The 56665-nt window shown below is 71.0% G+C and carries 51 protein-coding genes and 1 pseudogene (1 of these 52 running past the window's edge); 35 read left to right on the top strand and 17 right to left on the bottom strand.

Annotated elements, in window-relative coordinates; genetic code table 11:
* The 3 genes from ACZ4EG_RS27915 to ACZ4EG_RS27905 all read left to right on the top strand — a co-directional run.
* Window positions 1-565, top strand: partial view of a pyruvate carboxylase gene (locus tag ACZ4EG_RS27915; RefSeq protein ID WP_467792611.1) — the end only. The gene continues 2810 nt to the left of window position 1, outside the view; only the last 565 of its 3375 coding nucleotides appear in the window; its start codon lies beyond the left edge, outside the window; the stop codon is at window positions 563-565.
* Window positions 566-687: 122 nt separating this feature from the next.
* Window positions 688-1482 carry an SGNH/GDSL hydrolase family protein gene (locus ACZ4EG_RS27910; protein ID WP_467792535.1) on the top strand — a complete coding sequence of 265 codons (795 nt, stop codon included), beginning with the start codon at window positions 688-690 and terminating at the stop codon, window positions 1480-1482.
* Between the two features lie 56 nt (window positions 1483-1538).
* On the top strand, window positions 1539-2105 hold the full coding sequence (locus tag ACZ4EG_RS27905) for a PadR family transcriptional regulator (protein WP_390709587.1): 567 nt from the start codon (window positions 1539-1541) through the stop codon (window positions 2103-2105).
* Window positions 2106-2122: 17 nt separating this feature from the next.
* On the opposite strand, the gene ACZ4EG_RS27900 is transcribed toward ACZ4EG_RS27905, so the two are convergent.
* Both ACZ4EG_RS27900 and ACZ4EG_RS27895 read right to left on the bottom strand, forming a co-directional pair.
* On the bottom strand, window positions 2123-2728 hold the full coding sequence (locus tag ACZ4EG_RS27900) for a GOLPH3/VPS74 family protein (protein ID WP_453555796.1): 606 nt from the start codon (window positions 2726-2728) through the stop codon (window positions 2123-2125).
* A gap of 171 nt (window positions 2729-2899) precedes the next feature.
* A complete protein-coding gene (locus ACZ4EG_RS27895) occupies window positions 2900-3394 on the bottom strand; it encodes an FBP domain-containing protein (RefSeq protein ID WP_453555794.1) in 495 nt (164 codons plus the stop codon).
* 71 nt (window positions 3395-3465) lie between these two features.
* On the opposite strand from ACZ4EG_RS27895, the gene ACZ4EG_RS27890 reads away from it, so the two are divergent.
* From ACZ4EG_RS27890 to ACZ4EG_RS27880, 3 genes and pseudogenes are all read left to right on the top strand, one after another.
* Window positions 3466-4035: a TetR/AcrR family transcriptional regulator gene (locus ACZ4EG_RS27890; protein WP_453555792.1), complete on the top strand. Its 570-nt coding sequence runs from the start codon at window positions 3466-3468 to the stop codon at window positions 4033-4035.
* 63 nt (window positions 4036-4098) lie between these two features.
* Window positions 4099-4271, top strand: a pseudogene (locus ACZ4EG_RS27885) (lipase); the annotation flags it as partial.
* A 19-nt stretch (window positions 4272-4290) separates the two neighbouring features.
* The gene (locus tag ACZ4EG_RS27880; protein WP_467792534.1) at window positions 4291-4536 is read left to right on the top strand and encodes a hypothetical protein; all 246 of its coding nucleotides are present in this window, start codon (window positions 4291-4293) and stop codon (window positions 4534-4536) included.
* A gap of 11 nt (window positions 4537-4547) precedes the next feature.
* Here ACZ4EG_RS27880 and ACZ4EG_RS27875 read toward each other — a convergent pair whose 3' ends face one another.
* Both ACZ4EG_RS27875 and ACZ4EG_RS27870 read right to left on the bottom strand, forming a co-directional pair.
* Complete coding sequence (locus ACZ4EG_RS27875; RefSeq protein WP_467792533.1) at window positions 4548-5252, bottom strand: DUF4232 domain-containing protein; 705 nt, start codon at window positions 5250-5252, stop codon at window positions 4548-4550.
* Window positions 5253-5390: 138 nt separating this feature from the next.
* Entirely contained in the window at window positions 5391-6089 is a 699-nt protein-coding gene (locus ACZ4EG_RS27870; protein ID WP_453555786.1) for a type 1 glutamine amidotransferase domain-containing protein, read from the bottom strand.
* Window positions 6090-6294: 205 nt separating this feature from the next.
* Here ACZ4EG_RS27870 and ACZ4EG_RS27865 point away from each other — a divergent pair, with 205 nt between their 5' ends.
* The 4 genes from ACZ4EG_RS27865 to ACZ4EG_RS27850 all read left to right on the top strand — a co-directional run bounded on the left by ACZ4EG_RS27865 (window position 6295) and on the right by ACZ4EG_RS27850 (window position 10505).
* Window positions 6295-7095, top strand: a complete 801-nt coding sequence (locus ACZ4EG_RS27865; RefSeq protein WP_467792532.1) for a DUF427 domain-containing protein — start codon at window positions 6295-6297, stop codon at window positions 7093-7095.
* 217 nt (window positions 7096-7312) lie between these two features.
* Complete coding sequence (locus tag ACZ4EG_RS27860) at window positions 7313-8413, top strand: GNAT family N-acetyltransferase (RefSeq protein ID WP_453555782.1); 1101 nt, start codon at window positions 7313-7315, stop codon at window positions 8411-8413.
* 161 nt (window positions 8414-8574) lie between these two features.
* Complete coding sequence (locus tag ACZ4EG_RS27855) at window positions 8575-9405, top strand: PP2C family protein-serine/threonine phosphatase (RefSeq protein WP_467792531.1); 831 nt, start codon at window positions 8575-8577, stop codon at window positions 9403-9405.
* 50 nt (window positions 9406-9455) lie between these two features.
* Window positions 9456-10505, top strand: a complete 1050-nt coding sequence (locus ACZ4EG_RS27850) for an MASE1 domain-containing protein (protein WP_467792530.1) — start codon at window positions 9456-9458, stop codon at window positions 10503-10505.
* Window positions 10506-10550: 45 nt separating this feature from the next.
* On the opposite strand, the gene ACZ4EG_RS27845 is transcribed toward ACZ4EG_RS27850, so the two are convergent.
* Window positions 10551-12038 (bottom strand): long-chain-fatty-acid--CoA ligase, encoded by a 1488-nt coding sequence (locus ACZ4EG_RS27845; RefSeq protein WP_467792529.1) that lies wholly within the window; start codon window positions 12036-12038, stop codon window positions 10551-10553.
* Window positions 12039-12188: 150 nt separating this feature from the next.
* On the opposite strand from ACZ4EG_RS27845, the gene ACZ4EG_RS27840 reads away from it, so the two are divergent.
* The 8 genes from ACZ4EG_RS27840 to ACZ4EG_RS27805 all read left to right on the top strand — a co-directional run bounded on the left by ACZ4EG_RS27840 (window position 12189) and on the right by ACZ4EG_RS27805 (window position 22574).
* Entirely contained in the window at window positions 12189-13466 is a 1278-nt protein-coding gene (locus ACZ4EG_RS27840) for a PucR family transcriptional regulator (protein WP_467792528.1), read from the top strand.
* Window positions 13467-13594: 128 nt separating this feature from the next.
* Window positions 13595-15235 carry a phosphoglucomutase (alpha-D-glucose-1,6-bisphosphate-dependent) gene (gene pgm, locus ACZ4EG_RS27835; RefSeq protein WP_467792527.1) on the top strand — a complete coding sequence of 547 codons (1641 nt, stop codon included), beginning with the start codon at window positions 13595-13597 and terminating at the stop codon, window positions 15233-15235.
* A 195-nt stretch (window positions 15236-15430) separates the two neighbouring features.
* Window positions 15431-16063, top strand: a complete 633-nt coding sequence (locus ACZ4EG_RS27830; RefSeq protein ID WP_467792610.1) for a ferritin-like domain-containing protein — start codon at window positions 15431-15433, stop codon at window positions 16061-16063.
* 88 nt (window positions 16064-16151) lie between these two features.
* A complete protein-coding gene (locus ACZ4EG_RS27825; RefSeq protein ID WP_467792526.1) occupies window positions 16152-17717 on the top strand; it encodes a hypothetical protein in 1566 nt (521 codons plus the stop codon).
* Between the two features lie 237 nt (window positions 17718-17954).
* Complete coding sequence (locus ACZ4EG_RS27820; RefSeq protein ID WP_467792609.1) at window positions 17955-19370, top strand: APC family permease; 1416 nt, start codon at window positions 17955-17957, stop codon at window positions 19368-19370.
* Window positions 19371-19399: 29 nt separating this feature from the next.
* Window positions 19400-20614 (top strand): arginine deiminase, encoded by a 1215-nt coding sequence (locus ACZ4EG_RS27815; protein ID WP_467792525.1) that lies wholly within the window; start codon window positions 19400-19402, stop codon window positions 20612-20614.
* Window positions 20615-20644: 30 nt separating this feature from the next.
* Window positions 20645-21646 carry an ornithine carbamoyltransferase gene (gene argF, locus ACZ4EG_RS27810; protein ID WP_467792524.1) on the top strand — a complete coding sequence of 334 codons (1002 nt, stop codon included), beginning with the start codon at window positions 20645-20647 and terminating at the stop codon, window positions 21644-21646.
* A gap of 4 nt (window positions 21647-21650) precedes the next feature.
* Window positions 21651-22574, top strand: coding sequence for a carbamate kinase (locus ACZ4EG_RS27805; protein WP_453555762.1), 924 nt, complete (start codon window positions 21651-21653; stop codon window positions 22572-22574).
* Between the two features lie 36 nt (window positions 22575-22610).
* Here ACZ4EG_RS27805 and ACZ4EG_RS27800 read toward each other — a convergent pair whose 3' ends face one another.
* From ACZ4EG_RS27800 to ACZ4EG_RS27790, 3 genes are all read right to left on the bottom strand, one after another.
* A complete protein-coding gene (locus ACZ4EG_RS27800) occupies window positions 22611-23270 on the bottom strand; it encodes a universal stress protein (protein ID WP_467792523.1) in 660 nt (219 codons plus the stop codon).
* A gap of 140 nt (window positions 23271-23410) precedes the next feature.
* Window positions 23411-24712: a phosphoribosyltransferase family protein gene (locus tag ACZ4EG_RS27795; RefSeq protein WP_467792522.1), complete on the bottom strand. Its 1302-nt coding sequence runs from the start codon at window positions 24710-24712 to the stop codon at window positions 23411-23413.
* 84 nt (window positions 24713-24796) lie between these two features.
* Entirely contained in the window at window positions 24797-25384 is a 588-nt protein-coding gene (locus ACZ4EG_RS27790) for an Rv1733c family protein (protein WP_467792521.1), read from the bottom strand.
* A 230-nt stretch (window positions 25385-25614) separates the two neighbouring features.
* On the opposite strand from ACZ4EG_RS27790, the gene ACZ4EG_RS27785 reads away from it, so the two are divergent.
* From ACZ4EG_RS27785 to ACZ4EG_RS27770, 4 genes are all read left to right on the top strand, one after another.
* Complete coding sequence (locus ACZ4EG_RS27785; RefSeq protein WP_453555754.1) at window positions 25615-26682, top strand: zinc-dependent alcohol dehydrogenase family protein; 1068 nt, start codon at window positions 25615-25617, stop codon at window positions 26680-26682.
* A 30-nt stretch (window positions 26683-26712) separates the two neighbouring features.
* The gene (locus ACZ4EG_RS27780) at window positions 26713-27387 is read left to right on the top strand and encodes a helix-turn-helix domain-containing protein (RefSeq protein WP_453555752.1); all 675 of its coding nucleotides are present in this window, start codon (window positions 26713-26715) and stop codon (window positions 27385-27387) included.
* Window positions 27388-27595: 208 nt separating this feature from the next.
* Entirely contained in the window at window positions 27596-30007 is a 2412-nt protein-coding gene (locus tag ACZ4EG_RS27775; protein WP_467792520.1) for a glycoside hydrolase family 65 protein, read from the top strand.
* 84 nt (window positions 30008-30091) lie between these two features.
* Complete coding sequence (locus tag ACZ4EG_RS27770; protein ID WP_467792608.1) at window positions 30092-30994, top strand: universal stress protein; 903 nt, start codon at window positions 30092-30094, stop codon at window positions 30992-30994.
* A 92-nt stretch (window positions 30995-31086) separates the two neighbouring features.
* On the opposite strand, the gene ACZ4EG_RS27765 is transcribed toward ACZ4EG_RS27770, so the two are convergent.
* Together ACZ4EG_RS27765 and ACZ4EG_RS27760 are read right to left on the bottom strand one after the other, a co-directional pair.
* A complete protein-coding gene (locus ACZ4EG_RS27765) occupies window positions 31087-31353 on the bottom strand; it encodes a DUF1876 domain-containing protein (protein WP_316764463.1) in 267 nt (88 codons plus the stop codon).
* 30 nt (window positions 31354-31383) lie between these two features.
* A complete protein-coding gene (locus tag ACZ4EG_RS27760) occupies window positions 31384-32538 on the bottom strand; it encodes a CapA family protein (protein WP_467792519.1) in 1155 nt (384 codons plus the stop codon).
* Between the two features lie 37 nt (window positions 32539-32575).
* On the opposite strand from ACZ4EG_RS27760, the gene polX reads away from it, so the two are divergent.
* Window positions 32576-34375, top strand: coding sequence for a DNA polymerase/3'-5' exonuclease PolX (gene polX / locus ACZ4EG_RS27755; protein WP_467792518.1), 1800 nt, complete (start codon window positions 32576-32578; stop codon window positions 34373-34375).
* Here the strand turns inward: polX and ACZ4EG_RS27750 are convergent.
* The 3 genes from ACZ4EG_RS27750 to ACZ4EG_RS27740 all read right to left on the bottom strand — a co-directional run bounded on the left by ACZ4EG_RS27750 (window position 34319) and on the right by ACZ4EG_RS27740 (window position 38937).
* On the bottom strand, window positions 34319-35119 hold the full coding sequence (locus ACZ4EG_RS27750) for an SCO2400 family protein (RefSeq protein ID WP_467792517.1): 801 nt from the start codon (window positions 35117-35119) through the stop codon (window positions 34319-34321). The genes polX and ACZ4EG_RS27750 overlap by 57 nt on opposite strands.
* Window positions 35120-35322: 203 nt before the next feature.
* Window positions 35323-37521, bottom strand: a complete 2199-nt coding sequence (locus ACZ4EG_RS27745; RefSeq protein ID WP_467792516.1) for an RICIN domain-containing protein — start codon at window positions 37519-37521, stop codon at window positions 35323-35325.
* A 45-nt stretch (window positions 37522-37566) separates the two neighbouring features.
* Window positions 37567-38937 carry a lectin gene (locus ACZ4EG_RS27740; protein ID WP_467792515.1) on the bottom strand — a complete coding sequence of 457 codons (1371 nt, stop codon included), beginning with the start codon at window positions 38935-38937 and terminating at the stop codon, window positions 37567-37569.
* 222 nt (window positions 38938-39159) lie between these two features.
* On the opposite strand from ACZ4EG_RS27740, the gene ACZ4EG_RS27735 reads away from it, so the two are divergent.
* A complete protein-coding gene (locus tag ACZ4EG_RS27735; RefSeq protein WP_467792607.1) occupies window positions 39160-39690 on the top strand; it encodes an MOSC domain-containing protein in 531 nt (176 codons plus the stop codon).
* 46 nt (window positions 39691-39736) lie between these two features.
* Here the strand turns inward: ACZ4EG_RS27735 and ACZ4EG_RS27730 are convergent, their stop codons facing one another.
* Both ACZ4EG_RS27730 and ACZ4EG_RS27725 read right to left on the bottom strand, forming a co-directional pair.
* Complete coding sequence (locus tag ACZ4EG_RS27730; RefSeq protein WP_467792514.1) at window positions 39737-40084, bottom strand: DUF1330 domain-containing protein; 348 nt, start codon at window positions 40082-40084, stop codon at window positions 39737-39739.
* A 132-nt stretch (window positions 40085-40216) separates the two neighbouring features.
* Window positions 40217-40969 (bottom strand): class I SAM-dependent methyltransferase, encoded by a 753-nt coding sequence (locus tag ACZ4EG_RS27725; protein ID WP_467792606.1) that lies wholly within the window; start codon window positions 40967-40969, stop codon window positions 40217-40219.
* Window positions 40970-41169: 200 nt separating this feature from the next.
* Between ACZ4EG_RS27725 and ACZ4EG_RS27720 the strand changes: the two genes are divergently transcribed.
* From ACZ4EG_RS27720 to ACZ4EG_RS27700, 5 genes are all read left to right on the top strand, one after another.
* Window positions 41170-42255: an S-(hydroxymethyl)mycothiol dehydrogenase gene (locus tag ACZ4EG_RS27720; RefSeq protein ID WP_453555736.1), complete on the top strand. Its 1086-nt coding sequence runs from the start codon at window positions 41170-41172 to the stop codon at window positions 42253-42255.
* Window positions 42255-42887, top strand: coding sequence for an MBL fold metallo-hydrolase (locus ACZ4EG_RS27715; RefSeq protein WP_453555734.1), 633 nt, complete (start codon window positions 42255-42257; stop codon window positions 42885-42887). Before ACZ4EG_RS27720 ends, ACZ4EG_RS27715 begins: the two co-directional genes overlap by 1 nt.
* 194 nt (window positions 42888-43081) lie before the next feature.
* Window positions 43082-43444 carry a bifunctional 3-phenylpropionate/cinnamic acid dioxygenase ferredoxin subunit gene (locus ACZ4EG_RS27710; RefSeq protein WP_453555733.1) on the top strand — a complete coding sequence of 121 codons (363 nt, stop codon included), beginning with the start codon at window positions 43082-43084 and terminating at the stop codon, window positions 43442-43444.
* Window positions 43441-44604 (top strand): NAD(P)/FAD-dependent oxidoreductase, encoded by a 1164-nt coding sequence (locus ACZ4EG_RS27705; RefSeq protein ID WP_467792513.1) that lies wholly within the window; start codon window positions 43441-43443, stop codon window positions 44602-44604. Before ACZ4EG_RS27710 ends, ACZ4EG_RS27705 begins: the two co-directional genes overlap by 4 nt.
* A 91-nt stretch (window positions 44605-44695) precedes the next feature.
* Window positions 44696-45829, top strand: a complete 1134-nt coding sequence (locus ACZ4EG_RS27700) for an aromatic ring-hydroxylating oxygenase subunit alpha (RefSeq protein WP_453555729.1) — start codon at window positions 44696-44698, stop codon at window positions 45827-45829.
* A 61-nt stretch (window positions 45830-45890) separates the two neighbouring features.
* On the opposite strand, the gene ACZ4EG_RS27695 is transcribed toward ACZ4EG_RS27700, so the two are convergent.
* Window positions 45891-46688, bottom strand: coding sequence for an IclR family transcriptional regulator (locus tag ACZ4EG_RS27695; RefSeq protein ID WP_453555727.1), 798 nt, complete (start codon window positions 46686-46688; stop codon window positions 45891-45893).
* A 155-nt stretch (window positions 46689-46843) separates the two neighbouring features.
* Here ACZ4EG_RS27695 and betA point away from each other — a divergent pair, with 155 nt between their 5' ends.
* On the top strand, window positions 46844-48514 hold the full coding sequence (betA, locus tag ACZ4EG_RS27690; RefSeq protein ID WP_467792512.1) for a choline dehydrogenase: 1671 nt from the start codon (window positions 46844-46846) through the stop codon (window positions 48512-48514).
* A gap of 3 nt (window positions 48515-48517) precedes the next feature.
* Window positions 48518-49351: a methylenetetrahydrofolate reductase gene (locus ACZ4EG_RS27685; protein ID WP_467792511.1), complete on the top strand. Its 834-nt coding sequence runs from the start codon at window positions 48518-48520 to the stop codon at window positions 49349-49351.
* A gap of 81 nt (window positions 49352-49432) precedes the next feature.
* Here the strand turns inward: ACZ4EG_RS27685 and purU are convergent, their stop codons facing one another.
* Window positions 49433-50305: a formyltetrahydrofolate deformylase gene (purU, locus tag ACZ4EG_RS27680; RefSeq protein ID WP_363295663.1), complete on the bottom strand. Its 873-nt coding sequence runs from the start codon at window positions 50303-50305 to the stop codon at window positions 49433-49435.
* Window positions 50306-50513: 208 nt separating this feature from the next.
* Between purU and ACZ4EG_RS27675 the strand changes: the two genes are divergently transcribed.
* The 4 genes from ACZ4EG_RS27675 to ACZ4EG_RS27660 are packed head-to-tail and all read left to right on the top strand — an operon-like array spanning window position 50514 to window position 56053.
* On the top strand, window positions 50514-51983 hold the full coding sequence (locus tag ACZ4EG_RS27675) for an aldehyde dehydrogenase family protein (protein ID WP_467792510.1): 1470 nt from the start codon (window positions 50514-50516) through the stop codon (window positions 51981-51983).
* Window positions 51984-52003: 20 nt separating this feature from the next.
* Window positions 52004-53095 (top strand): quaternary amine ABC transporter ATP-binding protein, encoded by a 1092-nt coding sequence (locus tag ACZ4EG_RS27670; RefSeq protein ID WP_453555718.1) that lies wholly within the window; start codon window positions 52004-52006, stop codon window positions 53093-53095.
* Entirely contained in the window at window positions 53095-55071 is a 1977-nt protein-coding gene (locus ACZ4EG_RS27665; RefSeq protein ID WP_453555716.1) for an ABC transporter permease, read from the top strand. Before ACZ4EG_RS27670 ends, ACZ4EG_RS27665 begins: the two co-directional genes overlap by 1 nt.
* Before the next feature lie 13 nt (window positions 55072-55084).
* Window positions 55085-56053: an ABC transporter substrate-binding protein gene (locus ACZ4EG_RS27660; RefSeq protein WP_467792509.1), complete on the top strand. Its 969-nt coding sequence runs from the start codon at window positions 55085-55087 to the stop codon at window positions 56051-56053.
* Window positions 56054-56665 lie beyond the last annotated feature (612 nt).

Here is a 56665-nt window from a genome sequence, read left to right as displayed (position 1 = left end):
GGAGCTGGCGGCCGAGGACCACGAGGGCCTGGAGAAGTCGCCGCGCGCGACCCTCAACCGGCTGCTGTTCCCCGGCCCGACGCGCGACTTCGACACCCACCGCCAGGCCTACGGTGACACCAGCGTCCTGGACAGCAAGGACTTCTTCTACGGTCTGCGCCCCGCCAAGGAGTACGCCGTCGACCTGGAGCCCGGCGTACGGCTCCTGATCGAGCTTCAGGCCATCGGCGAGGCCGACGAACGCGGTATGCGCACCGTGATGTCGACCCTCAACGGCCAGCTCCGGCCGATCCAGGTGCGTGACAACGCGGCGGCCTCCGACGTGCCGGTCACCGAGAAGGCCGACCGCGCCAACCCCGGCCATGTGGCGGCACCGTTCGCCGGCGTGGTGACCCTCGCGGTCGCCGAGGGCGACGAGGTGCAGGCGGGGGCCACCGTCGCCACCATCGAGGCGATGAAGATGGAGGCCACCATCACCGCCCCGAAGGGCGGCAGGGTGTCGCGGCTGACCATCAACCGGATCCAGCAGGTGGAGGGCGGAGACCTCCTGGTCGAGCTCTCCTGAGCCGCTCCCCTCGGTGGCCGGACCGGCAGGAATCGGTCCGGCCGCCGATCTGCGCCCTCCTGTTATAGTCAATTTTGCACATAGGTGCCTAAGTGATTAAGGCGTGGGAAGGCGGTCGTCCGATGCCGGTCGGGGAGTATCTGCGGTACGTCGCCCTGGGGGACAGCCAGACCGAGGGCCTCGGTGACGGGGACGACGTCAGTGGTCTGCGGGGGTGGGCCGACCGGCTGGCCGAGCGGATCGCCGGCCAAAGCCCGGATCTGCTCTACGCCAACCTCGCCGTGCGCGGTCGCGTGGCCGCGGAGGTGCGGGCCGAACAGCTCGCCCCGGCGCTCGCGATGCGGCCGGACCTCGCGACCGTGGTCGCCGGCATGAACGATGTGCTGCGTCCCCGCTTCGACGCCGACGAGGTGGCCGCCCACCTGGAGGCGATGTTCGCCGCACTGACCGGACAGGGCACCCGCGTGGCGACGCTCACCTTCCCCGACGTCTCCCGCATCACCCCGCTGGCCCGCCCCCTCGCCCGCCGGGTGCTCGCCCTCAATGACGGCATCCGGCAGGCCGCCCGGCGCCACGGCGTCGTACTCGCGGAGACCTCCCACCATGCGGTGGTGACCGACCCCCGGCTGTGGAGCCCCGACCGGCTGCACGCCGGCCCCCTCGGCCACGAACGCATCGCGGCCGCGATGGCCCACGCCCTCGGACTGCCGGGCAGCGACGGCAGTTGGACGCGACCCCTTCCCGACCGGCAGACGCTCTCGGCGCTGCGGGTGGCGGGCGCCGAACTCCGCTGGGCCGGCTCCTTCCTGGCCCCCTGGCTCGTCCGCCGGATCCAGGGCCGCTCGTCGGGCGACGGCCGCCGGGCCAAGCGGCCCGCGCTGCTCCCGGTGGCCGCGCTCGCCGAGGAACCCTCCTGACCGTGCTCCGCCCAACTCGCCCCAACCACTGATCAACGAGCTGTTAGGTTGAGTTCATGGCTCTGCGCAATGCGGTGATGGCGGCACTCCTGGAGGGCGAGGCGTCCGGATACGACCTCGCGAAGGGGTTCGAGGCCTCGGTCGCCAACTTCTGGATGGCCACACCGCAGCAGATCTACCGGGAGCTCGAGCGGATGGAGAGCGAGGGGCTCGTCTCCGCGCGCCTGGTCCACCAGGAACGCAGGCCGAACAAGCGGCTCTTCTCCCTCACCGGGGCCGGCCGTGACGCCGTGCGCGCCTACACCGCCGAGGCCTCCAGCAAACCCATGGCCATCAGGGACGAGTTGATGGTCAAGGTCCAGTGCGTCGACGTCGGCGACCTGGCGGCGGTGCGGGCCGGGATCACCGAGCGGGTGGAGCGGTCGGCGGCCAAGCTGGCCCGCTTCGAGCGCATGCGGGAACGTCTGCTGGCCGGCCGTACCGAGGAGGAGTTCCTCGCCACGGCCGAGCGCGTCGGCCCGTACCTGACGCTACTGGGCGGCCTGGCCCTGGAGCGGGCGAACGTGAAGTGGGGCCAGACGGTCCTGAAGACGCTGGAGCAGCGCGCCTCGACGAGCGTCTAGATCGATGTCCTACGAGGTCACGGGGCCCGCCAGATGTTGTCGAAGGCCGCGTCCTCGATCTCCCGCCGCTGCCGTACGGCCGTCAGCTCCGTCACCGCGTCGTTGACGGCGGCCAGTACGGTCACGATCGCGTCGTCGGTGAGGCCCTCCAGGTTCTCGGTCGGCTCGTCGTGGATGCCGACGGCGGCCGCGAGGCCGACCAGGACGGGGTCGCCCGAAGCCAGGCGCTCGGTCGCGTGGTGGAGGTCGGGCGAATCCGCCGGAGCCGTCCGGTCGCTCCGCAGCGGGAACCAGCTCCGGCGTTGCCGGGTGAGCTCGCCCTTCGCCTCCAGGGCGGAGACATAGGCCGCCGACAGCCCGCGCCCGCGGCGCCACAGCCAGTCCTCGACGGACTCGTACGGCGCCTGCCGGGTGAGCGACGACACCGCGTCGTCCAGCAGGCGGTCACCCATGTCCAGCGGCGCGCCGGGAACGATGCGGTCGCCGTCCAGGGTGACGGCCCGGGCCTCGACGAGGTCGATCAGTTCGGCTCCGGCGAGGGTCAGTGAGAGGTCGCCCTGCTCGACGGGACGGTCGGAGGCGACATCCAGGGTGGTGATCAACAGGTCCCGTGCTGTGGTCATGGCGGACTCCATGTCGAAGGCGTCGTCGGCAACCGGTCGCCGAGCAGTCTGCCGGAGCGGGTCGTCGTACCGGTACGGCATGTCCCACCACCACCATGTGGTGCGCGAGGCCGATGCGCAGCACGACGGCCCGCGCGGCGGCCGCGGGGCGCCGCCTCCAGGGGACGGTGGTCAGGCGGTCACCTTGGCGATGAACGCGGCGAGGTTCGCCACCGTTCGCCGGATCTTCTGCTCCAGGGTGAGCGACTCGTGCAGCCGGGCGCCGGCGCCCGCGTCCTTCTTGCCCCGGACATACAGCGAGCAGGCGAGGTCGCTGCATATGTAGGCACCGACCGAGTTGCCCTGCTGCCCGGCCTTCCCCGCCTTCGGCGCGACCATCAGGCAGACGCCGCCGGTGTGGGAGGTCAGGCACATCGAGCACATGCTGCGCCTCGTCTGCCCGGCCACGGGGTTGCCCGAGCCGCGCAGCACCAGGGCCCTCGGGCCGCCGTCGAGCTCCGTGACGAGGTAGGCGCGGTCGGGGGCCTGGGGATCCCGCCAGCCGAGGAAGTCGAGGTCGTCCCAGGGGCGCTCGGCCAGGTCGCGCGGGACGGACAGGCGCTTCGCCTCGCCCTTGGTGCAGTTGACGAACGCGGCACGGATCTCTTGCTCGGTCAGCGGTTTCATAAGGGCCACGCTAATTTGCCTAAAAGCTGTAGGCAAATGAATAATCTTCTATGGCTAGCGAGAGGAAGGTCATGGCGCGCGCAGGACTGAACACGGAACGCCTGACCCGGGCGGGGGCGGAACTGGCCGACGAGGTCGGCTTCGACCAGGTGACCGTCTCCGCGGTCGCCAGACGGTTCGACGTCAAGGTCGCGAGCCTCTACTCGCACCTGAAGAACTCCCAGGACCTCAGGACCAGGATCGCCCTGCTGGCCCTGGAGGAACTCGCCGACCGGGCCGCGGACGCCGTGGCAGGCCGGGCCGGCAAGGACGCCCTGACCGCACTGGCGAACGTCTACCGCGACTACGCCCGCGAGCATCCCGGACGCTACGCCGCGGCCCAGTTCCGGCTCGACCCGCAGGCGGCGGCCGCGAGCGCGGGCGGCCGGCACGCCCAGATGACCCGCGCGATCCTGCGGGGCTACGACCTCACGGAGCCGGACCAGACCCATGCGGTCCGGCTCCTGGGCAGCGTCTTCCACGGCTACGTCAGCCTGGAGATGGGCGGGGGGTTCAGCCACAGCGCCCCCGACACGCAGGAGACCTGGTCGCGGATCCTGGACGCCCTGGACGCCCTGCTGCGGAACTGGCCCGAGGCCTGACCCGGACCGCGGCGCGACGACGGCTCCGCACAACCCGGGCAAGCCGAGTACGTCACCAAGTCCATCACCGCACACCTCCTGCGCGGCGCCCTCGATAGGGAACGCACCGCGCACGGGCTGCTGCCGCACCGGCTGCCCGCCGGGCCCGCGCCCAGGTCCCCGACGAACAGCTCGCCCTGGCGCAGGCCCAGCCCTCCGGGGTGCGACCGGTCTTCCGGACCAGCGCCACCGCCGTCGCAACACCCTGACCCCGACATGCGCACCGGGGCCACCGAGACCCGGCCCGGTCCGCCGGGACCCGGCCTCCCGGACTTCAGCGCCCTCGCCGACGGACGGCTGCGGTTCCGCGCCGCGGGCGATCCGGTGGAGCGGGCGAGCGGGAAGCTGACCCTGGGTGTCGTACGCCGTATCGGTGAGCGCTTCGCCGGGCTCGCCTGCACTGCCGACGGGCCCTTCGCGGAGCGCGGCCGGGCCGACCGCGACGCGCGATCGGCCCGGTGACACGGTCCGGCTCAGGAAGGCTTGACCCCCGACACCGCGGTGACGGTGACCTTGTTGTCGCACTCCGCGAACTGGCCGTCGCTCAGGGCGACTTGCTGTGCCCCGGAGCCGGGCAGGCCGACCACCAGGGTCGGATAGACAACGGGCTGCGCGCCGGACTTGCAGTAGCCGTCGGCCTCGCCCTGGACCTGGACGAAGGTCAGCTTCACCCATGCCTTGGCGCCCGGCGCCACCGTCACCGGCGCGGCAGTGCCGGTGGGGGTGACCGCCAGCGGCTTGTTGTGCTCCGGCGAACCGTTGCCGGCCCCGGCCACCGACGGATGCCCCTGCAGGACGCATGCCTGTGCGGAGACGTTGGTGAACTCCACGATCGCCGCTCCGGTTCCCGTGCCGTCGGGACGGTTGGCGGCCTGGGAGGCGGTCGCCTTCAGCGCGGTCGCCGCGCACGCCTTGGCAGTTGAGCCGGATCCGGCGGACGCGCTCGTGGCGGGGGCCTTCGGCGTGCCGACGCCGGACGGCTTGGCGGCCGGGGTGCCCGCCACCGGGGAGGAGGTCGCCGCGTTGCTCGGAGACTGCGACTGCGACTGCGACTGCGACTGCGACGGTGACGTGGCCGCGGAATCGTCGCTGCCGTTCTGGCACGCGGTCACCACCAGCGCGGCCGAGATCGCCGCCATTGCCATCGCCGTTCTGCGGATGCCGCTTCCGTACTGCATGACGCCCCCGAATTCGGATTGCCCGGGCCGGCCCGTCGCCGGCCACTCGCCCAGGTAGACAGTGGTCCTGGACAGCGGGTTTCCGCTGTGGATCACCTGTGACACAGCGGTGACACAGCGGGCCGTCCGGGCAGGCGCTCAGCCGGCCAGCTGCTTGAGGACCTCCACCGCGGCCGGGGCGGACGAGGACGGGTTCTGACCGGTGACGAGGTTGCGGTCGACGACCACGTTCGGGGCCCACGGCTCACCCGCGCGGACGCGCACGCCGGCCTCGACGAGCCGGGTCTCCAGCAGCCACTTCGCCCGGTCGGCGAAGCCCGCCTGGGTCTCCTCGGCGTTGGTGAACGCGGCCACCTCGTATCCCGCGAACGCGTTGGAGCCGTCCTCGTGGACGGCGGCCAGCAGCGCGGCCGGGGCGTGGCAGACGACGCCGAGCGGCTTGCCCGAGCCGAGGGCGTCGATGAGCAGTCTGCCGGAGGTGGCGTCGACGGCGAGGTCCTCCATCGGGCCGTGACCGCCGGGGTAGAAGACGGCCGCGTACTCGTCGAGGTCGACGGCCTCCAGCGTGATCGGGTGCTGCAGCTCGGTCATCGCCGCGAGTCCGTTCACGATGTCGTCGGCACCCTCCTGGCCGCCGTTGACCTCCGGGGCCAGGCTGCTCCTGTCCACGGTGGGGACCACGCCGCCGGGCGTCGCGACGACGATGTCATGGCCGGCGGCCTTGAACGCCCGGTGCGGGGCCACGGCCTCCTCGGCCCAGAAGCCCGTGGGGTGCCGGGTGCCGTCGGCGAGCGTCCAGTGGTCGACGCCGGTCATCACGAAGAGGATCTTCGACATGCTGTTTCTCCAGGAGAGCTAAGGGCCTTGGGGCGCCCGCTGACACCGCGGACGCAGATCGTCAGCGTGGCGACCTCCTCGAAGGTAGATCCGCATGTCATACGTTTCCAATGAGGAATCACATGTCAGCCATTGGATTTCCAATGGGTGGGAACGCGTCGGGCGGTCGAGGGCGTTGCCGGAGTACCGGAAGGGAGAACGGGCCATGACCACACTCCGCACCGCGGCAACCGTCCGTGCCACCCCCGAGGGCCTTCTGTGGGAACCGAGCGAACGCTGGGTGCGTGGCAACAAGGGTGAGGTCACCGTCGTGGACAGCCGGCACCCCGTCCTGGTCTGGGAGCCCGGCCTCCCCGTGCCGCTGTACGCCTTCCCGCGCGAGGAGGTCCGCACCGACCTGCTCCGCCCGGCGAAGAACCCGCCGGCCGGCACCCACACCGGATCGCGGCTCTTCTACGACCTCGACGTGGACGGCGACCTCATGGGGAACGCGGCCTGGACGTACCCCGCGGCCGACCTGGCCGGCCACATCGCCTTCGAGTGGTTCGAGCGCACCGGCCGCGGCCTCGACCACTGGTACGAGGAGGCGGAAGAGATCTTCATCCACCCTCGCGACCCGCACAAACGCGTGGACGCCCTGCCCAGCAGCCGCCATGTCGTGGTGGAGATCGACGGCACGGTCGTGGCGGACACCCGCCGCCCGGTGCTGGTGTTCGAGACCGGCCTGCCCACCCGCTACTACATCCCCCGCGAGGACGTCCGCCTCGACCTGTTCGTCCCCACCGACCACAGCACCGGCTGCCCGTACAAGGGGAGGGCCGAGTACTGGTCCTGGCGCGGCGAGGCCGACGTGCCGCCCGATGTCGTATGGAGCTACCGGGATCCGCTTCCCGCGGTGGCCGCGGTCAGGGGACTCCTCGCCTTCTACAACGAAGTTGTCGACATCGCCGTGGACGGCGAGCGCCTCGAACGCCCCGCATTCTCCCGTTCCGGGAGGCACCCTTGACAGCGTGCGTACTGTTTCGCGACGTTTGAGCCTTGCCCCGGCAATGCGGAGTCGGAATTCCAACGAAGTGGCAGTAAGAAGTGGCAGGACGCGGACATCGCGTCATAGGGGGGAGCGGTCGCCGATGCGATCCAACAGCCATGATCTACACGCCTGGCCGGCCCGTGCCGCCACGGTCGCGTCCGACGCGGATGCTGCGGAAGGGCGGTCGATCTGAGTGGACATCACGATCCACAGGCCGGGCGAGCTGACCGAGTCGCTGCGCCGGGACTGGCACCGGGCGATGGACGAGTCACCGGAGTACGCCAACCCCTTCCTGGCGCCGGAGTTCGCGATCGGGATCGGCAGGCACCGCGGCGGGGCGAGGGTGGCGGTCCTGCGCGAGGCAGGGGAGCCCGTCGGCTTCTTCCCGTACGAGCGCGACGTGTTGGGCGTCGGCCGGGCGATCGGCCTCGGTCTCTCGGACTGTCAGGCCCTGGTGCACCGCCCCGGGGTCACCTGGGACGCCCAGGACCTGCTGCGTGCGTGCGGGCTGTCCATTTTCGAGTTCGACCACCTAGTGGAGGAGCAGAGACCGTTCGCGAGACATGTCACCGGTCGGTTCGCCTCACCGGTGATCGACGTCAAGCCGGGCGACGGCGGTTATGCGGAGTGGCTGCGCGGGACCTATCCGGGGCTGGCCAAGACGACGTTGAAGAAGGAGCGCCGTATCGGGCGTGACGTGGGCGAGGTGCGGTTCGTGTTCGACGAGCGCGATCCGCGGATGCTGCGCACGCTCATGCGGTGGAAGTCCGCCCAGTACCGCAGGACGGGACGGATGGACCGGTTCGCCAGACCGTGGATCGTCGATGTGGTCGACCATCTGTTCCATGTCCGCGAGGAGCACTTCACGGGTGTGCTGTCCGTGCTGTACGCCGGCGACCGGCCGGTCGCCGCGCACTTCGGGCCGCGTTCGAGCACGGTGCTCGCCGCCTGGTTCACCGCGTACGACCCCGAACTCCACTACTACTCGCCCGGCCTGATGATGCATCTGCGGACGGCGGAGGCGGCGGCCCGCAACGGGGTGACGCTCGTCGACCTGGGACGCGGCGAGAAGGAGTACAAGGACTGGCTCAAGACCCGTGAGCTGCGCGTGGGGGAGGGGTTCGCGGCCCGGACCCACCCGGTGGCGGCGGGGTACCGGCTGTGGCGCAGGCCCGTGCGCGGCCTGCGGAACACGGTGCTGGCCCATCCGCGGCTCCGGGAGCCGGCCGACCGGCTGCTGAAGACGGTCGGTACGTTGCGCACCTCGCGCCGCACGGGCTCCGCGCGGACCTGAGCCGGCCGGGGGGGCTCCCGGTACCGGGTGTCGTTGCCGGGCGTCCCCCGAGCTCCTTCGATTCGCCCCTTATGTTCGATATGTCCGTATGAAGGTAAAATCTAGGAGTTTATCCATACGGGACTGCTGTCTCGAGGGACCAGTGTCTCGCCGGAGTGATCATGCCCCGCAAGCGCTCAATGCCCGACGCGGACGAGCTGCTGGAAAGACTCCGGTGGCTCACCGCGCAGGCGCGCGAGCGCGCGGAGCTGCAGCGCTCACAGGTCGAGCTGGCCATCGCCCTGCAGCGCGGCATGCTGCCCAGGGACCTGCCCACCGACCCCCGCTTCCACCTGGCCGTTCAGTACGCCCCCGCCTGCTACGGCCTGAACGTGGGCGGCGACTGGTACGACGCCTTCGCGTTGCCCGACGGCCGCATCGGGCTGTCCATCGGCGACGTCCAGGGCCACAACATCGAGGCGGCGGCCTTCATGGGCCAGGTCCGGGCCGGGCTGCGGGCGCTCGCCTCCGTCACCAGCGAGCCGGGCGAGCTGCTCAGCCGCACCAACGACCTGCTCCTGTCCCTGGGCAGCGACCTCTTCGTCACCTGCACCTTTGTTCGGCTCGACCCGTCCACCGGGCTGCTGGAGAGCGCGCGGGCCGGCCACATCCCCTTCGTCTGGGCCACGGCGGACGGCAGGTCCGGGATCGCCGAGGACGACGGGGGACCGCCGCTCGGTATCGAGAAGGGCGTGGAATATCCGGTGGCCTGCTTCCGGCTCAGCGCGGGCGGAGTCTTCATCCTCCTCACCGACGGCGTCGTGGAGGGACCCCGGCTGAGCGTCGACGAGGGGCTCGACCACGTGGCACGGCTCGCCGGCGGCGCGGCCGTCGCGGGTCTGGACGCGGAGTCGCTGGCCGCCGCCGTGATCAAGGGCGCCGAGCTCGTGGGGCACGAGGACGACGCGGCCGTACTCGTCGTGGGCCGCGAGGGGCCCGGCCTTCAGTCATAGGGCCCGTCGCCGCGTTTCTCGCCTCGCCGACGGCGCGGCATCGGTGTCTGATGGCAGCTGTGGTGGGTACCCAGGAGCTGCGCCGGACGGCCGTCTACGTCCTCAAGGTGCTGGCCGTCGCTGTCTGCTACTACGCGGCAGGGCGGCTCGGACTCCTGCGCCAGCTCGTCGTCGAAAGAGCCGTGGTCACCCCCATCTGGCCGCCGACCGGCCTCGCGGTGGCCAGTCTGCTGCTCCTCGGGGTGGGCATCTGGCCCGGTATCGCGCTCGGCGCCTTCCTCGTCATCGCCTCCATCAGCCCGCCGGGCCGCGACGCGGCCGGCATCGTCGCGGGAAACACCGCCGCACCCCTGTGCGCGTACCTCATGCTCCGCCACGTCGGCTTCCGGACCGAGCTCAACCGGTTACGGGACGGCCTCGCGCTGGTGTTCCTCGGCGCGCTGGCCGCCATGCTGATCAGCGCGACCGTGGGCGTCGGTCTCCTCGTCCTCGTGGGCAAGCTCCCCCTGCATGACTCCGGACTCATCTGGCTGGCGTGGTGGGTGGGCGACGCGATGGGCGTCCTGATCGTCACTCCGATCCTGCTGATGCTGCACAGGATCACCTGGCCGCTGAGGATGTCGCGGTGGAAGGAGGCCCTGGTCGTCACGCTGGTCGCCTGCGGTCTCGTACCCCTGGCCACGCGCAGCTCCGTCAGCCTGTTGTTCCTGGTCTATCCGCTCCTCGTCTGGGCGGCGCTGCGCTTTCGGCTCGCGGGCAGCATCCTGTGCGCCCTCCTCACGTCCGTCCTGGCCACCATCGCGGCGACGGAGCACATCGGGCCGTTCGCGCGGCTGACCCCCGTCGAAGTGATGATGAAGCTCCAGGCCTTCAACGGGACCATGGCCCTGACCGCCCTGCTCCTGTCGGCCGTGATCACCGAGCAGCGCAACACCAGACTGTCCGTGGAACAGGCCTGCCAGGAACTCGTCGAGGTGCTCGAACACCTGACCGCGGGCGACACCCCGCCGAACCGCGCGCCGACCGCCGACGCCGCAGGGGAGGCCGACACAGGGGAGGCCGACGCGAAGCGCCCTGAACGCAGGGAACCCCCGCCCTGATGGCCGGAGCGGGGGTTCCTCCGTTCGGCGTGCGCGGACCGTCGCTCACCCGGCCGGCGCGGTGATCTCCCGCTTGAGGATCTTGCCGCTGGGGCCGGTCGGCAGCGCGTCCACGAGCCAGACCGATCGCGGGTACTTGTACGCCGCCACCCGGTCCTTGACGAACTCCCGCAGCTCGTCGGGCGTCGCCTCGGCGCCCTTGCGCAGAACGACCGCGGCCGCGACCTCCTCGCCGAGATGCTCGTGCGCCAGGCCCACCACGGCGGCCAGCGCGACGGCCGGGTGCTCGTGCAGGATCTCCTCTATCTCGCGCGGGTAGACGTTGTACCCACCGCGGATGATCATGTCCTTCTTGCGGTCGACGATGTACAGATAGCCGTCCTCGTCCCGCCGGGCGAGATCGCCGCTGCGCAGCCAGCCGTCCGGGACCGCCGTCGCCGTCTCCTCGGGCAGGTTCCAGTAGCCCTTCATCACGTTCGGTCCGCGCACGGCCAGTTCGCCGACCTCGCCGGGGCCCACGTCCTGGCCCTTCTCGTCCAGCAGCCGGACCTCCACATCCAGGATCGGAGTGCCGACCGACCCCGGCTTGCGCGGCCGGTCGGGGTGGTTGAAGGAGACCACCGGGCTCGTCTCGGACATGCCGAAGCCCTCCAGCACCATGCAGCCGAAGCGCCGCTCGAAGCCGTGCAGCACCTCCACGGGCAGCGAGGCTCCGCCCGAGACGCACATCCGCAGCGTCGACACGTCCGCCTCCGACGGATGCTGCAGCAGCGCGGCGTACATCGTCGGCACGCCCTCGAAGACCGTGGCCCGGTCGCGGGCGATCGCGTCCAGCACGGCCTGCGGGTCGAAGCGCGGGATCAGGGTGAGCGAGGCCCCGCTGCGGACGGCCACGCTCATCGTGCAGATCTGCCCGAAGATGTGGAACAGCGGCAGACAGCCGACGACCACGTCCTCGGATGTGATGCGCTGCACATGAACGGCGTTGACCTCGGTGTTGTGCCGCAGACTCCCATGGGTGAGCGCAGCGCCCTTGGGGCGTCCCGTGGTGCCGGAGGTGTACAGGAGTACGGCCACGTCGTCGGCGGCCGTCTCCGTCACCTCGGTCAGCGGCTCCTGACCGGCCAGCAGTCCGGCGAAGTGGGAGGGCTCGACCGCGATGTGCCGCACGCCGGCGGCGGCCGCCCCCTGGGTGCCCTCGCCGGGTGCCTGGTGCCACTCGAACAGCAGCGCCGCCCCGGAGTCGTTCAGGTGGTACTCGGTCTCCCGGGTCTTCAGCAGCGGGTTCATCGGCACGACGATCGCTCCGGCGCGCAGCGCGCCGTAGTACAGCACGACGAACTCGGGGACGTTCGGCAGCATCAGGGCCACCCGGTCACCCGGTCGTACGCCCTCGGCCCGCAGCAGCGCCGCGGCCCGGGCGCTGCGCTCGTCCAGTTCGGCGTAGGTGGTGACCTGCGTTCCCAGACGCAGCGCGTCCCGCTCCGGCTGCCGCTCCGCCGTCCGTACCAAGAACTCCGCCAGATTGGGCATGCCCCGCCTCCACGAATGTCACCGTCGAAATCCGCCGTTCACGTTGACGACATGGTGCTGCCGCCGAGGGCGACGACCTATGGGAGGGACGACAGCTTCCCTTTCACCGCGTTGTTCCTGGGAACAAAGACCGGGCGCTACACTGCGCCGATGGACTTCTCGGGTGTCGCCGCGGCGATCCACGCACGGCTTCCGGAACTGGGCGAGCGGCTGGCGGAGCGCATACGTTCCGACATCGATGCGTATGGGGACGAATCGCTCATCCCCTTCGACTCGCTGCGCCGTTCGTGCACGTCCAACGCCGACCTGGTCCTCAGACACTTCCTCCGCGCGGGCGACCCGGACCCCGGACCCGCCCGCGAGACCGGCCGCATCCGCGCCGAGCACGGCATGCCCCTCGCCGACACCCTGCACGCCTACCGGGTCGGCTTCGAGTTCCTGTGGTCGGAGATCGTCAAGGAGGCCGGCACCCATCCGGAGGTCCCGGACGCCGAACTGGTGGCCCGCTCCGCCGAGATCTGGTCGCTGTTCGGCCTCTATGCCGAAGCCGTGGCCGAAGCCCACCGGGAGACCACCGCCGAACTGACCCTGCAACGCCAAGCCCGCCGCTCCGCACTGGTGGAAGCGCTTTTCACCGGTGCCATCGCCGACCGCACCACCCTGTGGGAGGCCGCCCGCGAACTGGGCCTGCCTGAGCGCGGACCCTACGCGGTGGTCGCCGCCGAGTCCACGGCGCCGGGTACGGAGCCGCTGGCCGGAATCGAGACCGCGCTGCGCCAGGCCCAGCTTCCGTCCGCCTGGCGGCTGTTGCCCGATCAGCAGATCGGTCTGGTCGCCCTGGCCGCGCCGACGGCGGAGAACACCGGTCTGCGCATCCTGCGCCGCACACACGCCCGCGTGGGCATCAGCCCCGGCTTCCACTCACTGCGCGACACCCCGCAGGCCCTGCGCTTCGCCCGGTTGGCCCTGGCCGGCCTCCCGGGTACCGGCCCCGGCGTCGCGCGCTTCGACGACAACCCGCTGGCCATGGTCGTCGCGGCCGCCCCGGTGGAAGCCGCTCACCTGGTGACGGTCACCCTCGGACCCGTCCTCGACCTCCCGGCGCCGGAACGCGCCCGTCTGCTGGAGACCCTGGAGCACTGGTTCGCCGCGGCCGGCTCCGCCGCCGATGCGGCCCGGAGCCTGTTCGTCCATCCCAACACCGTCCGCTACCGGCTGCGCCGTATCGAGGAACTGACGGGCCGTTCCCTCTCGGACCCGCGAGCGGCGGCGGACCTGGGCGCGGCGCTCCTCGCGGTCCGCGGTGCCACGCCGAGCGGCGCGGGAGCCGAAGGCGTGCCGCGGCCGAGGCCGGCCGAGCCCGCCGCGTGCTCGGTGCGAGCCCGAGTCCAGACGCCGTCCGCCTCGGGCACGCCTGCTCCACGATGAGCAACGGCCGGACACGGTCGTGCCTCCACGCCGGAGCGAGCAGGTCGTGGCCCACTCGCGTTCCCCGGCCGTGAAGGGGAATGATGAGACGTCGAGCGACGGATCAACCGATGCGGAGGAGCGGATTCATGCCGCACGAGCGAGCGGGCAAGCCGGCCGGTCCCGAGGACCTTGTCGACGTGGCCCGGCTGGTCACGGCGTACTACGCACTGCACCCCGACCCGGCCGAGCCCGGACAGCGGGTGGCGTTCGGCACCTCCGGACACCGCGGATCGTCGCTGGCGACCGCGTTCAACGAGGACCACATCGCCGCCACCAGCCAGGCCATCTGCGAGTACCGCGACAGCCAGGGTGTCGACGGCCCTCTCTTCCTCGGAGCCGACACGCATGCGCTGTCGGAGCCCGCGAAGGTCACCGCCCTCGAGGTGTTCGCCGCCAACGACGTGTCCGTGCTCCTCGACAGCGAGGACGGCTACACCCCCACCCCGGCGGTCTCGCACGCCATCCTCACCCACAACCGGGGCCGTGGCACCGGCCTCGCGGACGGCGTCGTGGTCACCCCGTCGCACAACCCGCCCGCCGACGGCGGCTTCAAGTACAACCCGCCGAACGGCGGCCCGGCCGCCTCCGAGGCGACCTCCTGGATCCAGGACCGGGCCAACCAGATCATCGCCGGCGGTCTCAAGGACGTACGCCGCATCAGCTACCCGCGCGCGCTCGCCGCACCCACGACCGAGCGGTACGACTTCCTCGGCAGCTATGTCTCCGACCTGCCCGGCGTGCTGGACATCGACGCGATCCGCACGGCAGGTGTGCGGATCGGCGCCGACCCGCTGGGCGGGGCGTCCGTCGCCTACTGGGGCCGTATCGCCGAACAGCACGGCCTGGATCTGACGGTGGTCAACCCGCACACCGACCCCACATGGCGTTTCATGACGCTGGACTGGGACGGCCAGATCCGCATGGACTGCTCGTCGCCGTACGCCATGGCCTCGCTCATCGAGCAGCGCGACCGCTTCCGCATCGCCACGGGCAACGACGCCGACGCCGACCGCCATGGCATCGTCACACCGGACGCGGGTCTCATGAACCCCAACCACTATCTCGCCGTCGCCATCGCCTATCTCTACAAGCACCGCGAGCAGTGGCCCGCCGGCACGGGGATCGGCAAGACGCTGGTGTCGTCCTCGATGATCGACCGCGTCGCCGCCGACCTCGGCCGTGAACTGGTCGAAGTGCCCGTGGGATTCAAGTGGTTCGTCGACGGGCTGCTCGACGGGGCGCTCGGCTTCGGCGGCGAGGAGTCGGCCGGGGCGTCCTTCCTGCGCCGGGACGGCTCGGTGTGGACGACGGACAAGGACGGCATCCTCCTCGCGCTCCTCGCGTCCGAGATCACGGCCGTCACCGACCGCACCCCGTCCGAGCACTACGCCAAACTCACCGCCCGCTTCGGCCGGCCCGCGTACGCGCGCATCGACGCGCCGGCCTCCCGCGAGGAGAAGGCCCTCCTCGCGAAGCTCTCGCCGGCCCAGGTCACCGCGCGGAGCCTGGCGGGAGAAGAGGTCACCGCCGTCCTCACCGAGGCTCCCGGCAACGGCGCTCCGATCGGCGGCATCAAGGTGACCACCGCCAACGCCTGGTTCGCGGCACGGCCTTCGGGCACCGAGGACGTCTACAAGATCTACGCCGAGTCGTTCCTCGGACCCGACCACCTCGCCCGGGTGCAGGAGGAAGCCAAGTCGGTGGTGCTGACGGCACTGGGCGGCTGACGCCCCCCGCGGCCCCGCGGGAACGGTTCCGTCGACGCACGCGTCCTGCTTGATCCGGACACGGGAGCCGTGCTCTCGGGGACGACGGGAGGCCGCGTGCGTACGGGCGGACATGCCGACTGGAGAAGGCGATTCGAGGAGGAGCGCGAGCGCAGGCAGGCAGCGGGCGACCCGGACTGAGCGCGGGGAGCGACGCTGCACCGCGCGGTGTGGGCGGGAATCCAGCGCTTCCAGGTCGGCGAGCACGGTGACGGCACCAATCTCATCGCCAAGGCCGAGGCGGCCGGGGACCCCGAATACACCGGCGCGGTACGGCTGTTCGTCGCCGAGGAACAGAACCACGCCCGTCTGCCGGCCGGCCTGCTGGCCGCCGGTGGCATGCCGACGCTCGCGGGCCACTGGAGCGACCAGGTCTTCGTACGGCTCCGGCGGCTGCTGGGGCTGCGCACGGAACTGCTGGTGCTGATGATCGCGGAGGTCGTGGCGCTGGGCCACTACCGGGCCCTGCGCGACGGCACGGACGACGCGCTCGCCACCGACGTCGCGGGCCGCATCCTGGCCGACGAAGAGCGCCATGTGCCCTTCCACTGCGAGCGGCTGCACGCCTCCTTCCTTGAACTGCCCCGGCTGCTGCGGCGCCCCGTGACGGCCCTGTGGCAGCTGCTGCTGCTCGCGGTGGCGCTCGTGGTGGCCGCCGACCACGGCGCCGGTCTCAGTCAACTCCGCGTCGGACGGCTGCGTTTCGTAGCCGACGTCATGGCGTCGTCGAAGGGCGTCGTCTCCGCGGTACTGACGGCCCTACCACGCCCCGCGCCCGTGCCGCGCTGAGGAGCCCGGGAGCCCTGTCGAACCCCCACCATTGGCCGTACACTCCCAACTCACAGACATATGGGTCGTGTTGACGGGGGGAGCCCTCATGTCCGGTGATCCGTACGGCCCCAGCCATGGCTTTGTCGTGCCGCCCATGCCGTCGAGCCCGCCGCCCGCACCGCCGGACGCCTGGCGGGCCGCGGCGGTCGCCCTGCTCAATCTCAGCGGCCTCGGCCTCGGTTACGCCCTCGTCCGTCGCTGGGTCCTGATGGCCGTGTGCTGGGCGGCGACGGCCGTCCTGCTGCTCGTCGCCCTGCCCGCGGACGCGGACGGTGTCCCGGGACTCGCGCTCTCCGTCTACCTCGTGTTCCTCGCTCTGGCCGCCGTCCACGGCGCGTTCGCCGGACTGCGCACCACACTGGCCTGGCCCGGAAGACCGCCCCTCGCGCTGCTGCTGGGGGTGCTCCTCCTCGCCGCACCGGTCGGCGGCGCGCTGCTGTACGACGACGCCCGCGAGGAAGCGATCCAGCAACAGCTCCTCGACCGGCTCGACAAGGCCGACCAGCTGGTGGCCAAGAGCGGCCGGCGGTCCTTCGAGAGCGCGAGGTCCGACTACGGCACGGCCTTGGACGTCTACGAGGACCTCGTGGCCCATCATTCCGGCTCCCGCGCGGCCGACCGTGTCCCCGACAGCATGGAGACCTATTACGCGACGGTCGGTGCGGACTACGGCCGCAAGCGCTACTGCGAGGCGATCGCGCCGCTGAAGTATCTGCGTACGGTGCCACGCACCATGCCGAAGGAGGAGCTCGGCGCGCTGACCCGGTGGCCCGACGACCGGCTGGCCACCTCGCTCTACGAGTGCGGATCGAGCAGCCTGTCCTCCGGCGAGGCGGACTGGGTCACCCACTTCGGCGAACTGCTGAGCACATTCCCCCGGTCCGAGCAGACGACGAAGATCGCGCCCGCCGTCGACCTGGCGGTGGCCGGCACGGAGAAGAACGTACGCGGCTCCGACCCCTGTGCCGCCGTCGAGCGGTTGCGCGGCCTGAACACGAGGATCACCGACCTCTCGGGGAGCGCGGGTGACGCCGCAGCCGATTTGACGAAGAGTGCCGACCGGGCCGGGCGGAGCGCCGACTCGGGGGAGTACGCCTGCGGAGTCGACCAGTACAAGGACGGCGACTTCGAGGCGGCGCAGAAGACCATGGACGAATTCGTCGCCGACCACAAGAACGACAAGAACCGGGCCAGCGCGGAGAAGATCTCCATCGCCGCCGAGGTCGCCCAGACGCTGCCGGCCGCCGGGAAGCGACTGCCCACCACCGCCTCCGGCGGCAGCATCTCCGTCACGGTCAAGAACGACAGTCCCGACCCCATCACGGTCTACTACACCGGCCCGGTCACCGGCAGCTTCTCGCTCAAGGCGTGCGGCAGCTGCAAGGCCTACTCCTTCGCCGCCTCGATCACGATCGGATTCAAGCCCTGCAGCGACAGCGGCAAGCACTACCCACAGCGCACGATCAGTCTGCCGCCCGGCACCACGTACTTCGTACACAAGCCGCGGGGCATCAGCACGGCGACCCCCGCCTCCGACACCGCCAAGCTCCGCTCCGGCTACATCTACACGGAGTGCGCCTACACGACGCGGACCCTCGGCAGCAGCTACTGACACCCGGACGACCGCCCGCTCACCTGGGCTGAGCGGGCCCGGTACAAGAGGACCATCGGACCCCCTCCGGGCCTTCCGGCCGCTGTCCGCACCTCTGCGCGCCACAGAAGCATGGCTGACGGGCTCGACCCCTCCGTAACGGACCGCACAAGGAGCACAGCCATGGCCAGTACCAAGCGCAGAGGAGACCGAGCGGCGTCCACGGCCGCCCTCGGTCTGCCGGCCGCGTCCGCGCTCGTGATCGGCAGCATCATCGGCACCGGAGTGTTCGCCCTCCCCTCCGCGCTCGCCCCCTACGGCCCCATCTCCCTCGTCGCCTTCGTCGTCGTGACCCTCGGCGCCCTCGCGCTGGCACACACCTTCGGAGCCCTGTCGAAGCGCGTCCCGGCGAGCGGTGGACCGTACGTCTATGCCCGCGAGGCCTTCGGTGAGTTCGCCGGGTTCCTCAACGCCTGGTCCTACTGGATCACGGCATGGGCCGGGAACGCGGCGATCGTGGTGGCCTGGGTCGGCTATGTCGAGGTGTTCGTCAACACCGGCCACAAAACCGGCATGTCGGTACTCATCGCACTGGTCGGGCTGTGGATACCGGCCGCGATCAACCTCACCGGTGTGCGCAACATCGGCGCCTTCCAGGTGATCACGACCGTACTGAAGTTCGTCCCACTGGTCTTCATGGCGACCGTCGGGCTGCTCTTCATCGACGCCGGCAACTTCGGCGCCTTCAACGCCAGCGGCCAGTCGGCGCTCGGCGCGATCTCCGCCGCCGGGGCCATCGCCCTGTTCAGCTACCTCGGCCTGGAAGCGGCCTCCGTGGTCGCCGGGCGGGTCCGCGAGCCGGGACGCAACGTGCCGCGCGCCACCGTGTACGGCACGCTCGCCTGCGCCGTCATCTACATCCTCGGCACCCTCGCGGTGTTCGGCACTGTCTCGCACGCCGATCTGGGCTCCTCCACCGCGCCGTTCACCGACGCCGCGAACAACATCTTCGGCGGCACCTGGGCCGGCGACGTCGTTGCCGCGGCCGCCATCATCTCCGGCATCGGCGCCCTGAACGGCTGGACCATGCTGTGCGCGGAGATGCCCTACGCCGCCGCCCGCGACGGCCTCTTCCCCGGCGTCTTCGCCAAGCTGCGCGGTGAGAGCGGGGTCCCGGCCTTCGGCATCGTCGCCTCCACCGTGCTGGCCTCGCTGATCACGGTGTTCAGCTACACGCGCTTCGAGGACGTCTTCACGAAGATCGTGCTGCTGAGCGTGCTCACCGCCGTGATCCCCTACCTGTTCTCCGCCGCCGCCCAGCTGTACTGGCTGCTGGTCCGCGGCCGCGACAGTCTCAGCACCCGCCGGCTGGCCCGCGACATCACCATCGCCTCGCTCGCCCTCGTCTTCTCGTACTGGTCGATCCAGGGCAGCGGCTACCAGACCGTCTACTACGGCCTGTTCGTCCTGCTGCTCGGCATCCCGGTCTACGTCTGGCTCAAGCGGGGCCAGGGCAGCTACGGCGAGCCGACGGCCCCCACGGCCGTGACGATCCCGGCCCAGGAGGACCGGGCACCCGAGACACCCCCGCCCACCCAGCGGATCTCCCGCGGGCTCCGGACCAACCGTACCGGCGGCACCCGCAAGCGCAACGGCCTCGGCCACCACGACTGACCGAACCACGGCACAAAGGAACTCCCACCATGAACACCTTCCACGTCGACTCCGAGGTCGGCCCCCTGCGCCAGGTGATCCTGCACCGCCCCGGCCTCGAACTCTCCCGCCTCACCCCGCGCAACGTCGACGCCCTGCTCTTCGACGACATCCTGTGGGCCAAGCGCGCCCGCGAGGAGCACGACGCCTTCGCCCAGGTCCTCAGGGACTACGGCACACGCGTCCACTACTTCTCCGACCTGCTGGCCCAGACCCTCGACGTCCCCGAGGCCCGCGACTGGCTGCTCGACCGGGCCATCACTCCGGCCACCGTGGGCCCGGCCCTGATCGACCCGGTGCGCGCGCTGTGCGCCGACCTCGACGGGGAGACCCTGGCCGGCTATCTCATCGGCGGGCTCCTCATGAGCGACCTGCCGATCGCCGCACCGCACAGCCTGGTCTGGAACGCCCTCGACCGGGACGACTTCGCGCTCACCCCGCTGCCCAACCATCTCTTCCCGCGCGACAACTCGTGCTGGATGTACGACCGTCTGTCGGTCAACCCGATGGCCAAGACCGCCCGCCGGCGCGAGAGCCTGCACGCCGAGGCCATCTACCGCTTCCACCCCAGGTTCGCGGGCAACATCACCGAACCGATCCTCGACGGCGTCGTGGGCACCCTGGAGGGCGGCGACGTCCACGTCCTCGGCAACGGAGCCGTGATGGTCGGCATGGGCGAGCGCACCACCGCCCAGGCGGTGGAGAACCTGGCGGCACGGCTGTTCGCCGGCGGCACGGCCAGACGGCTGATCGCCGTCCAACTGCCGTCCGCACGCGCCTACATGCACCTCGACACGGTCCTCACCATGGTCGACCGCGACGCCTTCACCATCTATCCCGGCCTCGCCGACTCCCTGCGCTCGTGGACGCTCACCCCCAGTGACACGCGCGAGGCCGGCTTCGACGTCGCGGCGAACTCCGACCTCGCGACCGCCCTCGCCGAGGCCCTCGACCTGGACAAGGTCCGCATGCTCTGCGCGCCCCAGGACATCCGCAACGCCGAGCGCGAGCAGTGGGACGACGGCAACAACTTCCTCGCGATCGCCCCCGGAGTGATCGTCGGCTACGAGCGCAACGTCACCACCAACACCTATCTGCGCAAGCAGGGCCTCGAGATCGTCACCATCGCCGGCGGTGAACTCGGCCGCGGCCGCGGCGGCCCGCGCTGCATGAGCTGCCCCATCGAACGCGACGCGGCCGTCTGATCGAGCACCGATCAAGCAAGGGGAACCACCATGACCGTCGACCTGCGAGGCCGCTCCTACCTGAGCGAACTCGACTTCACCTCCGCCGAGATCCACCACCTCCTCGACCTCGCGGCCGGCCTCAAGGCGGCCAGGCGCGCGGGCACCGAGCGGCCCCGGCTGACCGGCAAGCACCTCGCGCTGATCTTCGAGAAGACCTCCACCCGCACCCGCTGCGCCTTCGAGGTCGCCGCCGCCGACCAGGGAGCCGCCACCACCTACCTCGGCCCCGGCGACACCCACATCGGCGCCAAGGAGTCCATCGCCGACACCGCCCGCGTCCTCGGCTGCATGTTCGACGCCATCGAGTACCGGGGCTCCGCCCAGTCGATCGTCACCGAACTCGCCGCCCGCTCCGGCGTCCCCGTCTACAACGGGCTGACCGACACGGCACACCCCACCCAGAGCCTGTGCGACGTGCTGACCATGCACGAGCACAGCCCCAAGCCGCTGCCGGACATCGCCTACTGCTACCTCGGTGACGCCCGCAACAACATGGGCAACTCCCTGCTCTCCATGGGCGCCCTGCTCGGCATGGACGTACGCATCGCCGCTCCCAAGCAGCTGTGGCCCGACCCGGAACTCGTCACCACCTGCCGCACCCTGGCCGACCGCAGCGGCGCCCGCATCACCCTCACCGAGGACGTCGGGACCGCCGTACGCGGTGCCGACTTCCTCCACACCGACGTCTGGGTCTCCATGGGTGAGCCCGCCGACACCTGGGGCGAGCGCATCGAGCTGCTGCTCCCGTACCAGGTCAACGACAAGACGCTCGCCCTCACCGGGAACCCGGACGTAAAGTTCATGCATTGCCTCCCCTCGCTGCACGACCGCAGTACCCGCCTCGGCCGGGACCTGTTCGACGCCCATGGACTGGACGGCCTGGAGGTCACCGACGAGGTCTTCTCCTCTCCGGCGTCGATCGTCTTCGACCAGGCGGAGAACCGGCTGCACACCATCAAGGCCGTGCTCGTCGCCACCCTGGAGGACTGAAGCCATGCGCATCGTCGTCGCCCTCGGCGGCAACGCCCTGCTCCACCGCGGCGAACGCCCCGACGCCGCGGTCCAGCAGGCCAACATCGACCGGGTCGCCACCGCGCTGGCCGCCCTCGCCCATGAGCACGAGCTGGTCATCACCCACGGCAACGGCCCCCAGATCGGCCTGCTCGCCATGGAGAGCGCCGCCGACCCGGACCTGAGCGCCCCGTACCCGCTGCATCTGCTCGGCGCCCAGACGCAGGGCATGATCGGGTCGCTGCTGGCCTGCACCCTGCACAACGCCCTGCCCGGCCACCGGATCGCCACCCTCGTCACCCACACCCTGGTACGGGCCGACGATCCGGCCTTCGACCGGCCCACCAAGTTCGTCGGCCAGGTCTACCCCCGTGACCTGGCCCGGTCCCTCGCCCGCGAGCGGGGCTGGCACATCGCCGAGGACACGGGGGGCTGGCGGCGGGTCGTGCCCTCACCGGACCCCCGGCGGATCGTCGAGACCGAGACGATCCACGATCTGCTCGGCGGCGGCGCCCTGGTCATCTGCGCCGGCGGAGGAGGGATCCCCGTCACCGCCGACCCCGTCACGGGCGCGCTGACCGGCGTCGAAGCCGTCGTCGACAAGGACCTCTCCGCGGCCCTGCTCGCCGAGCACCTCAAGGCGGACTTCCTGCTCGTCCTCACCGACGTGCCGTACGTCTACGAGGGTTACGGCACCCCCGAGCAGCGGCCCCTCTCGGACGTGACCCCCCTCCAGCTTCGCCGCGGCGGTTTCCCCGAGGGCTCCATGGGGCCCAAGGCGGAGGCGGTCGCCCGGTTCGTCGAGAACACCGGCGGACTGGCGGCGATCGGAGCGTTGGACGCGGCGTACGAGATCGCCCACGGCAGGTCGGGGACCCTGGTCCGCCCGGATCTCCTGACCGACTGAGCGAGCGGGCGCGCCGACGGGCGCGCCCGGCAGCGCCTAGGACGGTACGACGGCGACCGGGCAGGTGCCGGCCCGCAGCAGGCTCCGCGTGGTGTCTCCCCACGCGGAGCCCCGCCTGTGTCCCACCACGACCAGGGCGGCGTGTGCGCAGTGATGGAGCAGGGCCTCGGACGGGGTGAACAGAACGACGTCCTGGAGCACCGGTACGTCCGGGTACTTCGCGCGCCAGGGGCGCAGAGCGTCCGCCAGCAGCTGGACCTCGTGGTCCTCCCAGGTGGCGCGGTCCTCCTCCGGTACGGCGAAGGGCAACTCGGCGGCGCTCGGCGGCAGCGCCCAGGCGTGCACGGCGTGCAGCCGCAGGCCACGCAGCCGGGCGCTCTCGAAGGCGAAGTCGATCGCGGTGTCGGCGGGACGGCGGGCGTCGATGCCGAGCGTGACCGCGCCGGTGTGGTTCGAGCGGGCCGGAGTGTCCGGGACCAGGATCAGTGGGCAGGTCAGAGTCTCGGCGTCGGCCGCCATGTCCTGCGGGCCGAGGCCCATGCCCGTGACGGTCACCCCGGCCTCGCCCGGGTTCCGCGGCCAGGCGCGGACCACGCGCAGCGGCAGATCGCGCAGTATCGCCTCGTCCTCCGCCCAGTCGGCCGCGGCCCGGCAGCCCGCCGAGGGATCGACTCCGGCAAGGATCACTCGCTGCATGACCGTCCACCTCTCCGCCACGAGGGAGCGTGTCCCCCACGCGCCCTCCACCCTGACGTCTGCCGCTGTGCCGGTTCAGGGGCCGAACGGCCCCGAACCGTGGGCACTTGGGGCCAGGGTCCCGCGCGAGCTCAGGCGCGTCAGCCGGTTTGGTCCGGGGGTGTCAGATGGGTGGTGAACCAGTCGCGGGCCAGTCCGGCGACGACGGGCAGGGTGCCCGGCTCGGCGAAGAGATGGCTCGCGCCGGGTACGACCGCCAGGCGGTGCTCGCATTGCAGCCGGTCGGCGGCGAGCCGGTTCAGGCTGAGCACCTGGGTGTCGAGACTGCCGACGATGAGGAGCGTCGGTGCCCGCACCCGGGCCAGCGAGGCGGCGGAGGCCAGGTCGGGGCGGCCGCCGCGGGAGACGACCGCGCCGATGCCGGAGTCGTCGGCGGCGGCCTCCAGCGCCGCGCCGGCACCTGTGCTGGCGCCGAAGTAGCCCACGGGCAGGTCGGTCTCCCGGCGCAGCCAGAGGGCCGCGGCCTGGAGCCGCCGGGCCAGCAGGTCGATGTCGAACACGTTTTGCCGGTCGCGTTCCTCGTCCTCGGTGAGCAGATCGAGCAGCAGCGTGCCCAGACCGGCGCGGTTGAGCACGGCGGCCACATACCGGTTGCGCGGGCTGTGCCGGCCGCTGCCGCTGCCGTGCGCGAACGCCACCACGGCCCCGGCCGGTTCCGGAAGCACGAAGCGCGCGGCCAGCCGTACCCGCCCGGCCGGCACCTCGACCTCGCGGTTCGGCGGGGGCGCGTCGGGAGGGGCGGGGGAGCCGGACGCGGGGCGCGCCAGGAGGTCGGTGACCTCGTCGTCGCCGGTCTGGTCGAAGACGCGGTACCAGGCGCCGACGGCGCCGAAGTAGGCCGGGCTGTGCAGACACACGACCTCATCGGCCACCGCACGCAGCAGTGGGAGCGCCCGCCCCGCCCCGACCGGGACGGCGAGCACGATCCGGGCCGCGCCCCTGTCCCGTACGACACGGCAGGCGGCCTGCGCGGTGGCACCGGTGGCCAGTCCGTCGTCCACGACCACGACGGTCCGCCCGGCGAGCGGTACGGGATCGCGGCCGGCCCGGTACTCGCGCACCCGCCGCTCCAGTTCGATCCGTTCGTCCGCCTCCACGGCCGCCAGCTCGGCCGGCTCCAGCCCGGTGTCGCGGATCACGTCCTCGTTGAGCACCCGGACGTCCTGTTCGCCGATCGCGCCGAAGCCCAGCTCCGGCTGCCACGGCACGCCCAGCTTGCGGACCACCAGCACGTCCAGCGGCGCGCCGAGCGCCCGCGCCACCTCGTACGCCACCGGGACGCCGCCCCGGGGCAGCCCGAGCACCACCACGTCCGCGCCGCGCAGATACTCCAGTCGCCGGGCCAGGCGGCGCCCGGCGTCCGTACGGTCGTCGAATCGCATACGGCACCTCCTCAGGCCCGCCTCCGGCGGTGAACCGCCCCCTTCCATTGCAGCGCGATCGGGCCGACTCGGCAGCGGGACGGGTCAGCCCGTCTTGTGCCCCCAGCGCGGGCCGACCAGAGCCCACTGCCGGCCCCACTCGTCGATACGCCGCCGGTCGAGCCGCCACCGGACGACGGCGCCGGCGCCGACGACGGCCCCGGTCAGGGCCAACGCGGCCCCGGCCCCGAGAACGCCGGCCTCGACGGACGCCTCCGTACGATCGGTCGGCCGGTCGGTGAGCCCACCCTGCCGGTCCTGCCAGATCGTGACCGAGGCTCCGGCCGCCAGATCGGTGCCCACCAGGGTCCGGCCGGTACGGGTGGTGCCGTCCGGCGCGGTCCAGCGCACCGTGGCCCAGGCCCGGTCGCCCCTGCCCCAGGTCGCAAGCGTGCTGGCGGGGGTGTCGGCGAGGAGCACGGCCCGGACGGGATGCCGCTCGGCGCGCTGCCGTGCGAACACCTCGTCCGCGGCATGGGCCGTCACCAGGCCGGCGACCGCGCCGCCCAGCACGACGAGCGTCCAAACGGCCAGCACGATCCAGGCCTCGACGATGTCGTCGTGCCGTCGCAACGGGTTGCTCCGCCAGCGCCACAGCCACCGCCGCCGCCGTGCGGATTTGCCTTCGCGCATTGCCGCGCACCCCCTCCTCGTCTTCACGCTCCTCGTGACAGTTCCGAAGGTGACAGCAGGCACCGCGGTACGACATGGGCCGACCAGGCGCCGCAGGGCCCCGTCCGGCGGGCCTCGGGGGCCGTACGGCCCAAGCGGAACCCGTCAGGGCAGGGCAAGCTGGATCTACGGGGCAAAGAGGTTTTTCCCTGCCCTTGCACCGCCCGACCGGAAAGGAGGGTGAGGGCGTCATGAAAGGCTTCGTCTTCCACGGCCCGGGACAGTCCGCCTGGGAGGAGGTCCCCGACCCCGCCATCAAGGAGCCCACCGACGCGATCGTGCAGATCGGCGAGGTCACCATCTGCGGGACGGACCTCCACATCCTCAAGGGCGACGTACCCGAGGTGCAGCCCGGCACCGTGCTGGGGCACGAGGCCGTCGGTGAGATCGTCGAGGTCGGCAGCGACGTACGGACCGTACGGCCCGGAGACCGGGTCCTGGTGTCCTGCATCAGCGCCTGCGGCCGCTGCCGTTACTGCCGTGAGGGCTCGTACGGCCAGTGCCGGGGCGGCGGAGGCTGGATCCTCGGGCACCTGATCGACGGCACCCAGGCCGAGTACGTGCGCGTCCCCTACGCCGATCTGTCCGTGCACGCGCTGCCCGCCGGCGTGGCGAGCAGGGACGCGGTACTGCTCGCGGACATCTACCCGACCGCCTACGAGGTGGGTGTGCTCAACGGGCACGTACGCCCCGGGGACACCGTCGCCGTCGTCGGGGCCGGCCCGATCGGACTCGCGGCGATCACCACGGCGGGCCTGTTCGCGCCCGAACGGATCATCGCCGTGGATCTGGCACCGGCCAGGCTGGAGGCGGCCAGGCGGTTCGGCGCCGATGCCGTCGCGGACGTCCACGAGGCGCCCGGACAGCTGGTCGACGACCTCACCGACGGGCTCGGCGCGGACGTCGTCATCGAGGCGGTCGGTGTGCCGGAGAGCTTCGAGCTGTGCACCCGCATGGTGCGGCCGGGCGGGCACGTGGCCAACATCGGTGTGCACGGCAAGCCCGCGACCCTGCACCTCGAAGAACTGTGGATCAAGAACGTGACCATCACCACCGGGCTGGTCGACACGTTCTCCACCCCCACCCTGCTGCGGATGGCGGCCGCCGGACGGCTGCCGACCGAGCAGATGGTCACCCACATCTTCCCGCTCGACCGCATGGAGGAGGCGTACGAGGTCTTCGCCGGGGCCGCCGAGACCGGTGCGCTCAAGGTGGTCCTCGGCGGGGAGCAGCACGAAGTGGCCGTGCGCACGGACTGAGGCGAGCCCGACGAGAGGATGTGACCGCTGATGGCCGAACGCACGAAGGCGAACGGGCCGGAAGGAGCGCCGGTCGGCGACCTGGGCCGCCGGCTCGTCGCCCGGCGCACCCAACTCGGCCTGACCCGCGCGGAGACGGCCGAACGCGCGGCCGTCGCCCCCAGCTACCTCAGATACCTGGAGGAGCAACCCGGTGCCGCACCGGGCTCGGGCCTCCTGGTCCGGCTGGCCGAGGTGCTGGAGACCACGGTGTCCGAACTCACCGGCGGCGACACCGAGCTGCCTCCCGGTCCCGGACGGGCCGGGCGCGCACCGGAGTTCACCGAACTGGGACCGCGCGAGTGCGGGGAGCTGCTGTCGACGCACGGTGTGGGCCGACTCGCGGTGTCCACGGAGTCGGGGCCCGTGATCGTGCCCGTCAACTACAGCGTCGTCGACGGCGCGGTCGTCTTCAGGACGGGGGCCGGTACGACGCCGTCGCTGGCGGCGGGCCACCAGGTCGCCTTCGAAGTCGACCGCATCGACGACGCGTTCAGCCGCGGCTGGAGCGTGCTCGTGCGCGGACGGGCGCGCACGGTGACGGACCCGGACGAGCGGAGCCGGCTCGATGCCGAGGCCTACAGCACACCGTGGGCGGGCGGCCCGCGCGACCTGTGGGTGCGCATCGCCCCCGACACGGTCACGGGCCGCAGGATCAGCGTCTGAGCCGGGTCCTGCCCCGCTTCGACGGGGCGCACGGGCGGAGCGACACCGCGGGGGATCGGTGCCGCTCCTGTCTCCACTGTCTCGTGGACCGCGGTCCCATGACAGGTGCCAACCGGACGCTTTGCGGGCGCGGAATTCCCGCCGCGCGCCGTCGCGCCGACACCGTCGTACCCGACCTCGCACGACAAGCCGAAGGGGGGCCGCCGGCGTGACGGGCTGGACGTGGGAGTACGACGGCTACGAGCCCGCGGACGAGCGTCTCAGGGAGTCGCTGTGCGCACTGGGCAACGGCTATGTCGCCACGCGCGGGGCGCTGCCCGAGTGCGCCGCGGACGGCGTGCACTATCCGGGCACCTATGTGGCCGGCTGCTACAACCGGCTCACCTCGGACGTGGCCGGACGCCGCGTCGAGAACGAGGACATGGTCAACCTCCCGAACTGGCTGCCGCTGCGCTTCCGCCCCACCGGGCCACAGTGGCCCACCGGAGCGGACTGGCTGACGCCGGACACCGCCGAGGTCCTCGACCACCGGATGGTCCTCCACCTGGACTCGGGCCTGCTGGAACGCCTGACCCGCTACGGGCTCGGCGACGGGCAGGCCCTGCGCGTGCGCCAGCTGCGCATCGTCCACATGGCCGACCCGCACCTGGCGGTCCTGCGCACCGAGTTCACCGCCGAGGGCCTCACCGGCGAGCTGGAGGTCGAGGCCGCGCTGGACGGCGGCGTCACCAACGCCGGGGTGGCGCGCTACCGTGACCTGGACGGCCGTCATCTCACCCATGTGGACACGGGCACGGCCGCGCCCGACACGGTCTGGCTGCGCTGCCGTACCCGCACCTCGGACATCCGGATCGGTATGGCGGCCCGTCTCACCGCCTTCGCACCGGTGTCGGACCGGCACGAACCCCCGCGTGCCGTCCAGCGGCTGACCCTGCCGCTCACCGCGGGCCGCACCGTCACCGTCGACAAGACCGTCGCCCTCCACACCTCGCGCGACCCGGCGATCAGCGACCCGCTGCGCGCCGCCGTCGACCGGGTGGGCGCCGCGCCCGGATTCGACGAGTTGCTCGAGTCCCATCTGAGGGCCTGGGACCAGCTGTGGCGCAGAGCCGAACTCGACGTCCCCGAAGAGGCCGGACGCATCCTGCGGCTGCACCTCTTCCATGTGCTCCAGACCCTCTCCCCGCACACGGCCGACCTGGATGTCGGGGTACCGGCCCGGGGGCTCAACGGCGAGGCCTACCGCGGCCATGTCTTCTGGGACGAGCTGTTTGTCCTGCCCTACCTCAACCTGCACTTCCCCGAGGTCTCCCGCGCCCTGCTCCGCTACCGCCACCGCCGCCTGGACCAGGCCTGCTCCGCGGCCCGCGCCCTGGGCCGGCGAGGCGCAATGTACCCGTGGCAGAGCGGCAGCGACGGGCGTGAGGAGTCACAGGCGCTGCATCTCAACCCCCGCTCGGGGCGCTGGCTGCCGGACCACTCCAGGCTCCAGCGGCACGTCGGCTCGGCGGTGGCGTACAACGTCTGGCAGTACTGCGAGGCCAGCGGCGACGCCGAGTTCCGGCACACCAAGGGCGCCGAGATGCTGCTGCAGATCGCCCGCTTCTGGGCCGACTCGGCCATCTACGACGACCGTCTCGGCCGGCACCGCATCCGGGGCGTGATGGGCCCCGACGAGTACCACGACGCCTACCCCGACCGGCCCGAGCCCGGGCTCGACGACAATACGTACACCAACGTGACCGCCGCCTGGGTGCTCGCCCGCACCCTGGAACTGCTGCGCACCCTGCCCGAGCCGCGCCGCCTCGAACTCGTCGAGCGCACCGGCCTCGACCGTGCCGAGCTCCAGCAGTGGGAAGACGTGTCCCGCACCCTTCACGTGCCCTTCCACGAAGGCGTCATCAGCCAGTTCGACGGCTACGGCGATCTCGCCGAACTCGACTGGGACGGGTACCGCAAGCGCTATGGCGACATCCGGCGCCTGGACCGGATCCTGGAGGCGGAGGGCGACACGGTCAACCGCTACCGGGCGTCCAAACAGGCCGACGTACTGATGCTCGGCTACCTCTTCTCACCGGCCGAACTCCGGTTGCTCTTCGACCGGTTGGGTTACCGGCTGAACGAGGAGACCTGGCAGCGCACCGTCGACCACTACCTCTGCCGCACCAGCCATGGCTCGACCCTCAGCGGTCTGGTGCACGGCTGGGTCCTGGCGCGTGCCCGACGGGCCGAGGCCTGGGCGTACTGCCAGGAGGCCCTGCGCGGCGACATCGCCGATCTGCAGGGCGGCACCACCGGTGAGGGCATCCACCTGGGCGCCATGGCGGGCACCCTCGACCTGGTCCAGCGCGGGCTGACGGGCATCGAGACCCGCGACGGGGCGCTGTGGCTCGACCCCGTGCCGCTGCCCGAGCTGTCGTCGTACGGTTTCGTCCTGCGCTTCCACGGGCACTGGGGCGTACGACTGCGGCTGGAGCGCGGCCAGTTGGAGGTCACCGTGCCGTCGTCCGACCGCGCCCCGATCGACCTCCGGCTGCCCGGCCGCTCGGTCCGGTTGCAGCCGGGGGAGACATGCTGGCTGCCAACGGAGCCCGGACGTGGGCCGGTTGGTCCCCGGTGAGGCCCTGACAGCCCCTCCCGGTCCGGCGCCGGACGCAGGACGCTGGCATCGGGAAGCAGGCCCAACACACCTGGAGGTGGCATGATGCTTCCGCCCGTCGTCGTCGGAGTGGACGGATCCGCCGAGAGCCTTGCCGCCGCGGAATGGGCGGCCCGTGAGGCCGCACGCCGCGAGCGGCCACTGCGTCTGATCCATGCCTGGAACCCGCCGCCGAGCGCGATGGAGGACGGCACGGCCGCGGCCGGCCGCCGCTACCTCGCCCAGCGCACACTGCGTCAGGCGGAGGAAGGGGTGCGCGCCGCGTGTCCCGAGGTCCGGCTGCACGACGAACTGGTCGAGGGCCCCGCGGTCGAGGTGCTGCGGGAGGCGGCCGAGGGGGCCGAACTGCTGGTGCTGGGATCGCGGGGACTGAGCGGCTTCACCGGGTTCCTGGTGGGTTCGGTCGCCCTCGGCGTGGTGGCGCGGGCGACCAGGCCGGTGGTTCTGGTGCGGGCCGGTGAGGAGACCGCGGACGAGCATCTGCCCGCCCCCGACGGCAGCGCCTCGACCACGACCGGATACCGGGACGTGGTGCTGGGCGTCGACCTGAGCGAGCCGTGCGACGAGGTCATCGAGTTCGCCTTCGAGGCGGCCCGGCTGCGGCGGGCCCGGCTGCGGGCGGTGCACGCCTGGCAGCCGCCGGGGCCGCTGGGCCTGGGCGAGGGGGACATCGGCCTGATCGACGATCCCCGGCGGGCCGAGGAGTGGCTCGGCTTCCTCAAGGCGGTGCTGCAGGTGTGGCGCGACAAGTATCCCGAGGTGGAGGTCCTGGAGACGGTGGTCGAGGACAAGCCCGCCAACGCACTCCTGCGCGCGGCGACCGGGGCGAGCCTCCTGGTCGTGGGACACCACCTCACCCAGCGGCGGATCGGCCCGCGCACCGGGCCCACCACCCACTCCGCCATCCACCACATCTACTGCCCCGTGGCCGTGGTGCCCCACGCGTGACGGCCGCCGGGCTCTCATCCGCGGCGGCCGGTCGCGGATCCCGTACGGCCGACAGCGCCGGGCGGGACCCCGCGACGGGACCGAGTGCCCGCTCACGCCTCGACGGGACCGGCCAGCTGGACGATGTCGTCGGCGGCCACGTCGTGCAGCCGGATGGCGAGGTCCTCCAGCGCGCGGCTGGCGGCCAGTTCGTCCCCTATCTCCGGCACCGGCCGGTCGACCGGATTCCGCCGCGCCACACCCCGGCCGGTGACGGTCGACGTGTCGCGGGTGGTCAGCACGGCACGCGCCTGGGTGTCGTCGCCTTCCTCGGTGATGTAGATCTGCACGGTCCACTGCTTCGCTTCCACCGTGATCACCTCCGTGCGCTGATCCCCCCGTCGTTGCCCCTACTCTTCAGGCTGCGCCCCGCCGGGCCGCCGGTCCAGAGCGGACCGGCCCGGGAGTTCCAGCGTCAGCGCCCCGTCGGCCGCCACGGCGATGGACACACCCCTGCTGACCCGCTCCAGCGTCTCGCGCAGCCAGTCGCGATCCTCGGCGCAAGCGGGCTCCAGCCGCATCCGACGGGCCCGCAGCGGCACCATACGCAGTCCGGTGAGGCGTCCGGTGGCCGCCTCGACCGAGACCAGGAACGCCAGCCGGAGGTCGTCGCGGTACGCCTCGTACCCCGTGATGCCTTCGTAGTCGTCGACGAAGTCGCCGCAGCCGTGCAGCACGAGCCGGTCGTGGTACACCTCGACGGGACGCGGATGGTGCGAGGAGTGACCGTGGATCACGTCCACACCGCCGTCGACCAGGGCATGCGCGAACCGGACCTGCCGCTCGGGGACGCGGTAGCCCCAGTTGGAGCCCCAGTGCACGGAGACGACGACGATGTCCCCCGGGCGCCTGACCCGGCGTACCCGCTCCACGACCCCGTCGGCCTCGGCCCGGGTGAGCGCGGGGACGAACGCGACGCCCGGCCGGTCCGGGCCCGCCGCCCAGTCGGACGGGATGCCGCTGCACGACGCCCCGAGCGCGAACACCAGCACGCGCCCGCCGCGGCCCACCGGGACCGCCACGGGAGCGCGCGCCTCCTGCGCGTTCCGCCCGGCGCCCGCCGTACGCAGCCCCGCGCGGGACAGGGTGTCCAGGGTCTCGGTCAGCCCCGCCCGCCCGAAGTCCAGCACGTGGTTGTTGGCCAGGACACAGACATCGGGCCGGGCCACCAGCAGCGCGGGGATGTTCGCCGGGCTCATGCGGTAGTGGACCCCCTTGCCCGGAGCGAACGCGTCGCTGCGGGTGACGGACGTCTCCAGGTTGACGATCCGGACGTCCGGGGACTCCTCCTCCAGCACCCCGAGCGCCTCGCCCCACGGCCAGGCGGGGATGACGGGGGCGGGGATCGGGCCGTTCACGGCCTCCGCGCTCCGGACATAGCCGAGGGCGTCGCCGACGTATCCCTCCTGCAGGGCCGGATCGCCCGGGTGCGGGAGTATCTGGTCCACTCCGCGCCCCAGCATCACGTCGCCGCACAGGAACAGCGTCACCGTGCCGCCGTTCATGTCTCCACGGTAGGACGACCGTGCCTACCCTGGAGGAGTGGCCCGGTCCAATGACGAGGTCGCCGCGCTGCTCCAGGAGTACGCCGACCTGATCTCGATCACCGGAGGAGACGCGTTCAAGGCACGCGTCTACGAGAAGGCTGCCCGCGCGATCGGCGGCCACCACGCCGACGTCCGTGACCTAGACGTCAAGGGCCTGCGGGAGATCCCCGGCGTCGGCAAGTCGATCGCCGAGAAGGTCGTCGAGTACTTCCGCACCGGCAGCATCTCCGCCGTGGAAGAGCTACGCGCGCGGATCCCGGCCGGAGTGCGGCAGTTGACCGCCATTCCCACCCTCGGACCGAAAAAGGCGTTCCTGCTCTACGAGGAGCTGGGCATCTCGTCGGTCGACGAGCTCACCGAGGCCATCCACGCCGAGCGGCTGCGCGATCTCAAGGGCTTCGGACCGCGAACGGAGGAGAACATCCTCCACGGCATAGAACTGCTGCACTCCACCGGGGACCGTGTCCTGCTCGACGTCGCCACGGACCTCGCCGAGGAGATCACCGGCGCGCTGTCCGAGGTGACCGGCTGCCGGCGCTGCGCCTACGCCGGCTCACTGCGTCGCGTCCGCGAGACCATCGGCGACATCGACATCCTCGCCACGGCCGAGGACTCGGCGCCGCTCATGCGGGCGTTCACCGAGCTGCCGTACGTCACCGAGATCATCGCGCACGGCGGGACCAAGACGTCCATCCGCACCACCAAGGGCCTCGCCGTCGATCTGCGCGTCGTCCCGCCGGACTCCTGGGGAGCCGCGCTGCAGTACTTCACCGGCTCCAAGGCGCACAACATCCGTACCCGGGAACTGGCCGTGCACCAGGGCCTGAAGCTCTCCGAGTACGGGCTCTTCGACGCCGAGAGCGGAGAGAGGATCGTCTCCGAGACGGAGGAGGACGTCTACGCCCGGCTCGGCCTGCCCTGGATCCCGCCGACACTGCGCGAGGACCGCGGGGAGATCGAGGCCGGGCTGCGCGGCGAACTGCCCGACCTGGTGAGCGAGGCGGACATCCGGGGCGACCTGCACACGCACACCGACCTCACCGACGGTCTCGCCCCGCTGGAGGAGATGGTCGCGGCGGCCGCCGAGCGCGGCTACGCCTACTACGCGATCACCGATCACGGACCGAACCTGTACATGCAGCGCATGACCGACGAGCGGATGCTGGCGCAGCGCGAGCGCGTACGGGAGCTCGACGGTTACGGCGCGCGGGGGCGACGGGGCGGGATGTGGCTGCTGCACGGTGTGGAGCTGAACATCGACCCGGACGGCGAGGTGGACTGGCCGGACGAGTTCCTGGCCGGCTTCGATCTGTGCGTGGCCTCGGTGCACTCGCACTTCAACCAGGGCCGCGAGGCGATGACCCGCCGGATCGTACGGGCCTGTGAGAACCCGTACGTCAACATCATCGGCCACCCCACCACCCGTATCGTCGGCAAACGGCCAGGTGTCGACGCCGACCTCGACGAGATCTTCGCCGCCTGCGCGCGCACCGGCACCGCCCTGGAGATCAACGCCCACCCCCACCGGCTCGACCTGCGGGACGAGGACATCCTGCGGGCCCGGCGGTACGGGGTGAAGTTCGCCGTGGACAGCGACGCCCACGCTGCCCTCCACCTGGCGAACATGCGCTACGGCGTGGGCACGGCACAGCGCGGCTGGCTCACCAAGGACGACGTGATCAACACCTGGCCCCGGACACGGCTCAAGCGCTTCCTGAGCAAGAAGGAGGCGCCCAGTTCAGCCGATGCACACCACGAGGAGGCACAGCTCGGACGGCGAGGTCGCCGCCGGTGAGGGGCTTGTCTGCGAGGTGCCCGAGCCGCTGCCGCCGGTCTTCGTGGGTGCCGGCGTGGACGGCTGCTGAGCCGTCGTGCCGGTGTCGCCGGTGGTCGCGGTGCCGGTGGCCGGAGAGGCGGCCCGCGCCTTCGGGGCCGATGTAGTCGCCGGCCGGGGCGTGGTGGCGGCGTCCGGACGCGTGATCGTCGGCGAGGTGGGATCCGGTGCGGCGGCGGACTGCTGGTGCGGCGCGTTGGCGGTGAGCGGCTGTGCGGGGAGCGTGGGGTGCGCGGACCGATGCCTGCCGGGCGGCGGCGTCGACGCCGGGCGGGTCTGCTCCACAGTCGGTTCCTGGGCGGAACCGGTCGGGTTGTTCTCCGGTGCCGTGGCGGCCTGTGCCCGGTCGGCGGAGTGACGGTCCAGGGAGGCCACGGTCAGGCCGCCGCCCACGATCGCGACGGCCGTGGCGACGGCGGCGCGGCGCTTGTTCTTCTTCCACCGGGCCAGCTGGCGGCGCCGCGCGGCCCGGCCCTGCGGCGCGGGGGGTGCCGCCTCGGCCGCGATCTCGTCCGCAGGAGCCGCGACGGGTGCCGTGTCACCGGGGCCGAAGTCCGGCCGACCGTGGGCGGCGGCCGGGTTCTCCCACGACGGCACGGCGGGACGCAGAGCCGAGGGCGGGGCTATGTCCGGCGCATAGGCACCGCATCCGGGACACACCAGGGCGCCGTTGAGATGCCGACGACACGAGGAGCAGTAGTCCATCTGCGGTCTTCCTGGGTTGGCTGCGCCGTCGGCCCGCTCGGCCGCGACCTGGTCGTGTTCGCACGTGGGAATCGATCGATCAGCAACGCTAGCGAGGCTTTCGCGGGGCTGTGTGCAGTCTGTGTGACACTCCTGCGCAGATGTGACCCGGGGCGCGTGAGTGCCGTGTGGGGCCGGGACGTCCTGCCCCGGCCCCGTCCGGTCTACGGGTAGTTGGTCAGGTTGGCCACATTGGTCGTGGAGTTGGACGGACCTCCGGTGTTGTTCACGACGTGGGAGATGGTGCCCGTGCCGCCGAGCGAGACGGTGACCATGCTGGTGAAGCGGACGTTCGCGGTGTTCGGGGCCTCGATCGCGCGCGCGGCCGTCACACTCGGGTTGACGTTGAAGTAGCAGTAGCTGCCGAGGCCGTAGGCCTGGTGGCTGGTGACGGAGTCGGCGACCTTGTAGGCGGCGTAGCCCTGGGTGGAGCCGTTCATCCAGGCCGACTGGCCGGGCGGGTCGTACGGCATCTCGTTCTGGTAGAAGTACGTGCGGCCGCCGTTGCCGTTCCACACGGTCTGGTACTTCTGGAAGTGCTCGACGAACAGGCCGTACATCGTCACGTTGTCGCCGTTGACCACCAGTCCGGTGTCGGCGGTGTTGCTGGTCCAGCCGACGCCGCTGCCGTGGTCGGCGCGCCAGATCCACATGTGGTCGCCGATGACGTTGTCGCTGTTGACGACGAGGCTCGTGGTCGCCTTGCCGACGGCCGCGCCGCCGACGCGGAAGTACACGTCGTGCAGCGAGGTCGGGTCGGCCGCGTGGGAGGCGGACGAGCCGGTCGGGCCGACCTCGACGAGGGTCGAGGAGTTGGTCGTGCCCGCGTCGAACAGCAAGCCCGCGATCTTCACACCGTCGACGTCGGCGACCGTCATCGCGGTGACCCCGTTGTCGGGGACGAAGGTGGCGAGACCGAGGCCCAGGACGACGGTGTCGGGGCGGGTCACCTTCAGGGTCTGGTCCAGGTGGTAGACGCCCGGGGTGACCAGGAGGTTCTGGCCCGCCGCCAGGGCCGCGTTGATCTGTGCGGCGGTCGCGCCGGGCTTGACCACATAGAACTGACTCAGCGGCAGTGAGGTGCCGGAGGGGTTGCCGCCCGCCCAGCTGGTCGCCGTGGAGTTGGTGCGGACCGACGGTACGAACACCTGGTACGCGCCAGCGCCGTCGACGTACAGGAACGGCTTCTCACGGGTGACCGGGCTCTGGGCCACCGTCGTGTAGGGCGGCTTGGGGAAGCTGGTGGCAGGTACGCCCTGGCTGCCGACGAAGACCATGTTCCAGTTCGAGCCGGTCCAGCTGCCCAGCTGGGAGTTGCGCGTCAGCCACTGCTGCTGGGTGCCGGAGTCGACCTGGCCGTCGACCTTGCTGTCGGCGAGATAGCCGCCGCTGGACCAGCCGCCGTCGTCGAGGGCGAGGTTGCCCCGCAGATGCATACGGCGGTAGGCCGCCGCCTGGGAGACGGCCCAGCGGTCGCCGCCGCTCGCCGGGTTGACCGACAGGTTCTCCGCACCACGCCAGAAGTTCTGGGTGGCATTGCCCTGGAACCAGTCGGCCTCGGCATGCACCGCACCGTTGACCGACACCGCGTCGGGCGTCAGACCGAGCCCCAGGACCTGGGTGTAGAAACCGACGTTGACGTCGGCGCTGTAGGTGCCCGGCTTGAACATCACGGCGTAGCGCTGGGAGCCGAACTGGTTGGTCTCCTGCTGGCGGAAGATGGTGTCGAGCCTGCTCTGGATCGTCGACGACGACATCGACGGGTCGAAGACGACCACGTTCGGACCGAGGTCCGGGTCGCTCGGGGACTGGGTCACGGGGACCACCTGGAAGCGCTGCGCGGCGGTGCCGTTGCAGGTGTACTGCACCAGTTGCACACTGTCGGCGGTCGAGGCCGCGGGATCGTCGAGGCACTTGCCGCTGTTGCGGTTGACGAAGTGGTAGGCGCCGCCGCCCTCGTCCACGGGCAGCCACTGCTGGTTGGCCCCGCCGCCGTAACTCCACAGCTGGAGGGGCGCGTTGTCGGCGGTGGAGACGTCGGTGACGTCCACGACCTGGCTGGTGCTGTTGTGGTTGTTGATCCGGACGTAGCCGTCGCTCGTGGCGGTGAAACTCCACTGCTGGGCGCCCGAGTTGTTGCAGGCGTACTGCTGGACGACGGTGCCGTTCGCGGTGCCGGCGGCCTTGGCGTCGAGGCACTTGCCGCTCGCCGCGTTGATGACGGTGGCGAAGCCGGTGGGCAGCGCGGCGGCCGCCGCGTGCGAGGGCGCCGCCGTCAGCAGTGCCGCGGCTGCCGTGGCGGCCAGCGCGGCCGCGAGGAATCTGCGCCGGCGCGGGGAAGCGGGGGGCGGGAGGCGGAACACGGGTTCTCCTAGCCTGAAGGGATGGCCGGTGGGGGAGTCGGGGGATCAGCCGGTGTAGGCGGCGAAGACCCGTGTGTAGTCCCAGGCGGACTGGCCCACCCCGGAGCAGCTGTCGGCGGGGCCGCCGGTGCAGGGGCGGTCGCGGTTGGCGGACCAGAAGGTGAGCCGCGCCAGGTGGTGCTGCTGGGCGTAGGCGAGGATGGTCCGGAAGTCGTTGACCGTGACCGTCTCGTTCTGGTCGGTGATGCCGTTCATCGACGAGATGCCCATGTCCCGGTAGGCCTGGTCGTCGCTGTAGTGGTACGCGTTCTTCAGCGCGTTCTTGAGGCCCTCGGCGGCCTGCGTGGTGAGGTTGCCCATGTTCTGGCCGGCCCCGCCGAAGTCGAACGGCATGATGGCCCAGGCGTCGACGGTCAGACCGGCGGACGCGGCGCGGTTGATCAGGCTGGTGTCGGGCCCGCTCTGCCCGGTGCCGATGGTGATGTACACCTTCAGACCGGGGTTGTCGGCCTTCACGGTCTTGAGCGCGTCCACGGTGCGCTGCTGCACCGTCGGGTTGCTGTAGGCGTCGGCCTCCAGGTCGATGTCGATCGCCTTGAGACCGTAGGCGTTGACGACCTTCTGGTAGGCGGCGGCGAGTTCGCCCGCGCTGGAGCAGGAGCTCTCCAGCTTGTTGCCGCTGTAGCCGCCGAAGGACGGGATGACGTCACCGCCGTTCGCCCGCACGGTGTTGACGGTCTGCTGGTCGACCCCGCCGGTCAGCGGGCGGCTGCCGTCCCACTGGGGGTTGCAGTAGCCGTTGCTGAGGACGAAGGCGAGCGTGAACCACTTCACGCCGGTGGCGTTGGTGATGGTGGTGGGGCTCGGCGGGCTGCCCCAGCCGTTGTAGAGGTACGGCGCCACGGCCATCGGCGCGGACGGACCGGTCCCTCCCGCGGCGGGCGCGGTCCACTTCTGGTTGGCCGCGCCCGTACAGCTCCATATCTGGGCCCGCGCACCGTTGGCCGATGAGTTGTCGGTCACGTCCAGGCACTTGTCCGCCTGCGGGCTGACGATGTCGTGCGCCGCGGTGACCGTCCACTTCTGGTTCGGGCCGCCGGTGCAGGTCCACAGCTGGGCCTTGGCGCCGTTCGCGGTCGAATTGCCGGTGACGTCGAGGCACTTGCCGAGGGCGCGAAGGGTTCCGTCGGTGCCGACGGTCCACTGCTGGGCGGCGGTGCCGTTGCAGTCGTAGAGCTGGACGGCCGTGCCGTCGGCGGAGTTGGCCCCGGCGACGTCGAGGCACTTGCCCGCGAGACCGGTGATCGTGCCGGTGGCGGCCTGCGCCGGGGAGGCGGTGAGGAGGCCGGTGGAGAGGGTGAGCGCGGCTACGGCTAGGTATGCGGAGACAGCGGGGAGTGGAAGCGGTCTGGCCATGGCGGGGGACGGCCTTTCGTGGGGGTGGAGGCGCCAGGGGCCGCGTTCATCCTGTGAACGCAAGGCGCACTCGTGAGGCGGGGCTGACCGGTGAACCTAAAGGTCTGGACCACTTTCGTCAAGAGATGAAGTAAGAATTGAAAGAAGGGAGTTGGCCACGGGATGTGGTTAGGGTCTTGAAGGTCGACACTTCGAGGAGGGGGTCCGGAGTTGAACGGAATCGTGGCAGCGGTCAGCAGCAACGGTCAGTACTCGTTCACGAAGCCGAACCGCGCGAGCATCACCTTGCTCGCCGGGCTCGGTGTGGAGGGAGATGTGCACGCCGGGGTGACCGTCAAGCACCGCTCGCGCGTCGCGGTCGATCCCACGCAGCCGAATCTGCGCCAGGTCCACCTCATTCACGAGGAACTCTTCGACGAGGTGGGTGAGGCGGGTTTCCAGGTGGCGCCCGGTCAGCTGGGCGAGAACGTCACCACCCGTGGCATCGACCTGCTGAGCCTGCCCGTGGGCACCCTGCTGTGCATCGGCGAGGAGGCGGTGATCGAGGTGACCGGCCTGCGCAACCCGTGCGTACAGATCGACAACTTCCGCCAGGGGCTGCTGAAGCGGGTCGTCGGCCGCGACGACGCCGGCAACGTCGTGCGCAAGGCCGGAATCATGAGCATCGTGAAGCAGGGCGGTGTGGTGCGCCCGGGCGACACGATCGAGGCAAAACTGCCGGACGAACCGCATCGGCCGCTGGACCGCGTCTGAACTCACGGGAGCGGGGGCCGGGTCGGGCCCCCGGATGATCCCTCGGCTACTCGGCGGCCATCGCCTCGCGCATCGCCTTGGCGGTGGTTGCCGGGTCGTAGTCCTCCGGGACGCCCGGGACGAGGATGATGTCGCCCTCGATGTGGCGGGAGCGCAGCGGTGCGATCTCCTGGTACGCGGGTGAGGCCCACCACGCCCGCGCCTCGGCCATGCCGGGGAAGGCGATCACCACCACGTGCCCCGGCCAGCTGCCCTCCTTCACCTCGTGCTGTGTGGCGTGCACGAGGAAGCGGCCGCCGTACGGCTCGAAGGTCGCGGGGATCCGCTCGATGTACTCGGCGATCTCCGGGTGCGGGGTGGCTTCCTGGAGGTGGGCTATCGCGTAGGCGGGCATGGTGTCCTTCCGGTTGGTCGGTCGGGCTCCGTACACCGAAGATCGTGTCATGGCGTGGCCGCGTGGGCGATTACCCGGCAGGTAACCGCCATCGTCCCGGATCGACAGCGAGAGCGGTCATCGGATCGACCATCAGTCCGCGGCCGTGCAGGGCTGCGCGTCGCGGCGGAACAGTGCCGTCCAGAGGAAGGGCTCCCCGAAGCGGGGGGAGTCGGAGGGTTCGTCGCGCATGCGGCGCAGCTCGACAACCGTCAGGTCGGAGAAGATCCAGCGCAGGGACTCCGGTGTGTAGGCGAGGCCGCCCTGGAGGCTGGAGCGGTGGTACAGCTCGGTGTCGGACAGCTCGGACCCCATGGCACCGGCCGCGAAACAGGTGAGGGCGAACAGGCCGCCGGGTGCGAGGAGCCGGTCCAGGAGGGCGAGATAGCTGATGCGGCGGTGCGGCGGCAGGTGGTGGAAGCAGCCGGAGTCGTAGATCAGGTCGTACGGGCCGTCGAGCGCGGCCCCCGTCGAGGCGAAGGCGTCGCCGCAGTGGAAGCGGACGGCGGCACCCGTCTCGTGGGCACGGTCGCGGGCCCGGGCGAGGGCCGCCGGGGAGAGGTCGACCGCGTCCACCTCGAAGCCCAGCGAGGCGAGATGCAGCGCGTTACGGCCCGGGCCGCACCCCAGGTCCAGGGCGCGACCCGGGCCGATCAGGCCGCGGTCCAGGTACGAGACCAGATTCTCGTCCGGTTTCGTCGCGAAGAACGGCACCGGCTTGCTCCGGTCCGCATAGAAACGGTCCCACCAGGAGGCCCCCCGGGCGGTCCAGCGGTCGGCCTCCGACGCGAACAGGCCGTCCAGGAGCCTGAGTACGTCCTCCACGGTGCGGATGTCCCGGTCCATGCGATCCCCGTCCATTCGATCCCCTTCCCGATACCGGAATCGTAGGCACGGGGCGTTCCGGGCCTTGCCCGGGTTTCCGTTTGCGAGAGGCGCATCCCGATCCTTGACCGGGGCACGGTGCTCCACGATGCTGTGTTGCGACACGTGAGATGTGTGCCGTAATGAGCAACATCCCGACTCGTACCAGCCGAGGAGTGGCCATGACCCACCAGGTTCGTGCCGTTGTCGCGCGGGGCAAGGGCGCCCCTGTCAGCCTGGAGACGATCGTCGTGCCCGACCCCGGTCCCGGGGAGGCGCTGGTCAAGGTCGAGGCCTGCGGCGTCTGCCACACCGATCTGCACTACCGCGAGGGCGGCATCAACGACGACTTTCCCTTTCTTCTGGGGCACGAGGCGGCCGGCGTGGTGGAGTCGGTGGGCGAAGGGGTCACTGAGGTGGCGCCCGGGGACTTCGTGATCCTGAACTGGCGAGCGGTGTGCGGCCAGTGCCGGGCCTGTCTGCGCGGCCGGCCCTGGTACTGCTTCAACACGCACAACGCCGGGCAGAAGATGACCCTGACCGACGGCACGGAGCTCTCGCCCGCCCTGGGCATCGGGGCCTTCGCCGAGAAGACGCTGGTCGCGGCCGGGCAGTGCACCAAGGTGGACCGGGCGGCGTCCGCTGCCGTCGCCGGGCTCCTGGGGTGCGGGGTGATGGCGGGCATCGGCGCCGCGATCAACACCGGCAACGTCGGACGCGGTGACAGTGTTGCCGTCATCGGATGCGGAGGCGTCGGGGACGCCGCCATCGCCGGAGCGCGGCTCGCCGGGGCGGCAAGGATCATCGCCGTGGACATCGACGACCGCAAGCTGGAGACCGCCAGGAAGCTGGGCGCGACCCACACGGTCAACTCCAAGGACACCGATCCGGTCGAGGCCGTCCGTGAGCTGACCGGCGGCTTCGGCGCGGACGTGGTGATCGAGGCGGTGGGGCGGCCGGAGACGTACCGGCAGGCCTTCTACGCCCGCGATCTGGCCGGCACGGTCGTGCTCGTCGGCGTGCCCACCCCGGAGATGAAGCTGGAACTGCCGCTGCTGGACGTCTTCGGCCGGGGCGGGTCGCTGAAGTCGTCCTGGTACGGCGACTGCCTGCCCTCCCGCGACTTCCCGATGCTCATCGACCTGCATCTGCAGGGCCGCCTCGACCTCGACGCGTTCGTGACGGAGACCATCGCCCTGGACGAGGTCGAGAAGGCCTTCGAGCGCATGCACCACGGTGACGTCCTGCGCTCGGTGGTGGTCTTCTGATGGCCGCCGCGCGCATCGAACGCCTCGTCACCTCGGGGACGTTCGCCCTGGACGGCGGTACCTGGGACGTCGACAACAACGTGTGGATCGTGGGCGACGACAGCGAGGCGGTCGTCATCGACGCCGCCCATGACGCGGACGCCGTTGTCCAGGCCCTCGGCGGACGCGCCCTGCGCGCGATCCTGTGCACCCACGCCCACAACGACCACATCGACGCCGCACCCGAGCTGGCCGCCCGCACCGGCGCCCCGATCCTGCTGCACGCCGACGATCTGCCGCTGTGGAAGCAGACCCACCCCGAGCGGGCGCCGGACGGTGAACTGACCGACGGGCAGACCGTCACGGTCGCGGGGACGCTGCTGACCGTGCTGCACACCCCCGGTCACGCGCCGGGAGCCGTCTGTCTGTACGCGCCCGACCTCATGGCGCTCTTCAGCGGCGACACGCTCTTCGCGGGCGGGCCGGGGGCGACGGGACGGTCGTACAGCGACTTCCCCACCATCATCGAATCGATCAGGGAGCGCCTGCTCGCGCTGCCGCACGAGACCGTCGTCCATACGGGCCATGGGGACACCACCACCATCGGCGCCGAGGCGCCGCACCTCCAGGAGTGGATCGACCGCGGCTTCTGACCGCCGTCGCACCCCCTGTGCGGCGCCCGTTCCGCCTGCTCAGCCTTGTTGTCCGGGGTGCTTCGGCATGCCCGGAAACAGGCCCTCGCAACCGCCTCGAACCGGCCCCTGGACACCTTGACAAGGGTTCAGCGCGGCCCGCAGACTGGCGTTGCGCTAATCGCAATCCGTTTCGCTATACGCACCGAGGTGTCATGATGATTCCCGCGTGCCGACTCGCGGATCTGCCGCGAGGCGAGGCCCACCGGCTCGACATCGACCCGCCGGTCTCGGTGTTCCACACCGATGACGGCGAGCTCTTCGCCATCGACGACACCTGCACCCACCAGGACGCCTCGCTCGCCGACGGCTGGCTGGAGGGCTGCGAGGTGGAATGCCCGCTGCACGCCTCGAAGTTCGACCTGAGGACCGGTGCCGTCGATGCCCCGCCGGCCAAGCTCCCGGTCCGCACCCACGAGGTCGTCGTCGAGGACGGCATGATCCATGTGCGGGTGTCCACACAGGCTCCCAACCTGCCGCCCTGCGTCGCCTCCCGCCTGGCCGGAGGCCCCGCGTGAGGACCGTCGCCGTGGTGGGCGCCTCGCTGGCCGGTCTGTCGGCCGCGCGCTCGCTGCGGAAGCGGGGGTACGACGGACGGCTCGTCCTCATCGGCGACGAGCCGCACCGCCCGTACGACAGGCCGCCCCTGTCCAAGGAGTTCCTGACCGGCGCCATCGGCGAAGCGGATCTGGCGCTGGAGCGGGACGACGAGGACCTGGCGGCGGAGTGGGTGCTCGGTACCCGCGCCACCGGCCTCGACCGCACCGAGCGGGCGATCCGGCTCGCCGGCGGCAGCCAGATCCGGGCCGACGGCGTGGTCCTCGCGACCGGCGCCGCCGCGCGCACGCTCCCCGGTTCCGAAGGCCTCGCGGGCGTGCACGTCCTGCGCACCCTGGACGACGCCCGCGGCCTGCGCGACGAACTGGCCCGGGGCGGGCGCCTGGTGGTGATCGGCGGCGGCTTCATCGGCGCCGAGGTCGCCTCCACCGCGTACGCGCTCGGACTCGACGTCACGGTCGTCGAGGCGGCGCCGACACCGCTGGCGGGGCCGCTCGGCGAGGTCATGGGCGGCATCGTCTCCGCCCTCCATGCCGACCACGGCGTACGGCTGCTGTGCGGTGTCGGGGTCAAGGGCCTGAGCGGGGAGCGGCGCGTCGACGCCGTACTGCTGGAGGACGGCCGCAGCGTGCCCGCCGACACGGTCGTCGTCGGGGTGGGGGCGCGCCCCTGTGTCGACTGGCTGGAGGGATCCGGCGTCGAGCTCGACAACGGAGTGAAGTGCGGCGCCGACGGCCGCACCAGCCTGGCCGGTGTGGTCGCCGTGGGCGACTGCGCCAACTGGTACGACCCGTACACCGGCACCCACCGTCGCGTCGAGCACTGGACCGGCGCGCTGGAACGCCCCGATGCCGCCGTGGCCACGCTGCTCGCGTACGGCGCGACGGAACCGGGCGTGCCCCGGCCGCCGTACTTCTGGTCCGACCAGTACGGCGTGAAGATCCAGTTCGTCGGCCACGCCGCCGGGGCCGACAGCGTCACGGTCGAGGACGGCGCCACCGACGACCGCAGCTTCCTGGCCGTCTACCGGCGCGCCGGCCGGCCGGTCGCCGCACTCGGGATGAACCAGCCCCGGCTGTTCACCCGCTGGCGCAAGCAGCTCAGCGCCGCCGCGCCCTGACCACACACAACGCCCGATACCCAACGCCGTCCGAAGTCGCTCTTCCCGGCGGGTGAATGACCGATCCACGACGTTTCCCGAGGAGTGCAGCGTGACCTCGACAAACCTGCCGGACAGCCTGATCGCCACCCTCCCCGGCTCCTCCTACACCGATCCGGGCATCTTCGCCCAGGAGCAGGAGCGCATCTTCGAGACGATGTGGTTCTGCGTCGCCCGAGCCTCGGATCTGCCCAAGCCCGGCGCCTTCCGCACCGTCGACGTGGGCCGCGAGAGCATCCTCGTCACCCGGGCGCGCGACCACTCGATCCGCGCCTACTTCAATGTGTGCCGGCACCGCGGAGCCAAGCTCTGCACCGAGGAGACCGGCGAGGTCAGGCGCGCCTTCCAGTGCCCGTACCACGCCTGGACCTACGACCTCGACGGCAAGCTGGTCGCGGCGCCCAACCTCACCAAGATGCCCGACGTCGGCCGCACCGAGTACGGACTGGTGGGCGTGGCGGTGCGCGAATGGCTCGGCTACGTCTGGGTCTGTCTGGCGGAGAACCCGCCCTCCTTCGAGGAGGACGTCCTCGGCGAGGTCGTCACCCGCCTCGGGGACGTGGAGTCGATCGAGCACTACGACATCGACAACCTCGCGGTGGGCAAGCGGATCGTCTACGACGTCAGGGCGAACTGGAAGCTCATCATCGAGAACTTCATGGAGTGCTACCACTGCGCCACGATCCACCCCGAACTGACCGAGGTGCTCCCGGAGTTCGCCGACGGCTACGCCGCCCAGTACTACGTGGGCCACGGCGCCGAGTTCGGTGCGGAGGTCCAGGGCTTCACGGTCGACGGCTCCGAGGGCCTGGACCGCATCCCCGGCGTGTCCCAGAACCAGGACCGCCGCTACTACGCGATCACCGTCAAGCCGCAGGTCTTCATCAACCTAGTGCCCGACCATGTGATCTTCCACCGTATGTACCCGGTGGCCGTCGACCGCACGATCGTCGAGTGCGACTGGCTCTATCTGCCCGGGGTGGTGGAGAGCGGCAAGGACGTCAGCCGCTCGGTGGAGCTCTTCGACCGGGTCAACCGCCAGGACTTCGACGCCTGCGAGCGCACCCAGCCCGGCATGAGTTCACGGCTGTACGCCAAGGGCGGTGTCCTCGTGCCCAGCGAGCACCACATCGGCGCCTTCCACGACTGGGTGCACGAGCGCCTCGGCACGCACCGGCCGGAGTGACGCAAGGGCGTGGGCCCGCGGCCTGCGCTCCGGCCCCAGGTCCGGAGCAGGTGCGGGCCGCTCAGCCCAGGTAGCCCATCCGGTGGCTGATCTCCTCCGCGCCCTTGAGGAGCACCGGGGCCAGCTCGTGCATGCGCTGCTCGGTGAACCGGTATGCGGGCCCGGAGGCGCTGATCGCGGCGATCACCTCGCCGTCCCGGTCACGCACCGGTGCGGCCATGGCGTGGAGTCCGATCTCCAGCTCCTCCAGCGTGGCGGCGTAGCCCCGCTCGCGGGCCTCGGCGAGGTTCTTCTCCAGCTTCGTTTTGGCCGTCAGGGTGTGGGGGGTCATCTTCTTCAGGCCGGACTCCGACAGCAGCGCGGCGCGCTCCTGGGCCGGCAGATGGGCGAGCAGGATCTTGCCGCTGGACGTGGCGTGCAGCGGGGTCAGCTCGCCGACCCAGTTGTGCGCGGCGACGGCGGCCGGGCCGCGCACCTGGTAGAGGTTGATCGCGTAGTGCTCCTGCATCACGGCGATGTTCACCGTCTCGCCGATCTCCTCGGCGAGCCGCTCGCAGACGGGGCGGCCCTGCTGCGTGATGTCGAGGCGCCCCGTGACGGCACCGGCCAGGCGTACGATGCCGAAGCCGAGCCGGTACTTGCCACGCTCGCCCGCCTGCTCCACCAGCCCGCGCGCCTCCAGGGCGCCGAGCAGCCGGAACGCGGTGGACTTGTGAACATCGATCTCGGCGGCCACTTCACTGACGCCCGCCTCGCCGCGTTGGGCCAGGATCTCCAGGACGCTGATGGCACGGTCGACGGACTGCACCCCGCCGGCCGGCGCACCGTTTGTTTCGGTATCTGGACTGTAGTTGCTCATAGCGAAACTATACGCGCAGTAAACAACAGTCTTGCAAGTAACTGTGCGGAAACGCGGAGCCTGCAAGTTGCGTTGTTCGCAACCTGGTGCGTATAGCGACACCCGTATTAGCATGCCTCGCGTATTGACAGCGCGAGCGAGCGAGACGAGGCACCATGGCTCCCCTGCACTACGACTTCGTCATCGTCGGCGGTGGATCAGCCGGCAGCGCACTGGCCAACCGCCTCTCGGCCGACCCGGCGAACCGGGTGCTGGTCCTTGAGGCGGGGCGGCCGGACTACCCCTGGGACGTGTTCATCCACATGCCCGCGGCGCTGACCTATCCCATCGGCAGCCGTTTCTACGACTGGAAGTACGAGTCCGAGCCCGAACCCCACATGGGCGGCCGGCGCGTCTATCACGCCCGCGGCAAGGTGCTGGGCGGCTCCAGCAGCATCAACGGCATGATCTTCCAGCGCGGCAACCCCATGGACTACGAGCGCTGGGCCGCCGACCCCGGCATGGAGACCTGGGACTACGCCCACTGTCTGCCGTACTTCCGGCGCATGGAGAACTGTCTCGCGGCCGACCCCGACGACGAGTTCCGCGGTCACGACGGCCCTCTCGTCCTGGAGCGCGGCCCCGCCACCAGCCCCCTGTTCGGCGCGTTCCTCAAGGCCACCGAGGAGGCGGGCTACGCGCCCACGGACGACGTCAACGGCTATCGACAGGAAGGCTTTGCGAAGTTCGACCGGAATGTCCACCGCGGACGGCGTCTCTCGGCGTCCAAGGCGTACCTCAAGCCGGTCCGCAAGCGGCCCAACCTCACCGTGAAGACCCGCGCCTTCGTCAACCGGGTCCTCTTCGAGGGCAAGCGCGCCGTCGGCGTCGAGTACCGGCGCGGACGCGGCGCGCCGCAGCAGGTGCGGGCCCGTGAGGTCATCCTGTGCGGCGGCGCCATCAACTCCCCGCAGCTGCTCCAGCTCTCCGGCGTCGGCAACGCCTCCGAACTGGCCGCCCTCGGCATCGACGTCGTGCACGACCTGCCGGGCGTCGGCGAGAACCTCCAGGACCACCTGGAGGTGTACGTCCAGTACGGCTGCAAGCAGCCCGTCTCCATGCAGCCGTACATGGCGAAGTGGCGCGCCCCCTTCATCGGGCTCCAGTGGCTGTTCCGCAAGGGCCCGGCCGCCACCAACCACTTCGAGGCCGGTGGCTTCGCGCGCAGCAACGAGGACGTCGACTACCCCAACCTGATGTTCCACTTCCTGCCCGTCGCGGTCCGCTACGACGGCTCCTCGCCGGCCGGCGGCCATGGCTATCAGGTGCACGTCGGGCCCATGTACTCCGACGCCATCGGCTCCGTGAAGATCAAGAGCAAGGACCCGCGCGAGCACCCGGCGCTGCGCTTCAACTACCTCTCCACCGAGCAGGACCGCCGGGAGTGGGTCGAGGCGATCCGTGTGGCCCGCCGGATCCTCGACCAGCCCGCGCTCGCCCCGTACAACGACGGCGAGGTCTCGCCCGGTCCCTCGGTCGAGACGGACGAGGAGATCCTCGCCTGGGTCGCCAAGGAGGGCGAGACCGCCCTGCACCCCTCGTGCACCTGCAAGATGGGCACCGACGAGATGGCCGTGGTCGACCCGCTGAGCATGCGGGTGCACGGCCTCGACGGGCTGCGGGTCGTCGACGCCTCGGTCATGCCCTACGTCACCAACGGCAACATCTACGCGCCGGTGATGATGATTGCGGAGAAGGCGGCCGACCTCATCCTCGGCAAGGAGCCGGCGGCGCCCTCCAAGGCCGCCTACTACCGCCACCGCGACGCCCAGAAGCAGGCCGGGTAGGCCTTGGGTGCCGAGGCCCTGCGGACGCTGCTGGACCGCGTCCGCTACGAGGTGCTGCCGGCGAGGGCGACGGAGGAGAAGGTCCTCGCCCATGTCCCGCGCGACGTCGTCGTCACCGTCACGGCGTCACCGGTCAAGGGCCTGGAGCCGACGCTCGGCCTCACCGAGCGGCTCACGGCGCACGGCTACCGGGTCGTGCCGCATGTGCCCGCGCGGCTGCTGCGGGACGACACGCACGTCAAGGACACGGTCGAGCGGCTGCTCGCGGCGGGCGTCGACGACGTCTTCGTCCCCGCGGGCGACGCCGACCCGCCTGCCGGGCCGTACGACGGGGCGCTGCCCGCGCTGCGCAGACTGAGCGAACTGGGCAGCCCCTTCGCACGGCTGGGGATCACCGGATACCCGGAGAGCCATCCGCTCATCCACGACGACATCACCATCCAGGCGATGTGGGACAAGCGCGCGCACGCCACGTACATCGTCAGCAATCTGTGCTTCGATCCGCGCGTGCTGGGTGACTGGATCGCCCGGATACGGTGCCGTGGCGTCACGCTGCCTCTGTATGTGGGCGTCGCCGGGCCCGTGCAGCGCGCGAAGCTGCTGTCCATGGCGACGAAGATCGGGGTGGGGGAGTCCACACGCTTCCTGACCAGACACGCGTCGTGGTTCCTGCGGTTCGCGGCGCCCGGGGGTTATGTGCCCGAGCGGCTCCTGGAGCGCGGCGCGGACGCGCTGGCCGCGCCCTCGGCGGGCGTGGCGGGCCTTCACGTCTTCACGTTCAACCAGGTCGCGGAGACGGAGAGGTGGCGCCGGGCCCTGCTCGACCGGCTCGGCTGAGTGCCGGCACCTTTATACGAACGCCCGGGCGGGGCTGGAATCCGGTGATTCCAGCCCCGCCCGGTGCGCGCGCGCCGCCGCTCAGCGGAAGACCACCGTGCGGTTCCCGTCGACCATCACGCGGCTCTCCGTGTGCCACTTCACCGCGTGGGCCAGGACCTGTGCCTCCACGTCGCGGCCGACCGTGACCAGGTCGTCCGGGTCGAGGGAGTGGTCCACCCGGACGACGTCCTGCTCGATGATCTGGCCCTCGTCCAGCTCCGGAGTCACATAGTGCGCGGTCGCGCCGACCAGCTTCACCCCTCGCTCGTACGCCTGCTGGTAGGGCTTGGCGCCCTTGAAGCTCGGCAGGAAGGAGTGGTGGATGTTGATGGCGCGGCCCTCCAGCTCCTTGCACAGGTCGTCGGAGAGGACCTGCATGTAGCGGGCCAGCACCACGAGGTCGACGTTCAGCTCCCGCATCAGCTCCAGCAGGCGTGCCTCCGCCTCGGGCTTGGTCTCCCGGGTCACCGGGATGTGGTGGAAGGGGATGCCGTAGGTCTCTGCCAGGGACTCGAAGTCACGGTGGTTGGAGACGATCGCCGGGATCTCGATGTTGAGGGCGCCGGTGCGGCAGCGGAAGAGCAGGTCGTTCAGGCAGTGTCCGAACCGGGACACCATGATGAGCGTCCGCGTCGGCGTCGCGGCGTCCCGGAGGGTCCAGGAGATCCCGTAGGCCTCGGCGACGGGGCCGAATCGGTAACGCAACTGTTCCAGGCGGGTGTCCGGATCGGACACGTCGAAGTGGACCCTCATGAAGAAGCGGCCCTGGATCCGGTCGTCGAACTGCTGGCTCTCCAGGATGTTTCCCGAGTTCCTGACGAGGTAGCCGCTCACTGCGTGGACCAGTCCGGCCCGGTCGGGACAGGAGAGGGTGAGGACGTACTCACGGCCGGATTGCGGTCTAGGGGACATACGCAGGCCTCCGTTGATGCGTAATACACAACTGGGTGAGCGATACGCAACATAGTTCAGCCTGGGACTGTCGGCGGTCAAGAGAGGGACATTCGGCCCTTGCGAAAACGTCGGGACCCCTTGACGTATCTCTGTGCGTCGGTCAGGGTTCCCCCACAAGCAATTCGATGCACGATGCGCAACGAATTTCGGTCGAAGGGCTCCGCTCGTGGCAGACCTGTATGTGGACGGAGAATGGTGCGAAGCGGTGGCCGGAGGCCACCGGGAGATCCGCTGTCCGGCGGACGGCACGCTGGTGGCGACGGTGTCCGAAGCGACCCGCGCCGACACCGGGGCCGCGATCGCCGCGGCCCGCCGGGCCTTCGGCGAGGGCCCCTGGCCGCACACCCCCGAACGTGAGCGCGGCGCACTGCTGTTGCGCACCGCCGACCTCATCGAGCGCGACGCCAAGGAGTTCGCCCGCGCCGAGTCGCTCGACACCGGCAAGCGTCTGGTGGAGAGCGAGTACGACATCGCCGATGTCGTCTCCTGCTTCCGCTACTACGGCGGCATCGCCGGCACCAGCGCCGGCCGGGTGGTCGACACCGGCCGTGACGACGCCCTCAGCCGGGTCACCTACGAGCCCGTCGGCGTCTGCGGACTGATCACCCCGTGGAACTACCCGCTGCTGCAGGCCTCCTGGAAGGTCGCCCCCGCCCTCCTCGCGGGCAACACGATCGTGCTCAAGCCCAGCGAGCTGACGCCCTCCACCTCGATCCTGCTGATGCGGGCCCTGCACGAGGCCGGACTCCCGGCCGGCGCCGCCAATCTGGTGCTGGGCGCCGGAGCCGAGGCCGGCGCGCCGCTGGCCGAGGACCCGGCCGTGGACATGGTGTCGTTCACCGGAGGCCTCCAGACCGGACGGCACATCATGGCCACCGCCGCCGCGACGGTGAAGAAGGTCGCGCTGGAGCTCGGCGGCAAGAACCCGAACGTCGTCTTCGCCGACGCGGACGTCGAGACCGCCGTGGACTTCGCTCTCACCGCGGTCTTCCTGCACTCCGGGCAGGTCTGCTCGGCCGGCGCCCGGCTGATCGTCGAGGACAGCCTGCACGACGCCTTCGTCGACGAACTCGTACGCCGCGCCCGGCAGATCCGTCTCGGCGGGCCCTTCGACGCCGAGGCCGAGACGGGTGCGCTGATCTCCGCACAGCACCGGGACAAGGTCGAGGCGTACGTCGCGGCGGGCCTTGCCGAGGGCGCCGTACTGCGCTGCGGCGGCGAGCGCCCCGACGACCCCGCGCTGGCGAACGGCTTCTACTACCCGCCCACCGTCCTCGACGAGTGCCGGCAGGACATGAGCGTGGTGCACGAGGAGTCCTTCGGTCCCGTGCTCACCGTCGAGCGGTTCGGCGACGAGGACGACGCCGTCCGGATCGCCAACGACACGGAATACGGACTCGCCGGAGCCGTCTGGACGCAGGACGCGGGCAAGGCCCAGCGGGTCGCGCGCCGGCTGCGCCACGGCACGGTGTGGATCAACGACTACCACCCCTACGTGCCGCAGGCGGAATGGGGTGGGTTCGGACACTCGGGCGTGGGCCGGGAGCTGGGACCGACCGGTCTGGACGAATACCGAGAGCCCAAGCACGTCTGGCAGAACATCCAACCCCGGCCGCAGCACTGGTTCCGCGGCTGAACGCCGAAGAGAGGTCGATCGTGACCCCAGCACAGACCGAGGTGTCGCAGCGGCGCGACACGTCCCAGGACCCCGAGGACCGCACCCCGGTCATCTCCGTGCGCCGGCTGTGGAAGGTGTTCGGGCCGAAGGCCGACCAGGTGCCGGACTCCGAGGAACTGTGCGGCCTCACCCGCCGCGAGCTCATGGACCGCACCGGATGCACCGCCGCCGTGCGCGATGTGAACTTCGAGGTGTCGCCCGGTGAGGTCTTCGTCGTCATGGGTCTGTCCGGCTCCGGCAAGTCCACCCTGGTGCGCTGCCTCACCCGGCTGATCGAACCCACCGCGGGCGAGATCGTCTTCGAGGGCGAGGACATCCGCGGCGCCGACCCCAGGCGGCTGCGCGAACTGCGGCGCAACAAGTTCTCCATGGTCTTCCAGCACTTCGGTCTGCTGCCCCACCGCAGGGTCGTCGACAACGTGGCCTTCGGTCTGGAGATCCGCGGCATGGGCAAGGCGGAGCGCACCAAGCGGGCCATGGAGGTCGTCGAACTGGTCGGCCTGGCCGGATACGAGAACTCTTACCCCGACCAGCTCTCCGGCGGTATGCAGCAGCGCGTCGGCCTCGCCCGCGCCCTCGCCGGCGACCCGGACGTCCTCTTCTTCGACGAGCCGTTCTCCGCGCTCGACCCGCTGATCCGCCGCGACATGCAGAACGAGGTCATCCGGCTGCACCACGAGGTCGGCAAGACCATGGTGTTCATCACCCACGACCTCTCCGAGGCCCTCAAGCTCGGCGACCGCATCCTCATCATGCGCGACGGCAAGATGGTCCAGTGCGGCACCGGCGACGAACTCGTCGGGGCCCCCGCCGACGACTACGTACGGGACTTCGTCCAGGACGTGCCACGGGGCGACGTCCTCACCCTGCGCTGGATCATGCGCCCGGCCGAGCCCGACGACGCCCTCGACGGACCCGAACTGGGCCCGGACGTCGTGGTGCGCGAGGCCACCCGCGCGGTGCTGGCCGCCGAGAAGCCGGTCAAGGTCGTCGAGAACGGCAAACTGCTCGGGATCGTCGGCGACGAGGAGATCCTCGCCGTCGTCGCCGGACAGCAGGGCGGTGCGTGATGGCCGTCGCCGCCGACGCGACCGCGCCGGTCGCGCCCCTGCGCAAGAAGGTCAGCCGGCCCATGGTGCTGGCGGCGATCCTGATCGTCTGGCTGGTGCTGTTCGCCGCGCTGCGCGGCCGGCAGACACTGACCCTCGCCGCCGCCGACCTCACGGGTCTGCACCGCTGGCTGAACGACGTCAACGACACGATCGGCGCCAACCGCGACTCCAACCCGCTCTTCCTCTACTTCTTCAATGAGATCCGCCTGGTCATCGACCACCTGGTGACCTTCATCCAGTCGCTGATCTCCCAGCCCACCGACGGCCGTCCGGTCCCGCAGATCGGCTGGCTCGGCGTCGTCGGACTCGCCGGCTACGTCTCCTGGGCCGTGGGCAACTGGCGGGTCGCCCTGCTGGCCGTGGCCGGCTTCACCTTCCTCGGGCTGCAGGGCCTGTGGCAGGAGAGCATGGACACACTGTCGCTGACCCTGTCGGCGGTCTTCGTGGCCCTGCTCATCGGCATCCCGCTCGGCGTATGGGCGGGCCTCTCCGACCGGTTCAACCGGATCATGACGCCCTTCCTGGACTTCATGCAGACGATGCCGACCTTCGTCTACCTCGCCCCGCTGACCCTGTTCTTCCTCATCGGCGGCGCCTCCGCCACCATCACCACGGTGATCTACGCGGCACCGCCCGCCATCCGCATCACCGCGCACGCCATCCGCTCCGTACCGGAGACCACCGCGGAGGCGGCCGACTCGCTGGGCACCACGCGCTCGCAGCAACTGGTCAAGGTCCTACTGCCGTTGTCCAAGCGCACCGTGGTCATGGGCATCAACCAGACCATCATGGCCGCCCTGGCCATGGTGACCATCGCCGCCCTGATCGACGCTCCCGGACTCGGCAAGACCGTCGTGCAGGCACTGCAGTCGCTCGACGTCGGTACGGCCTTCAACGCCGGTCTCGCCATCGTCGTCATGGCCATCGTCCTGGACCGGGTCACCACGGCGGCGGCCGCACGCGACGAGGCGGCCCGGCGCTCGGGCGACCGCTTCCTGAAGTGGCGCCGACCGCTGCTGGCGGCGGGCGCAGTCGCCGCGGCCGTCCTGGTCTATCTCTCGCACACCTACATCTGGGCGGCCGAGTTCCCCGGCGAGGGCAGCACCGGAAGCAACATCGCGAGCGCGGCCGACACGGCCACCACCTGGATGCAGGACCATCTGTCGGGCATCACCAACGCCTTCCGGGACGCCATCACCAACGGTCTGCTCAACCCGTTCCAGACCCTGCTCACCGACTCCCCGTGGTGGCTGGTCGCGGCGGCCCTGGTGGGGCTCGGCGTGGTGCTCGGCGGCTGGCGCGCCGGGGTGACCGCGGCCGTGTGCGTGGGCCTGCTGGTCGGCACGGGCCTGTGGTCGGACAGCATGACGACGCTGGCCTCGACCGTCGTGGCGACCGTACTGGTGATGCTGCTCGGCATCGCCTTCGGCGTGTGGATGGGCCGCAGCGCGCTGGTCGACCGGGTCGTCCGGCCCACGCTGGACGCGGCGCAGGTCATGCCGCCGTTCGTCTATCTCGTGCCGTTCCTCGCGCTCTTCGGCGCCACCCGCTTCACCGCCATCGTCGCGGCCGTCGTCTACGCGGCGCCCGTCGCGATCAAGATCATCGCGGACGGGGTGCGGAACGTACCGGAGACCACCGTGGAGGCGGCCTCCTCCGCCGGGTGCAACACCTGGCAGATCATCACCAAGGTCCAACTGCCGATGGCACGCAGCGCCCTGACTCTCGCGACCAACCAGGGTCTGATCTACGTGCTGTCGATGGTTGTTGTGGGCGGCCTGGTAGGGGCCGGCGCCCTCGGCTACGACGTCGTGGCCGGATTCTCGCAGGGAGAGCTGTACGGGAAGGGACTGGCGGCGGGACTCGCCATCGTACTGCTCGGAGTCATGTTCGACCGGATCACTCAGGCTGCGGCGCGACGCACCAGGGCATAAGGAGCAGGACACCATGGCAAGACACTGGCGAGCCGGCGCGGCCGGCCTGGCCGTCCTCGGCCTCACCCTCACGGCCTGCGGAGGGGCGAAGGTCGGCGACAGTTCGTCGTCGGGCGGATCGAAGAGCTCGGGCGGCAAGTGCGGCACGTTCAATCTCGCGGTCAACCCGTGGGTGGGCTACGAGGCGGACGCGGCGGTCGTCGCGTACGTCGCGCAGCACGACCTCGGCTGTACGGTCAACAAGAAGGACCTGAAGGAAGAGATCGCCTGGCAGGGCTTCGGGACCGGTGAGGTCGACGCCGTCCTGGAGAACTGGGGCCACGACGATCTGAAGAAGAAGTACATCACCCAGCAGAAGACCGCCGTGGCCGCCGGGCAGACCGGCAACAAGGGCATCATCGGCTGGTACGTGCCGCCGTGGCTGGCCAAGGCCCACCCGGACATCACCGACTACAAGAACCTCAACAAGTACGCGTCCAACTTCAAGACGTCCGAGTCGGGCGGCAAGGGCCAGTTGCTCGACGGCGACCCGTCGTACGTCACCAACGACGCGGCGCTGGTGAAGAACCTGAAGCTGGACTACAAGGTGGTGTACGCGGGCAGCGAGACCGCGCTCATCCAGGCCTTCCGCACGGCTGAGAAGAACAAGCAGTGGGTGATCGGCTACTTCTACGAGCCGCAGTGGTTCCTGTCCGAGGTCCCGCTGGTGAAGGTCAACCTGCCCGCGTACAAGACGGGCTGCGACGCGGATGCGGCCAAGGTCGCGTGCGACTATCCCGTCTACAACCTGGACAAGATCGTCAGCGCGAAGTTCGCCAAGTCCGGCAGCCCGGCGTACGACCTGGTGAAGAAGTTCAACTGGACGAACGACGACCAGAACACGGTGGCCAAGTACATCGCGGTGGACAAGCTGTCCGACGAGGCAGCGGCGAAGAAGTGGGTGGAGGCGAACCGCGACAAGGTGGATGCCTGGCTGAAGTAGAGCCGGGGCTCTTCGGCGGGTGGATGGAGGGGCAGGGGGGCGGCGCGGTTCTTCCGCCCCCGCCGCCCCTACCCATCCCATCCCCAGGGGCTCCGCCCCCTCACCCCCGGCGGGAACTGCGTCCCCTGCACCCCTGCCGGGGCTTGGCCTGCGTGCCCTGCTCCGGTTCGGCCTGCGGCCGCTGGTGGGGGCTGGGCCGCCTGTACCTCTCGCGCGGTCCCGCCCGCGGCTCCCGGTGGGGATGGCGTCCCGTGTGCTCTTCGTGGGGGGCCTCCGTACTCCGCCGGGGTTCCGCCTGCGGTCCTGGCGGGGCTGGCGGGGCTGGGTCCCCCCACCCTTGGTGGGGCTTTACCTCCGTGCCCTGCCGGGGCTCGGCTCGCGGTTCCCAGCGGGGACTCTGCCCGCTGCACCGCTGGCGGGGCATCGCCTGCGTACCTTGCCGGGGTTTGGCTTGTGGTCTGGGCTGGGGTGCCTGTATCCCCTGCCGGCTCTCCGCCTGTGGATCCCGCCGGGGGCGGCGTCCCCTACATCCGGCGCGGGGTTCGCCCCCGTGCCCTGCCGGGGCTTGGGCCGAGGGTCCCGGCGGGGGCTGCGCCCCCTGCACCCTTGCCG

It is taken from the genome of Streptomyces sp. NPDC025638 (genome assembly GCF_055558775.1).
Note: the sequence above shows the minus strand (reverse complement) of the source record. Positions and strands in the feature narration are given on the sequence as shown.

Excerpts from the sequence above, each read along its gene's own strand:
- ACZ4EG_RS27665 (WP_453555716.1), top strand. The coding sequence starts at position 53,095 with ATGGCCGTCGCCGCCGACGCGACCGCGCCGGTCGCGCCCCTGCGCAAG.
- ACZ4EG_RS27800 (WP_467792523.1), bottom strand. The coding sequence starts at position 23,270 with ATGCAGCGAGTGATCCTTGCCGGAGTCGATCCCTCGGCGGGCTGCCGG.
- ACZ4EG_RS27710 (WP_453555733.1), top strand. The coding sequence starts at position 43,082 with ATGATGATTCCCGCGTGCCGACTCGCGGATCTGCCGCGAGGCGAGGCC.
- ACZ4EG_RS27855 (WP_467792531.1), top strand. The coding sequence starts at position 8,575 with ATGCCCCGCAAGCGCTCAATGCCCGACGCGGACGAGCTGCTGGAAAGA.
- ACZ4EG_RS27660 (WP_467792509.1), top strand. The coding sequence starts at position 55,085 with ATGGCAAGACACTGGCGAGCCGGCGCGGCCGGCCTGGCCGTCCTCGGC.
- ACZ4EG_RS27900 (WP_453555796.1), bottom strand. The coding sequence starts at position 2,728 with ATGACCACAGCACGGGACCTGTTGATCACCACCCTGGATGTCGCCTCC.
- ACZ4EG_RS27895 (WP_453555794.1), bottom strand. The coding sequence starts at position 3,394 with ATGAAACCGCTGACCGAGCAAGAGATCCGTGCCGCGTTCGTCAACTGC.
- ACZ4EG_RS27760 (WP_467792519.1), bottom strand. The coding sequence starts at position 32,538 with ATGAACGGCGGCACGGTGACGCTGTTCCTGTGCGGCGACGTGATGCTG.
- ACZ4EG_RS27845 (WP_467792529.1), bottom strand. The coding sequence starts at position 12,038 with ATGCCCAATCTGGCGGAGTTCTTGGTACGGACGGCGGAGCGGCAGCCG.
- ACZ4EG_RS27870 (WP_453555786.1), bottom strand. The coding sequence starts at position 6,089 with ATGTCGAAGATCCTCTTCGTGATGACCGGCGTCGACCACTGGACGCTC.
- ACZ4EG_RS27805 (WP_453555762.1), top strand. The coding sequence starts at position 21,651 with ATGCGCATCGTCGTCGCCCTCGGCGGCAACGCCCTGCTCCACCGCGGC.
- ACZ4EG_RS27890 (WP_453555792.1), top strand. The coding sequence starts at position 3,466 with ATGGCGCGCGCAGGACTGAACACGGAACGCCTGACCCGGGCGGGGGCG.
- ACZ4EG_RS27725 (WP_467792606.1), bottom strand. The coding sequence starts at position 40,969 with ATGGACCGGGACATCCGCACCGTGGAGGACGTACTCAGGCTCCTGGAC.
- ACZ4EG_RS27780 (WP_453555752.1), top strand. The coding sequence starts at position 26,713 with ATGGCCGAACGCACGAAGGCGAACGGGCCGGAAGGAGCGCCGGTCGGC.
- ACZ4EG_RS27905 (WP_390709587.1), top strand. The coding sequence starts at position 1,539 with ATGGCTCTGCGCAATGCGGTGATGGCGGCACTCCTGGAGGGCGAGGCG.
- ACZ4EG_RS27730 (WP_467792514.1), bottom strand. The coding sequence starts at position 40,084 with ATGCCCGCCTACGCGATAGCCCACCTCCAGGAAGCCACCCCGCACCCG.
- ACZ4EG_RS27715 (WP_453555734.1), top strand. The coding sequence starts at position 42,255 with ATGGCCGCCGCGCGCATCGAACGCCTCGTCACCTCGGGGACGTTCGCC.
- ACZ4EG_RS27875 (WP_467792533.1), bottom strand. The coding sequence starts at position 5,252 with ATGCAGTACGGAAGCGGCATCCGCAGAACGGCGATGGCAATGGCGGCG.
- pgm (WP_467792527.1), top strand. The coding sequence starts at position 13,595 with ATGCCGCACGAGCGAGCGGGCAAGCCGGCCGGTCCCGAGGACCTTGTC.
- ACZ4EG_RS27815 (WP_467792525.1), top strand. The coding sequence starts at position 19,400 with ATGAACACCTTCCACGTCGACTCCGAGGTCGGCCCCCTGCGCCAGGTG.
- purU (WP_363295663.1), bottom strand. The coding sequence starts at position 50,305 with ATGTCCCCTAGACCGCAATCCGGCCGTGAGTACGTCCTCACCCTCTCC.
- ACZ4EG_RS27790 (WP_467792521.1), bottom strand. The coding sequence starts at position 25,384 with ATGCGCGAAGGCAAATCCGCACGGCGGCGGCGGTGGCTGTGGCGCTGG.
- ACZ4EG_RS27840 (WP_467792528.1), top strand. The coding sequence starts at position 12,189 with ATGGACTTCTCGGGTGTCGCCGCGGCGATCCACGCACGGCTTCCGGAA.
- ACZ4EG_RS27740 (WP_467792515.1), bottom strand. The coding sequence starts at position 38,937 with ATGGCCAGACCGCTTCCACTCCCCGCTGTCTCCGCATACCTAGCCGTA.
- ACZ4EG_RS27795 (WP_467792522.1), bottom strand. The coding sequence starts at position 24,712 with ATGCGATTCGACGACCGTACGGACGCCGGGCGCCGCCTGGCCCGGCGA.
- ACZ4EG_RS27785 (WP_453555754.1), top strand. The coding sequence starts at position 25,615 with ATGAAAGGCTTCGTCTTCCACGGCCCGGGACAGTCCGCCTGGGAGGAG.
- ACZ4EG_RS27910 (WP_467792535.1), top strand. The coding sequence starts at position 688 with ATGCCGGTCGGGGAGTATCTGCGGTACGTCGCCCTGGGGGACAGCCAG.
- ACZ4EG_RS27695 (WP_453555727.1), bottom strand. The coding sequence starts at position 46,688 with ATGAGCAACTACAGTCCAGATACCGAAACAAACGGTGCGCCGGCCGGC.
- betA (WP_467792512.1), top strand. The coding sequence starts at position 46,844 with ATGGCTCCCCTGCACTACGACTTCGTCATCGTCGGCGGTGGATCAGCC.
- ACZ4EG_RS27825 (WP_467792526.1), top strand. The coding sequence starts at position 16,152 with ATGTCCGGTGATCCGTACGGCCCCAGCCATGGCTTTGTCGTGCCGCCC.
- ACZ4EG_RS27850 (WP_467792530.1), top strand. The coding sequence starts at position 9,456 with ATGGCAGCTGTGGTGGGTACCCAGGAGCTGCGCCGGACGGCCGTCTAC.
- ACZ4EG_RS27770 (WP_467792608.1), top strand. The coding sequence starts at position 30,092 with ATGCTTCCGCCCGTCGTCGTCGGAGTGGACGGATCCGCCGAGAGCCTT.
- argF (WP_467792524.1), top strand. The coding sequence starts at position 20,645 with ATGACCGTCGACCTGCGAGGCCGCTCCTACCTGAGCGAACTCGACTTC.
- ACZ4EG_RS27720 (WP_453555736.1), top strand. The coding sequence starts at position 41,170 with ATGACCCACCAGGTTCGTGCCGTTGTCGCGCGGGGCAAGGGCGCCCCT.
- ACZ4EG_RS27880 (WP_467792534.1), top strand. The coding sequence starts at position 4,291 with ATGCGCACCGGGGCCACCGAGACCCGGCCCGGTCCGCCGGGACCCGGC.
- ACZ4EG_RS27750 (WP_467792517.1), bottom strand. The coding sequence starts at position 35,119 with ATGGACTACTGCTCCTCGTGTCGTCGGCATCTCAACGGCGCCCTGGTG.
- ACZ4EG_RS27865 (WP_467792532.1), top strand. The coding sequence starts at position 6,295 with ATGACCACACTCCGCACCGCGGCAACCGTCCGTGCCACCCCCGAGGGC.